This is a genomic window from Allobosea sp. Root670 (assembly GCF_001429415.1).
Classification (GTDB): Bacteria; Pseudomonadota; Alphaproteobacteria; order Rhizobiales; family Beijerinckiaceae; genus Allobosea; species Allobosea robiniae.
The window spans coordinates 162,362-218,034 of sequence record NZ_LMJU01000002.1; the positions used below are offsets into that span (position 1 = coordinate 162,362).

Annotated in this window: 54 protein-coding genes and 1 tRNA gene (1 of these 55 cut by a window edge); 24 read left to right on the top strand and 31 right to left on the bottom strand. The window is 66.9% G+C overall.

The features are described from left to right. Positions 1-420 (bottom strand): MFS transporter (locus ASE61_RS27050; protein ID WP_244492742.1); only part of this gene is annotated, 420 nt, incomplete at its 3' end. Positions 421-792: 372 nt separating this feature from the next. Between ASE61_RS27050 and ASE61_RS06495 the strand changes: the two genes are divergently transcribed. Together ASE61_RS06495 and ASE61_RS06500 are read left to right on the top strand one after the other, a co-directional pair. Continuing rightward, complete coding sequence (locus ASE61_RS06495; protein WP_061965910.1) at positions 793-1,506, top strand: orotate phosphoribosyltransferase; 714 nt, start codon at positions 793-795, stop codon at positions 1,504-1,506. Between the two features lie 3 nt (positions 1,507-1,509). After that, the gene (locus tag ASE61_RS06500) at positions 1,510-2,148 is read left to right on the top strand and encodes a TIGR00725 family protein (protein ID WP_244492743.1); all 639 of its coding nucleotides are present in this window, start codon (positions 1,510-1,512) and stop codon (positions 2,146-2,148) included. A gap of 12 nt (positions 2,149-2,160) precedes the next feature. Here the strand turns inward: ASE61_RS06500 and ASE61_RS06505 are convergent, their stop codons facing one another. Continuing rightward, positions 2,161-2,673 carry a MarR family winged helix-turn-helix transcriptional regulator gene (locus ASE61_RS06505; protein WP_061965912.1) on the bottom strand — a complete coding sequence of 171 codons (513 nt, stop codon included), beginning with the start codon at positions 2,671-2,673 and terminating at the stop codon, positions 2,161-2,163. A 246-nt stretch (positions 2,674-2,919) separates the two neighbouring features. Here ASE61_RS06505 and ASE61_RS06510 point away from each other — a divergent pair, with 246 nt between their 5' ends. Beyond that, on the top strand, positions 2,920-3,600 hold the full coding sequence (locus tag ASE61_RS06510; protein ID WP_061965914.1) for an alpha/beta fold hydrolase: 681 nt from the start codon (positions 2,920-2,922) through the stop codon (positions 3,598-3,600). A gap of 1 nt (position 3,601) precedes the next feature. Here the strand turns inward: ASE61_RS06510 and hemH are convergent, their stop codons facing one another. Then, positions 3,602-4,666, bottom strand: coding sequence for a ferrochelatase (gene hemH, locus ASE61_RS06515; protein WP_061965916.1), 1,065 nt, complete (start codon positions 4,664-4,666; stop codon positions 3,602-3,604). 183 nt (positions 4,667-4,849) lie between these two features. On the opposite strand from hemH, the gene ASE61_RS06520 reads away from it, so the two are divergent. Next, positions 4,850-6,370 (top strand): bifunctional metallophosphatase/5'-nucleotidase, encoded by a 1,521-nt coding sequence (locus tag ASE61_RS06520; RefSeq protein WP_061965918.1) that lies wholly within the window; start codon positions 4,850-4,852, stop codon positions 6,368-6,370. Beyond that, entirely contained in the window at positions 6,367-7,065 is a 699-nt protein-coding gene (ung, locus tag ASE61_RS06525) for a uracil-DNA glycosylase (protein ID WP_061965920.1), read from the top strand. Before ASE61_RS06520 ends, ung begins: the two co-directional genes overlap by 4 nt. Before the next feature lie 9 nt (positions 7,066-7,074). Here the strand turns inward: ung and ASE61_RS06530 are convergent, their stop codons facing one another. From ASE61_RS06530 to ASE61_RS06560, 7 genes are all read right to left on the bottom strand, one after another. Beyond that, a complete protein-coding gene (locus ASE61_RS06530) occupies positions 7,075-8,307 on the bottom strand; it encodes a phenylacetate--CoA ligase family protein (RefSeq protein WP_061965922.1) in 1,233 nt (410 codons plus the stop codon). A 41-nt stretch (positions 8,308-8,348) separates the two neighbouring features. Then, positions 8,349-9,194, bottom strand: a complete 846-nt coding sequence (locus tag ASE61_RS06535) for an ABC transporter ATP-binding protein (protein WP_061965924.1) — start codon at positions 9,192-9,194, stop codon at positions 8,349-8,351. A gap of 70 nt (positions 9,195-9,264) precedes the next feature. Continuing rightward, positions 9,265-10,593 carry an ABC transporter substrate-binding protein gene (locus ASE61_RS06540; RefSeq protein WP_061965926.1) on the bottom strand — a complete coding sequence of 443 codons (1,329 nt, stop codon included), beginning with the start codon at positions 10,591-10,593 and terminating at the stop codon, positions 9,265-9,267. A 102-nt stretch (positions 10,594-10,695) separates the two neighbouring features. Then, positions 10,696-11,775: a branched-chain amino acid ABC transporter permease gene (locus ASE61_RS06545; RefSeq protein ID WP_061965928.1), complete on the bottom strand. Its 1,080-nt coding sequence runs from the start codon at positions 11,773-11,775 to the stop codon at positions 10,696-10,698. Positions 11,776-11,788: 13 nt separating this feature from the next. Continuing rightward, the gene (locus ASE61_RS06550; protein WP_061966074.1) at positions 11,789-12,703 is read right to left on the bottom strand and encodes a branched-chain amino acid ABC transporter permease; all 915 of its coding nucleotides are present in this window, start codon (positions 12,701-12,703) and stop codon (positions 11,789-11,791) included. A gap of 172 nt (positions 12,704-12,875) precedes the next feature. Beyond that, positions 12,876-13,691: an ABC transporter ATP-binding protein gene (locus tag ASE61_RS06555; protein WP_061965930.1), complete on the bottom strand. Its 816-nt coding sequence runs from the start codon at positions 13,689-13,691 to the stop codon at positions 12,876-12,878. Next, a complete protein-coding gene (locus ASE61_RS06560; protein ID WP_061965932.1) occupies positions 13,688-15,673 on the bottom strand; it encodes an AMP-dependent synthetase/ligase in 1,986 nt (661 codons plus the stop codon). The genes ASE61_RS06555 and ASE61_RS06560 overlap by 4 nt, the downstream gene beginning before the upstream one ends. Positions 15,674-15,943: 270 nt before the next feature. Here ASE61_RS06560 and ASE61_RS06565 point away from each other — a divergent pair, with 270 nt between their 5' ends. Continuing rightward, positions 15,944-16,342, top strand: coding sequence for a VOC family protein (locus tag ASE61_RS06565; protein WP_061965934.1), 399 nt, complete (start codon positions 15,944-15,946; stop codon positions 16,340-16,342). An 88-nt stretch (positions 16,343-16,430) separates the two neighbouring features. Here the strand turns inward: ASE61_RS06565 and ASE61_RS06570 are convergent, their stop codons facing one another. From ASE61_RS06570 to ASE61_RS06580, 3 genes are all read right to left on the bottom strand, one after another. Continuing rightward, positions 16,431-16,616: a hypothetical protein gene (locus ASE61_RS06570; RefSeq protein ID WP_061965936.1), complete on the bottom strand. Its 186-nt coding sequence runs from the start codon at positions 16,614-16,616 to the stop codon at positions 16,431-16,433. 78 nt (positions 16,617-16,694) lie between these two features. Beyond that, positions 16,695-17,369, bottom strand: a complete 675-nt coding sequence (locus ASE61_RS06575) for a Crp/Fnr family transcriptional regulator (protein ID WP_061965938.1) — start codon at positions 17,367-17,369, stop codon at positions 16,695-16,697. Between the two features lie 92 nt (positions 17,370-17,461). Further along, positions 17,462-21,019 carry an indolepyruvate ferredoxin oxidoreductase family protein gene (locus ASE61_RS06580; RefSeq protein ID WP_061965940.1) on the bottom strand — a complete coding sequence of 1,186 codons (3,558 nt, stop codon included), beginning with the start codon at positions 21,017-21,019 and terminating at the stop codon, positions 17,462-17,464. Positions 21,020-21,333: 314 nt separating this feature from the next. On the opposite strand from ASE61_RS06580, the gene ASE61_RS06585 reads away from it, so the two are divergent. Next, a complete protein-coding gene (locus tag ASE61_RS06585; RefSeq protein WP_061965942.1) occupies positions 21,334-21,978 on the top strand; it encodes a DUF1007 family protein in 645 nt (214 codons plus the stop codon). Next, positions 21,969-22,991 carry a nickel/cobalt transporter gene (locus ASE61_RS06590; protein ID WP_061965945.1) on the top strand — a complete coding sequence of 341 codons (1,023 nt, stop codon included), beginning with the start codon at positions 21,969-21,971 and terminating at the stop codon, positions 22,989-22,991. Before ASE61_RS06585 ends, ASE61_RS06590 begins: the two co-directional genes overlap by 10 nt. A 3-nt stretch (positions 22,992-22,994) precedes the next feature. Here the strand turns inward: ASE61_RS06590 and ASE61_RS06595 are convergent, their stop codons facing one another. From ASE61_RS06595 to ASE61_RS06615, 5 genes are read right to left on the bottom strand one after another with little or no spacing between them, the layout of a single operon-like run. Continuing rightward, the gene (locus ASE61_RS06595; protein ID WP_061965947.1) at positions 22,995-23,381 is read right to left on the bottom strand and encodes a nitrile hydratase accessory protein; all 387 of its coding nucleotides are present in this window, start codon (positions 23,379-23,381) and stop codon (positions 22,995-22,997) included. Then, the gene (gene nthB, locus ASE61_RS06600) at positions 23,368-24,027 is read right to left on the bottom strand and encodes a nitrile hydratase subunit beta (RefSeq protein ID WP_061965949.1); all 660 of its coding nucleotides are present in this window, start codon (positions 24,025-24,027) and stop codon (positions 23,368-23,370) included. The genes ASE61_RS06595 and nthB overlap by 14 nt, the downstream gene beginning before the upstream one ends. Further along, positions 24,024-24,647, bottom strand: a complete 624-nt coding sequence (nthA, locus tag ASE61_RS06605) for a nitrile hydratase subunit alpha (protein ID WP_061965951.1) — start codon at positions 24,645-24,647, stop codon at positions 24,024-24,026. The genes nthB and nthA overlap by 4 nt, the downstream gene beginning before the upstream one ends. 12 nt (positions 24,648-24,659) lie before the next feature. Further along, on the bottom strand, positions 24,660-25,856 hold the full coding sequence (locus tag ASE61_RS06610; RefSeq protein ID WP_061965953.1) for an amidase: 1,197 nt from the start codon (positions 25,854-25,856) through the stop codon (positions 24,660-24,662). A gap of 3 nt (positions 25,857-25,859) precedes the next feature. Further along, positions 25,860-27,449 carry a gamma-glutamyltransferase family protein gene (locus ASE61_RS06615; protein ID WP_061965955.1) on the bottom strand — a complete coding sequence of 530 codons (1,590 nt, stop codon included), beginning with the start codon at positions 27,447-27,449 and terminating at the stop codon, positions 25,860-25,862. Between the two features lie 130 nt (positions 27,450-27,579). Here ASE61_RS06615 and ASE61_RS06620 point away from each other — a divergent pair, with 130 nt between their 5' ends. Further along, positions 27,580-27,819 (top strand): hypothetical protein, encoded by a 240-nt coding sequence (locus ASE61_RS06620; RefSeq protein ID WP_061965956.1) that lies wholly within the window; start codon positions 27,580-27,582, stop codon positions 27,817-27,819. Between the two features lie 18 nt (positions 27,820-27,837). Here the strand turns inward: ASE61_RS06620 and ASE61_RS06625 are convergent, their stop codons facing one another. The 3 genes from ASE61_RS06625 to ASE61_RS06635 form a co-directional block, all read right to left on the bottom strand. Beyond that, on the bottom strand, positions 27,838-28,203 hold the full coding sequence (locus ASE61_RS06625; RefSeq protein WP_061965958.1) for a DUF1850 domain-containing protein: 366 nt from the start codon (positions 28,201-28,203) through the stop codon (positions 27,838-27,840). Continuing rightward, complete coding sequence (locus tag ASE61_RS06630) at positions 28,200-30,344, bottom strand: TRAP transporter permease (RefSeq protein ID WP_082617256.1); 2,145 nt, start codon at positions 30,342-30,344, stop codon at positions 28,200-28,202. The genes ASE61_RS06625 and ASE61_RS06630 overlap by 4 nt, the downstream gene beginning before the upstream one ends. Positions 30,345-30,512: 168 nt before the next feature. After that, entirely contained in the window at positions 30,513-31,478 is a 966-nt protein-coding gene (locus tag ASE61_RS06635; RefSeq protein ID WP_061965960.1) for a TAXI family TRAP transporter solute-binding subunit, read from the bottom strand. A 207-nt stretch (positions 31,479-31,685) separates the two neighbouring features. Here ASE61_RS06635 and ASE61_RS06640 point away from each other — a divergent pair, with 207 nt between their 5' ends. The 7 genes from ASE61_RS06640 (at position 31,686) to ASE61_RS06670 (ending at position 38,494) form a co-directional block, all read left to right on the top strand. Beyond that, complete coding sequence (locus tag ASE61_RS06640; protein ID WP_244492744.1) at positions 31,686-33,335, top strand: glucan biosynthesis protein; 1,650 nt, start codon at positions 31,686-31,688, stop codon at positions 33,333-33,335. 222 nt (positions 33,336-33,557) lie between these two features. Further along, positions 33,558-34,292 (top strand): zinc ABC transporter ATP-binding protein AztA, encoded by a 735-nt coding sequence (aztA, locus tag ASE61_RS06645; RefSeq protein ID WP_061965964.1) that lies wholly within the window; start codon positions 33,558-33,560, stop codon positions 34,290-34,292. Between the two features lie 22 nt (positions 34,293-34,314). Beyond that, positions 34,315-35,190, top strand: coding sequence for a metal ABC transporter permease (locus tag ASE61_RS06650; protein WP_061965966.1), 876 nt, complete (start codon positions 34,315-34,317; stop codon positions 35,188-35,190). Between the two features lie 34 nt (positions 35,191-35,224). Continuing rightward, positions 35,225-36,166: a metal ABC transporter substrate-binding protein gene (locus tag ASE61_RS06655; protein ID WP_061965968.1), complete on the top strand. Its 942-nt coding sequence runs from the start codon at positions 35,225-35,227 to the stop codon at positions 36,164-36,166. 46 nt (positions 36,167-36,212) lie between these two features. Further along, positions 36,213-37,175, top strand: coding sequence for a CobW family GTP-binding protein (locus ASE61_RS06660; RefSeq protein WP_061965970.1), 963 nt, complete (start codon positions 36,213-36,215; stop codon positions 37,173-37,175). 14 nt (positions 37,176-37,189) lie between these two features. Further along, positions 37,190-38,200, top strand: coding sequence for a WD40 repeat domain-containing protein (locus ASE61_RS06665; protein WP_061965972.1), 1,011 nt, complete (start codon positions 37,190-37,192; stop codon positions 38,198-38,200). A 6-nt stretch (positions 38,201-38,206) separates the two neighbouring features. After that, on the top strand, positions 38,207-38,494 hold the full coding sequence (locus tag ASE61_RS06670) for a hypothetical protein (protein ID WP_061965974.1): 288 nt from the start codon (positions 38,207-38,209) through the stop codon (positions 38,492-38,494). On the opposite strand, the gene ASE61_RS06675 is transcribed toward ASE61_RS06670, so the two are convergent. Further along, a complete protein-coding gene (locus tag ASE61_RS06675) occupies positions 38,491-39,315 on the bottom strand; it encodes a flagellar motor protein MotB (protein ID WP_061965976.1) in 825 nt (274 codons plus the stop codon). The two genes, ASE61_RS06670 and ASE61_RS06675, sit on opposite strands and share 4 nt — an antisense overlap. A gap of 15 nt (positions 39,316-39,330) precedes the next feature. Beyond that, positions 39,331-40,101, bottom strand: a complete 771-nt coding sequence (locus tag ASE61_RS06680; protein WP_061965977.1) for a motility protein A — start codon at positions 40,099-40,101, stop codon at positions 39,331-39,333. A 138-nt stretch (positions 40,102-40,239) separates the two neighbouring features. Between ASE61_RS06680 and ASE61_RS06685 the strand changes: the two genes are divergently transcribed. From ASE61_RS06685 to ASE61_RS06695, 3 genes are all read left to right on the top strand, one after another. After that, positions 40,240-42,057, top strand: a complete 1,818-nt coding sequence (locus tag ASE61_RS06685; RefSeq protein ID WP_061966078.1) for a glucan ABC transporter ATP-binding protein/ permease — start codon at positions 40,240-40,242, stop codon at positions 42,055-42,057. 56 nt (positions 42,058-42,113) lie between these two features. Then, complete coding sequence (locus tag ASE61_RS06690; protein ID WP_061965978.1) at positions 42,114-43,094, top strand: TRAP transporter substrate-binding protein; 981 nt, start codon at positions 42,114-42,116, stop codon at positions 43,092-43,094. Between the two features lie 157 nt (positions 43,095-43,251). Then, complete coding sequence (locus tag ASE61_RS06695) at positions 43,252-43,587, top strand: DUF1330 domain-containing protein (RefSeq protein WP_061966080.1); 336 nt, start codon at positions 43,252-43,254, stop codon at positions 43,585-43,587. Between the two features lie 6 nt (positions 43,588-43,593). Here the strand turns inward: ASE61_RS06695 and aroB are convergent, their stop codons facing one another. Further along, positions 43,594-44,733 (bottom strand): 3-dehydroquinate synthase, encoded by a 1,140-nt coding sequence (gene aroB, locus ASE61_RS06700; protein WP_244492745.1) that lies wholly within the window; start codon positions 44,731-44,733, stop codon positions 43,594-43,596. After that, positions 44,730-45,332: a shikimate kinase gene (locus ASE61_RS06705; RefSeq protein ID WP_413813527.1), complete on the bottom strand. Its 603-nt coding sequence runs from the start codon at positions 45,330-45,332 to the stop codon at positions 44,730-44,732. Before ASE61_RS06705 ends, aroB begins: the two co-directional genes overlap by 4 nt. 177 nt (positions 45,333-45,509) lie before the next feature. Between ASE61_RS06705 and ASE61_RS06710 the strand changes: the two genes are divergently transcribed. Then, complete coding sequence (locus tag ASE61_RS06710) at positions 45,510-45,656, top strand: hypothetical protein (RefSeq protein WP_061965984.1); 147 nt, start codon at positions 45,510-45,512, stop codon at positions 45,654-45,656. Further along, positions 45,653-46,582 (top strand): site-specific tyrosine recombinase XerD, encoded by a 930-nt coding sequence (locus tag ASE61_RS06715; RefSeq protein ID WP_061965986.1) that lies wholly within the window; start codon positions 45,653-45,655, stop codon positions 46,580-46,582. The genes ASE61_RS06710 and ASE61_RS06715 overlap by 4 nt, the downstream gene beginning before the upstream one ends. 6 nt (positions 46,583-46,588) lie before the next feature. On the opposite strand, the gene ASE61_RS06720 is transcribed toward ASE61_RS06715, so the two are convergent. Beyond that, positions 46,589-47,287, bottom strand: coding sequence for a carbonic anhydrase (locus ASE61_RS06720; RefSeq protein WP_061965988.1), 699 nt, complete (start codon positions 47,285-47,287; stop codon positions 46,589-46,591). A 250-nt stretch (positions 47,288-47,537) separates the two neighbouring features. Here ASE61_RS06720 and ASE61_RS06725 point away from each other — a divergent pair, with 250 nt between their 5' ends. Both ASE61_RS06725 and ASE61_RS06730 read left to right on the top strand, forming a co-directional pair. Next, positions 47,538-49,031, top strand: coding sequence for an amidase (locus ASE61_RS06725; protein WP_061965989.1), 1,494 nt, complete (start codon positions 47,538-47,540; stop codon positions 49,029-49,031). A 46-nt stretch (positions 49,032-49,077) separates the two neighbouring features. Further along, a complete protein-coding gene (locus tag ASE61_RS06730) occupies positions 49,078-50,661 on the top strand; it encodes an ABC transporter substrate-binding protein (protein ID WP_061965991.1) in 1,584 nt (527 codons plus the stop codon). 49 nt (positions 50,662-50,710) lie between these two features. Here ASE61_RS06730 and ASE61_RS06735 read toward each other — a convergent pair whose 3' ends face one another. Then, positions 50,711-52,306 (bottom strand): gamma-glutamyltransferase, encoded by a 1,596-nt coding sequence (locus tag ASE61_RS06735; RefSeq protein ID WP_061965993.1) that lies wholly within the window; start codon positions 52,304-52,306, stop codon positions 50,711-50,713. Between the two features lie 109 nt (positions 52,307-52,415). Continuing rightward, complete coding sequence (locus tag ASE61_RS06740) at positions 52,416-52,706, bottom strand: YggT family protein (protein ID WP_061965995.1); 291 nt, start codon at positions 52,704-52,706, stop codon at positions 52,416-52,418. 117 nt (positions 52,707-52,823) lie between these two features. On the opposite strand from ASE61_RS06740, the gene ASE61_RS06745 reads away from it, so the two are divergent. Further along, a tRNA-Ala gene (locus ASE61_RS06745) sits at positions 52,824-52,899 on the top strand. Between the two features lie 389 nt (positions 52,900-53,288). Here ASE61_RS06745 and ASE61_RS06750 read toward each other — a convergent pair. The 3 genes in view from ASE61_RS06750 to ASE61_RS06760 are tightly spaced (each overlapping or abutting the next) and all read right to left on the bottom strand, a layout consistent with a single transcriptional unit that may run on beyond the window. Further along, positions 53,289-54,086: an ABC transporter ATP-binding protein gene (locus ASE61_RS06750; RefSeq protein ID WP_061965997.1), complete on the bottom strand. Its 798-nt coding sequence runs from the start codon at positions 54,084-54,086 to the stop codon at positions 53,289-53,291. Then, a complete protein-coding gene (locus ASE61_RS06755; RefSeq protein ID WP_061965999.1) occupies positions 54,083-55,114 on the bottom strand; it encodes a FecCD family ABC transporter permease in 1,032 nt (343 codons plus the stop codon). Before ASE61_RS06755 ends, ASE61_RS06750 begins: the two co-directional genes overlap by 4 nt. After that, positions 55,111-55,673 carry the 3' portion of a FecCD family ABC transporter permease gene (locus ASE61_RS06760; protein WP_162260074.1) on the bottom strand. 424 nt of this gene lie beyond the right edge of the window, so only the last 563 of its 987 coding nucleotides appear in the window; its start codon lies off the right edge, out of view; it ends in the stop codon at positions 55,111-55,113. The genes ASE61_RS06755 and ASE61_RS06760 overlap by 4 nt, the downstream gene beginning before the upstream one ends.

Consider the following 55,673-nt stretch of genomic DNA (forward strand, 5'->3'; position numbering starts at 1 on the left):
CGAGGCCGGCCAGGCCTCGGCGACCAGCGCCATGCCGATGCCGAACTCGCCGCCGAGCCCGAGGCCGGCGATGGTGCGGTAGATCAGCAGGTCCCAGTAGCCCTGCGCCAGTGCGCACATGCCGGTGAAGACGGCGAAGAGGACGATGGTCCAGGTCAGCACCCGGACCCGGCCGATGCGGTCCGACAGCATGCCGAAGCCGATGCCGCCGAGCACGGCGCCGACCAGCGTCGCGGTGACCAGCGAGGCCGCCTGGGCCTGGCTGAGCTGCAGGTCGGCCGAGATCGCCCGCAGCATGAAGCCGAGGATCAGCAGGTCGAACCCGTCCATCGCATAGCCGATCGCCGCACCCCACAAGGCCTTGCGCGCCTTGCCGTCCACTTCCGTTGGTGCGGCGGCTGCCGCTTGAAGATCGCTCATGATGAAAGCCCCTTGTCTGCTCCGGCCAAGCCCAGCGGAGCGGCGATGCGGCATGGCGTCGCCCATATTCAGATCGTTTGGCATCTCATGCGGTCTGGGTCGGCGCAATGAGCGTCCGCGTCCCAGCCTGTGGATGTCGTGGGAAACCCTGCCATGAGCGTTTTCGGGAACGCCAAGGGCATCCTGCGGTCCGGCTGGCGGCTGGAGGGTGATGCAGCGGAACAGGGTTGCAGATCGCGGTGAAAATCGCCGGGCAGAGGGATTGACCTGCCGGGCCGAGGCGATCAGAAGAGGCCGTTTGCCAATTCGACCAGCCCTTGCGCCCTTGCCGTTCCCGGCGAGCGGCGTCGCTCAGCCCGGAGAGACCGCGCCATGTCCCACCTGTTCACCCCCACCGACAGGACCGTGATCGCGCGCGAAGCGGCCAAGATGCTGCTCGAAATCAAGGCTGTCCACTTTTACAGCGACAAGCCCTTCTTCTTCACCTCGGGCTGGGCCAGCCCGGTCTATATCGACTGCCGCAAGATCATTTCCTATCCGCGCCTGCGCTCGACGCTGATCGATTTCGCGGCGACGACGATCGTGCGCGATATCGGCTACGAGTCGCTCGACATCATCGCCGGCGGCGAAACAGCGGGCATTCCCTTCGCCGCCTGGATCTCCGATCGTCTTTCGCTGCCGATGCAATATGTCCGCAAGAAGCCGAAGGGTTTTGGCCGCAACGCCCAGATCGAGGGCTCCGTCGTCGAGGGCGCGCGCACCCTCCTGGTCGAGGATCTCGCCACCGACGGGCGCAGCAAGGTCAATTTTGCCGAGGCGCTGCGCAATGCCGGCGCCGACGTGCAGCACTGCTTCGTGCTGTTCTACTACGACATCTTCCCGAAGAGCCGCGAGCTGATGGCCGAGATCGGCGTCAACCTGCATTATCTCACCACCTGGTGGGACGTGTTGGCCGTGGCCAAGGAGAGCGGCCATTTCGAGCCGAAGATCCTGGCCGAGGTCGAGAGCTTCCTGAACGACCCGGCGAGCTGGTCTGCCAAGCATGGCGGCATCTCCGCTTTCGGCGAGGAGAAGAAGCCGGCCTGAGCCGTGGCTCACGAGCTGCAACTGCGCCTCGATCGCGAGAACGGGCAATTGCTCGACGGGCGCGGCCGGATCTTCGATCCGGCGACCCGGCGTTGGAGCGAGGCGACGGCAACGGCGGGGCGGGGAGAACCCGTCTCTCTGGCCGGCGCCGTGCATTGGCTCCAGCGCGACAGTGGGATGCCGCTGCGGACGCCCGTCGCGGTGATCGGGACGCGCACGCCGACCGCTGCGCAGGAAGCCGCCGCCTTTGCGATGGGGCGACGGCTTGCGGAGCATGGCGTCACCGTTTTGTGCGGCGGCCGTGCCGGGGTGATGGAAGAGGTCTGCCGCGGTGTGGCGGAAGCCGGCGGCCTGTCGATCGGCCTTCTGCCGGATGACGAGCCGGAGGCGGCCAATCCCTACGTCACCGTCCCGCTCGCGACCGGCATCGGCGTCGCCCGCAACGCGCTGATCGCTCGGGCCGCCTGCTGCCTCGTCGCGATCGGCGGCGGCTACGGCACCTTGTCCGAGATCGCTTTCGCCTTGCAGTTCAAGCGCCCGGTCTTCCTGCTGGAAGGCGCTCCCGCGGTGGATGGTGCGCAGGCCTGCACTGACGCGGACGCCGCGCTCGACGCGGTGGCGGGAGTGATCCTGGCGCTCTGAGCGAGCCGGATTTTACGGCTTTTCGTGGCGGCTCGTTGCCGCGCCGCCACGCGCTTCGAGCGCCTTGCCGACGCGGCGCATCGCCTCGCCGGCGGCGTTGCATTCCTCGTCACTCAAGACCTGCATCATCGCCTCGATCTCGGCGACATGGACCGCCATCGCCTTGCGGGTCAGTGCTTCTCCGGCAGGCGTGAGCCAGAGGCGGCGCAGGCGCTTGTCGGCCTCGTCATTGCGGCGCTCGATCAGGCCGCGCTTCTCCAGCACGGGCAGCAGCATGCTCATCGCGCTGCGCCCGACCAGGAGCTTCTCGGCCAGGGCCTGCTGGGAGAGGCCGGGGACATGGAAGATATTGGCGAGCACGTCGTAATGCGCGAGCTGGATGTCGAGCGGCGCCAGGGCCTCGGTGAAGACCTTCTCCCAGAGGCTGTGCGCGCGGGCGACGGCGATCCAGTTGCGGAAACGCGGCAATTCCCAGGGCAGGACCTGCGCTTCAGGCGAAGCAGAAGGGGCTTGTATTTTGTTCATGACTGAACATAATGGTTCAGCGCTGAACAAGATCGGGTCTTCGCCATGACCACTGCCACCCTTCGCTACATGCGCCCGCTGGTCCGGGCCGCGAGCTTCATAGCTCCGCGCACAGCCGGCCGGCTGGCCTTCCGCCTCTTCTGTACCCCGCCGAGGCCGTCGACGCGAAACGGAAACGGCAAGATGGGGCAGCCGCCGCGGCTGCGGCAAGCGAGCTTGCGCGCAATACCGTTTCCGTGCGGGAGCGTGCAGGCCTATGTCTTCGAGCCTGAGGAGCGGGCGCCGACCCGGACGGTGCTGCTGGTCCATGGCTGGACCGGCGATGCGGCCTCGATGACGGGCTTCGTCGAGCCGCTCCTGACGGCGGGTTTCCGAGTGGTCGCCTTCGACCTGCCCGGCCATGGCGCCTCGACGGGGCGGGAGCTCAATATTCCGCTCGGCGTCGCGAGCCTTGCGGCGGTCGCGCGGGTGTTCGGCCCATTCCACGCGATCGTCACCCATTCCTTCGGCGGCGCGATCACGCTGGCCGCACTGGCGGGCTCGGTCAGGGGACAGCCGGTGGTCAGCGCGGATCGGCTCGTGCTGATCTCGGCGCCGTCCTCGATCACCCGGATCACCCGGCAATTCGGCCATGCGATCGGTCTCGGCCGGCGCGGGCAGGCGGCGCTGGAGCAGCGCATCCATGTCGTCGCCGGCAATCCGGTCGAGGCTTTCGAAGGGCCGCTCCAGCTCAAGGCGATCGGGTTGCAGACGCTGGTGATCCATGATCGGCAGGATCGCGAACTGGGCTTCGCGCATGCCGAGGCGTTGGAGCAGGCCGGCCCGTTCGTCCGGCTGGAAGCGACGGACGGGCTCGGCCATCGCCGCATCCTGAAGGCGCGGCCGGTGGCCGAGAGCGTGGCGTGCTTCGTCGCAGGCGAAGGCTAGCTCAGAGCCAGCCCATCAGCTCGCGCTGGACGACTTCGGCGATGACGTCGATACCTTCGGGGGAATCGTTGAGGCAAGGCAGATAGGCGAATGTCTCGCCGCCATTGTGCAGGAAGATCTCGCGGTTTTCGCCGTCGAGTTCTTCCAGCGTCTCCAGGCAATCGGCCGAGAAGCCCGGCGCGACGATCGCCATCGATTTCTTCCCGGCCTGGGCCAGGGCCTTCACCGTTTCGTCGGTATAGGGCTGGAGCCACTCGTCCGGCCCGAATCGCGACTGGAAGGTCAGCGGGAACTGCTCCTCGGAGAGGCCGAGTTCGGCGCGCAGCAGGCGCCAGGTCTTCACGCACTGGCAGTAATAGGGGTCGCCCTTCAGCAGGTATTCCTTGGGCATGCCGTGGAAGGAGCAGAGGATGACCTCCGGCGCGAAATCGAGCTTCGCCAGCCAGGCACGCATCGAGCGGGCGAGCGCGCCGATATAGACGGGGTCGTCGTGATAGGGCGGGGCGACGCGCACCGAAGGCTGCCAGCGCATTTGCATCAGCGCGCGAAAAGCCTGGTCGCAGGCGGTCGCCGAAGTCGGCGCGGCATATTGCGGATAGAGCGGCACCAGCAGGATGCGATCGCAGCCCTGGTCGAGCAGGGCTTTCAGCCGGCTCTGCACATCGGGAAAGCCGTAGCGCATGGCCCAGTCGAAGACGACGCGCTCTCCGGCCAACGGCTTCAGGCGCTCAGCGAGCTGTTCGGTCTGCGAGCGGGTGATGGTCTTGAGCGGACCCTCGTCACGCTCCTTGTTCCAGATCGAGGCGTAGTCCTTGCCCTTCCGGCCCGGCCGCGTCGACAGGATGATCAGGTTGAGGATCGGCCACCATTTCCAGCGGGGCTCCTCGATGACGCGACGGTCGGAGAGGAACTCCTTGAGATAGGCGCGCATCGGCCAATAGCCGGTGCCCTCGGGCGTGCCGAGATTCATCAAGAGCACGCCGATGCGGCCGTACTGTACCTTCGGATGGTCGGGTGGCAGGGAAGCGGCCTCGCGGGCCGGCACTGCGGCGATGTCAGCGGTCATGAACGCGTGCACTCCTTGGCGTCGTGATTTAGACGAGTTCGCGCTTTCGTCCAGCCTTGAAGCTCCTCGAATGGCAGGGGTGCGACACTGCTTCCCGCCGTCGGGCGGCCCGAAACCCCTCTGGTCAGCGCCTCGCTCCTCTTGCTAGTCTGGAGCGGTTCTCAGGACATAGGGGCGCTTGCCATGACGAAGCTCACCCGCCGCAAGGCTCTCGGTGTCCTGGCGGCGCCAGTGACGCTCGCTGCGACTGCGCCCGTGGCGATGGCCCAGCAGCCGGCACCGAGCTTCACGCTGCTGCTGCTCAACGACATCTACAAGATGAGCGACGACAAGGGCCGCGGCGGCTTCGCGCGCGCGGCCGGCATCGCCAAGGCCGAGCGTGCCAAGGGCGTGCCGGTGCTGTTCTGCCATGCCGGGGATTGCTACTCGCCCTCGCTGATGTCCGGATTCGACCAGGGCGCGCATATCGTTGCGATGCAGAACAAGATGGGCATCGACGTCTTCGTGCCCGGCAACCACGAATTCGATTTCGGCAAGGAGAACTACCTCAAGCTGACGGCAGCGCAGAGCTACCCGACCTTCGCCGCGAACCTGCGTGACGCTGCCGGCAGCATCCTGCCGCATCACAGGGATTCGCAGATCTTCGAGCTCGGCGGCATCAAGGTCGGCGTCATCGGCGCCGCCTTCGACCCGACCCCGCAGGTTTCCTTCCCCGGCGACCTGAAATTCTCCTCGACGATGGAGGCGTTGCGCCGCGAGGCCAAGGTTTTGAAGGGCGAGGGCGCCGATATTCTCGTCGCCGTCGTCCATGCCGACCGGAAGACGGATTACGAGATCGTACGCTCGCGCGTGGTCGATATCGTGCTCACCGGCCACGACCACGATCTCGCCATCGCCTATGACGGCAAGGTGGTGATGGTCGAGTCGAACGAGGAGGGCAATTACGTCACCGCGATCGACATCGCCGTCAGCATCAAGGGCGAGGGCGCGGCGCGGCAGGTCTCGTGGACGCCGACCTTCCGTGTCAACGATTCCCGCGCCGCGACGCCGGACCCGGATGTCGCCGCCATCATCAAGGGCTATGAGGGCGAGCTGTCGAAGGAGCTCGACGTCGACATCGCGACGCTGGCCGCGCCGCTCGATTCCCGCACCGGTGTCATCCGCACGCAGGAGACCGCGATCGGCAACCTGATCGCCGATGCGATCCGCTCCGCGACCGGCGCCCAGCTCGCCATCACCAATGCCGGGGGCATCCGCGCCAACAAGCAATACGCGGCCGGGCAGAAGCTGACGCGCCGTGACGTGCTAAGCGAACTGCCCTTCGGAAACGCCACCGTGATGGTCGAGATCACCGGCAAGGACGTGAAGGACGCGATCGAGAACGGATTGCGCGATGCGCCGCAAGGCGCCGGGCGCTTCCCGGTGGTCTCCGGCCTGACATTCGAGGCCGATCTCAAGCAGCCTCAGGGTTCGCGCGTGGGTGCCGTCACTGTCGACGGCAAGCCGATCGATCCGGCCGGCAAATACACCGTCGCCTCCAATAACTTCATGCTGGAGGGCGGCGACGGCTACACGGCGCTGAGCCGCGGCAGGACGCTGATCGGCCTCACCGACGGCAAGCTGATGGCCAATGAGGTGATGGTCTATGTCCGCAAGCTCGGCACGGTCGATGCCAGGGTCGAAGGCCGGGCGGTCCTGAAGTGAAATGTGCTGAAGCGCTCGCGGCCTTCCGGGCGAGCGGGAATTCAGCCGACTGGCGCGAGCTGCCGGTCTTCGCTGCCGATGGGGCTGCCGCTCGTGCCTGCGCGGCGGTCGATGCCGAGCGGGCGGCCGGGCATGTGGTGGCCCCGGTGCCGGAGCGGGTCTTTGCCGCGCTGGCGCTGACGCCGCTCGATGCGGTCCGGGCCGTCATCCTGGGCCAAGACCCCTATCCGACGCCGGGCCATGCCAACGGGCTCGCCTTTTCCTATGTCGGGCCGGCGCCGCTGCCGCGCTCGCTCGTCAATATCTACAAGGAGCGAGCTGAAGACCTGGGAGAGCCCACACCCGCGGACGGCGACCTGACGCGCTGGGCGAAGCAGGGCGTCTTGCTGCTCAACACGGCGCTGACGGTGCGCGAGGGAGCGAGCAAGGCCGGCTCGCATCTCTCGCTCGGCTGGGGAGCGGTGACCGATGCGGTGATCGCAACGGTCTCACGCGAGCGAGCGCATGTCGTCTTTCTGCTCTGGGGCAATCCAGCGCAGACGAAGCGGCCCCTGATCGACGAGAGCCGACATCTGGTCATCGCCAGCGCGCATCCCTCGCCGCTGTCGGCGCGGCGAGGGTTCTTCGGCTCGAAGCCGTTCAGCCGAGCGAATGCGTGGCTGGACGAGCAGGGGGAGAAGCCGATCGCGTGGTGACGCGCGGCGTCACCCCACGGGGCGTTCGTCGGCGATGACCTTGCCGTCGTTCGGCAGCGCGCCGAGCGGGAGGATTTCGACCGCACCCTTCAGCTTCGTCACTTGCTGCAAGGTCGAGGACACCGCGTCGATCAGGCCGGCGGCCTCGGCGTAGATCTCGGCCTTCAGCGTCATCGTGTCGGTCTCGTTGGCGCGGCCGACGACGAGGCGGAGTTTTGCGATCTCGGCATGGCGCCTGGCGATCTCGGCGACCTGCTCGGGCCGCACGAACATGCCCTTGATCTTGGCAGTCTGGTCGGCGCGGCCCATCCAGCCCCTGATCCGGGTGTTGCTGCGCCCGCAGGCACTCGCGCCCGGCAGGATGGCGGTGAGATCGCCGACCGCGAGCCTGATCTGGGGATGATGCGGGTCTAGATTGGTGATCACGACCTCGCCGACCTCGCCCTCGGGAACGGGGTCGCCGGTGCCAGGCCGGACGATCTCGACGATCAGGTTCTCGTTCAGCACCATGCCTTCGCGCGCCGCCGTCTCATAGGCGATGACGCCGACATCGGCGGTGGCATAGAGCTGGTAGGCATCGATGCCGCGCTCCCTGACCCAGGCTTGCAGCGAGGGCGGGAAGGCGGCGCCGGAGACCACCGCGCGCTTGATCGAGGAGATATCGACGCCGCGCGTCTCGGCCGCCTCGATCAGGATCTTGAGAAAGTCGGGCGTGCCGGCATAGGCGCTCGGGCGGTAGGCGGAGATCACCTCCATCTGCTGCTCGGTATTGCCGGGACCTGCCGGGATCACGGTGCAGCCCACCGCGCGTGCGGCGGAATCCATGATGAAGCCGCCAGGCGTCAGGTGATAGCTTAGCGTGTTCAGGACGATATCGCCCGGCCGGAAGCCGGCGGCGTAGAGGCCGCGTGCGGCGCCCCAGGCGTCGGCAGCGGTGCCTTCAGGCTCGAAGATCGGACCGGGAGACGTAAAGAGCCGACCGAAGGAGTTAGCTGCCTCCGAGACGAAGCCGCCGAAGGGCAGGGCCGCCTTCTGAAGGGCCGGGAGTTCCGCCTTGCGCAGGATGGGCAGGCCGGTCAGTGCCTTGCGGTCAGTGATCGCATCGGGGTCGATGCCGGCGAGCCGTTCGGCATAGGCCGGCGCTTTCAGGGCTGCTGCCAGCACCGCTGGCAGCCTTGCGAAGAGGTCGGCCTCGCGCGCGGCAGGCGAACGGGTTTCGAGCGCGTCGTGGTGCTCTGTCATGGCGGGGTCTCGTCTGTCGGGTGCGGTGCCGGATCGTGCGTTCACGACAGCCAGCGCTTGCGGCGCTTGTAGCTCTTCACTTCGCGAAAGGACTTCTTGTTGCCCTCGGCGACGCCGAGATAGAATTCCTTCACGTCCTCATTCTCGCGCAGCATCTTGGCCTCGCCGTCCATGACGACGCGCCCGGTCTCCATGATGTAGCCGTAGGTCGCATAGCGCAGCGCCATATTGGTGTTCTGCTCGGCGACGAGGAAGGAGACGCCCTCATCGGCATTGAGCCCGCGGACGATCTCGAAGATCTCCTCGACGATCTGCGGGGCGAGGCCCATCGAGGGCTCGTCGAGCAGGATCATCTTGGGGTTCGACATCATCGCCCGGCCGATGGCGCACATCTGCTGCTCGCCGCCGGAGGTGTAGCCGGCCTGCGACGAGCGGCGCTGCTTCAGGCGTGGAAACAGGGTGTAGATCTTCTCGAGGTCGCGCTTGATCGCGGCATTGCCGTCGCGGCGGGTGAAGGCGCCGGTCAGCAGGTTCTCCTCGATCGAGAGATGGCCGAAGCAGTGCCGGCCTTCCATGACCTGAATGCAGCCGCGCCGGACGAGCTCGTTCGGGGACATCCTGTCGACGCGCTCGCCGTCGAAGACGATCGAGCCCTTGGTGACCTCGCCTCGCTCGGCCTTGAGCAGGTTGGAGATCGCCTTCAGCGTCGTAGTCTTGCCGGCGCCGTTGGCACCGAGGATCGCGACGATGCCCTGGCGCGGCACGGTGAGCGAGACGCCCTTCAGCACCAGCACGACATGGTCGTAGATGACCTCGATGTTGTTGAGCGACAGGATGGTGTCGCTCGCGGTCGCAGCGGCCTGCTTTTCGAGGGTGGCGGTCGACATCGGCCTCTCCCGGACAATCGGTATCGATGGGGTGCCAGCGGCGGGGGAGCCGCCGCCGGCTGCCGTCAGATCAGGACGACTTTTCGCAGGGCTCGGTGCGCTTCGGCCAGTTGCCGGCCTTCTCGATATAGTCCTTGGCGTTGGCCTCGATCAGCGGCCGGACCTCGTCCTTCAGAGGCTCGACCCAGTCGCCCTTCTTGGTCCACTTGGTGCCGTCCCATTCCGAGACGAACATCTTGCTGTGGCCGGAATGGTCGGTGCAGGAGATCGTGGTCGGCGTGACGAAGCCGCCAAGCCCGATCTCCTTGAGGCGCGCCTCGGTGAGATTGAGGGATTCCAGGCCGCGGCGCATGTCCTCGGCGGTGATCACCTTCTTGCCGGTCAGCTTCTGCGCGTTGCGCACGGCCTCGACGACGAGCATCGCGTTGTAGACGCCGCGGTTGTAGAGCGCTTCGCCGACCTTCTCCTTCGGAGTCGTGCTCTTGCCCTTGTCGACCACGTATTTGAGGATGTCCTGCATGGCGGGCGCCTCGGTGCCGGCGAGCGTCCAGCTCAGCGACTTGTAGCCCTTGGCCTGGTCGCCGCCAGCGCGGGCGTCGTCATCGCCACCGGCCCACCAGACGCCGACCAGCTTGTTCATCGGGAAGTTGTTCTTGGCCGCTTCCTTGACCGCGGTCGGGTTCATCGCGCCCCAGCCCTGGTTGTAGAGGAAGTCCGGCCGGTCGCGGCGGATCGAGAGCCAGAGCGAGCCCTGGTTCTGCATGTCGGCGGCGGCCACCGGATAGAGCTTGAGCTCGAAGCCGTATTTCTTGGCGAGGTTCTCGAGGACCGGGATCGGCTCCTTGCCGAAGGGCGCGTCGAGATGGATCAGGCCGAGCTTCTTGCCCTTGAGCTTGTCCATGCCGCCGAGTTCGGCCGCCATGTGCTTCACCATAACGGAGGCGCCGTCCCAATAGGTGAAGGGCGGGATGAAGACCCAGGGGAAGTTGGTGCCGTCGGCCGAGGAGGACAGGCCGTAGGCCATCGACAGGATCGGGATCTTGTCGACATGAGCGCGCGGGATCGCGGCCAGCGTCGCGCCGGTCGACCAGGGCGAGTAGACGATGGTGTTCTTCGACTTGGCCTGCTCGTAGCACTCGATCGACTTCTTGGTGTCGTAGCCGGTCTCGCATTCCTCGTAGATGACCTTGACGCCGTTCACGCCGCCGTCGCGCTCGTTGATCATCGTGATGTAGTCGCGCATGCCGTCGCCGATCGGGATGCCCGAGCCCGAGAACGGGCCGGTGCGATAGGCGTTGTTGGCGAAGTAGACGCTGTCCTGCGCCATGGCCGGGGCAAGCGCGCCCGCGGCGAACAGGGCCCCGAGGGCTGCACCCTTCAACAGATTGCTGGTCTTCATGGACTTCCTCCGTTCGTTTCCTCCGGGCCGGTTCCAGCCGGTCCCGTCTTGTTTTCGCCGGCGCTTCTGTCGTGCCGGTCGTTTCTTGGGCTCTCTCCCGCGTCAGTACGGGAAGGGCCACGTCCGCAATTTCTGCTTCCCGATCTGCCAGAGCCTGGCGAGGCCGTGCGGCTCGACGATCAGGAAGATGATGATCAGCGCGCCGACCAGCATGAAGGTGACATGTTCGGCCGCCGCACCCTGGATCGGGATGCCGAGCGCCGGCAGGCCGAATTTCAGCGCCGTCGGCAGGATCGAGAGGAAGGCCGCGCCGAAGAAGGAGCCGATCAGCGAGCCCAGCCCTCCGATGATGACCATGAACAGGATGTTGAAGGAGAGGCGGATCGAGAACACGTCCGCAGCCTCGCCGCCGCCGTACCAGAGGAAGATCATCATCGCGCCGGCGACGCCGCAGAAATAGGAGGAGACGGCGAAGGCGGCGAGCTTGGCATTGAGCAGCTTGATACCCATCAGCTCGGCGGCGATATCCATGTCGCGCACCGCCATCCAGGAGCGGCCGAGCTTGCCGTGGACGATGTTGGAGGCGAACCAGGTCAGCACCACGACGAGGCCGAGGCAGACGAAATAGCGGGTCTCCGGGGTCGCGGACGCACCCGTCAGGGGGATGTCGAAGAGCGTGCGCTGCGGCACCTCGATCGCGCCCGAGGCGTTGTAGTTGAACAGCCAGGGCACGCGCACGAAAGCCCATTGCAGGAAGAACTGCGCGGCGAGCGTCGCGACCGCCAGGTAGAAGCCCTTGATGCGCAGCGAGGGCAGGCCGAAAAGCACGCCGATGCCGGCCGAGAACAGGCCCGAGACGAGGATCAGGACGATGATGTTCACGCCCGGGAAGATCGTGGTGAGCTTGTAGCAGCTATAGGCGCCGACACCCATGAAGGCGGCGGTGCCGAGCGAGATCAGCCCGGTATAGCCGGTGAGGATGTTGAGCCCGACCGCCGCCAGCGAGAAGATCAGGAATGGGATCATCACCGAGGCGATGAAGAAGTCGCTGCCCAGGAAGGGAATGGCGACCAGCGCGATCGCCAGGATGACGGCGATGCCGATCCGGTCCTCCCTGAGCGGGAAGACCGCCATGTCGGCGGAATAGGTGGATTTGTATTGGCCGGCCTCGCGGTAGAGCATGTCGTCCGGCTCCTCAGATACGTTCGATGATCTTGTCGCCGAACAGGCCCTGCGGCCGGAACAGCAGGAAGCCGAGGGCGATGAAATAGGCGAGCCAGCTCTCGATGCCGCCGCCGATCAGCGGGCCCCAGTAGAACTCACCGAGCTTCTCGCCGATTCCGATGATCAGGCCGCCGACGATGGCGCCGGGGATCGAGGTGAAGCCGCCGAGGATCAGCACCGGCAGGGCCTTGAGCGCCACGATCTCCAGCGCGAAGGACACGTCCGAGCGGGCGCCCCACATGATGCCGGTGATCAGCGCGACGATGCCGGCGGTGAACCAGACGATGACCCAGATCTGGTTGAGCGAGATGCCGACCGAGAGCGCCGCCTTGTGGCTGTCGGCCACCGCTCGCAGGGCTCTTCCGATGCGGGTGTACTGGAAGAAGGCGGCGAGCGCGGCAATCATCAGCGAGGCGATGAGGGCGGCGGCGATATCGATCTTCTGGAGCGAGACCAGCCCGCCGAGGATCTGCAGGTCGACCGCGCCTTTCGGCAGGTAGAGCTGCTCGGCAATCATCTGCTTGGGATTGCCGCCGAAGAGCGCTTCGCCGAAGCCGATCAGGAAATAGGTGATCCCGAAGGTCGCCATGAACAGGATGATGTCGGGCTGGTTGACCAGCGGGCGCAGCACCACGCGTTCGATGGTGACGGCGAGCGCGAACATCACGCCGAGCGTCAGGATGACCGCGAGGAAGGCCGGCACGCCCTTCTCGTAGAGGCCGACCAGGGTCAGCGCCGCGAACACCACCATGATGCCCTGGGCGAAGTTGAACACGCCCGAGGCCTTGAAGATCAGCACGAAGCCGAGCGCGATGAGCGCATAGAGCACCCCGGAGACGAGCCCCTCCCAGACGGTCTGCACCAGCAGGTCCGGCGCCTGCGCCATCTGCTGGAACGGGTCGACGAAGATCGCATAGAGTGTGTTGGTCGGGTCGAGCCGGACTCCGATCGCGAGCGCCGCTATGACGGCGGCGAAGATCAGGCCGGCCTTGACCAGCGGGTTGGCGAGAAGGTTCGGGGCGGGGCGGGTGGCGATGTCGCTCATGTCTCCACGCTCCTCAATGCGCCACGCCGAGATAGGCGTCGATGACCTTCTGGTTCGCCTTGACCTCGTCAGGCGTGCCGTCGGCGATCTTGCGACCGTATTCGAGCACGACGACCCGGTCGGAGAGGTCCATCACCACGCCCATGTCGTGCTCGATCAACGCAATGGTGGTGCCGAACTGGTTGTTCACGTCGAGGATGAAGCGGCACATGTCTTCCTTCTCCTCGAGGTTCATGCCGGCCATCGGCTCGTCGAGCAGCAGCAGCTCCGGCTCCATCGCGAGCGCGCGGCCAAGCTCGACGCGCTTCTGCAGGCCGTAGGGCAGCTTGCCGACAGGCAATTTGCGGATGTGCTCGATCTGCAGGAAGTCGATGATGTCCTCGACGACGCGGCGATGCGCGATCTCCTCCTGCATCGCCGGGCCGTGGCGCAGGGCCTGCCAGAAGAAGCCCTTCTTCATCTTGAGCGTGCGGCCGGTCATGATGTTGTCGAGCGTCGACATGCCCTTGAACAGCGCGACGTTCTGGAAGGTGCGGGCGATGCCGCCGGCGGCGGCGCGATGCGGGCGCATCTTGGCGCGGCGCTCGCCCTTGAAGACGATCTGGCCTTCCTGCGGCTGGTAGAAGCCGTTGATGCAGTTCAGCATCGAGGTCTTGCCGGCGCCGTTGGGGCCGATGATGGCGCGGATCTCGCCCTTGCGGATGTCGAAGGAGACGTCGGTGATCGCCTTCACGCCGCCGAAGCGCAGCGAGATGTTCTCGACCGAGAGCAGGACCTCGCCCTTGTCGCGGACGGGCACGCCGGTCACGTTGATCGGTTCCGCGTTCATGCCGCCTTCGCCGCGGACGGCGCCCCCTCGACCGTGACGGGATAGAGCCTGGCGTCGCGCACCTTGACGCGGGCCGAGATCACCCCCTTGCGGCCATCCTCGAAGGTGACTTCCGTCGAGATGTCGGCGGCGTCCGAGCCGTCATAGAGTGCGGTGACCAGCGGGGCGTAGCGCTCGGCGATGAAGCCGCGGCGGACCTTCTGGGTGCGGGTGAGCTCGCCGTCGTCGGCATCGAGCTCCTTGTGCAGGATCAGGAAGCGCTTGATCTGGGCGCCGCCCATCATCGGCTCGGAGGCGAGCGAGCGGTTCACCTCGTCGACATGCTTGGCGATCATGTCGTAGACGAGATCGTGGCCGGCGAGCTCCTGATAGGAGGCGTAGACCACATTGTTGCGCTCGGCCCAGTTGCCGACGGCGATGAGGTCGATATTGAGCGCGACGGTGGCGTAGTCGCGGCCCTGGCCGAAAGCCACGACCTCCTTGATGTTGGGATAGAACTTGAGCTTGTTCTCGATGTATTTCGGCGGGAAGAGATCGCCGCTGTTGAGCTTCCCGACATCCTTGGCGCGGTCGATGATCTTGAGGTGGCCGCCGTCGTCGAAGAAGCCGGCATCGCCGGAGCGGACATAGCCGTCGGCGGTCATCGTCTCCGCGGTCTTGTCGGGGTCCTTGTAATAGCCGCCGAAGATCGAGGGCGAGCGGTAGAGCACCTCGCCATTGTCGTCGATGCGGATATCGACCATCGGCGCGGGCTTGCCGACGGTGTCGGCCTTGATCTCGCCGTTGGGCTGCATGGTGATGTAGACCCCGGCCTCGGTCTGGCCGTAGAGCTGCTTCAGGTTGATGCCGATCGAGCGGTAGAAGCGGAAGAGTTCGGGGCCGATCGCCTCGCCGGCGGTGTAGCCGACCTTGATATTGGTCAGGCCGAAGCGGTTGCGCAGGGGTCCGTAGACCAGCATGTCGCCGAGCTTGTAGAGCAGGCGGCCCTTCAGCGGCACGCTCTCGCCGTTCAGGATCTGCTCGCCATAGCGCTTCGCGACGTCGAGGAAATAGTGGAACATCTTCCGCTTGAGCGCGCCGGCATCCTCCATGCGCACCATGGTCACGGTCAGCATGTTCTCGAAGACGCGCGGCGGGGCGAAGGCATAGGTGGTGCCGACCTCGCGGCGGTCGTCGATCACCGTGTCCGGGCTTTCCGGGCAATTGACGCAGAAGCCCGCCAGCATCGCCTGCGCATAGGAAAACACATGGTCGCCGACCCAGGCGATCGGCAGATAGGCGATGACCTCGTCGGTCTCGTTCAGCCCGTCGAAGCCGCAGCCGATCTCGGCGGCGATCAGGACGTTGAAATGGCTGAGCATCACGCCCTTGGGCCGTCCGGTCGTGCCGGAGGTATAGAGGATGATGCCGAGATCGGAGCCTTGCCCCTGTTCCATCTCGCGGGCCAGCGCGGCCTCGATCTGCGGGTCCTTCAGCGCCTTGGCGCCGGCCTCGATCACCGTCTCGATGGCGTGGAGCTTGCTGTGGTCGTAGTCGCGCAGGCCCCGGGGCTCGTCATAGAGCATGTGCCTGAGATGCGGCAGGCGCTCGGTGATCGAGAGCAGCTTGTCGACCTGCTCCTGGTCCTGCACCACGGCGATGACCGCCTCGGCATGGTCGAGGACATAGGCCATCTCCTCGGCGACGCCGTCGGCATAGACAGGCACGGGAATCGCGCCGAGCCACTGCGCTGCGCACATCGACCAGTAGAGCTTCGGCCGGTTCTGGCCGATGATCGCGACCTTCTCGCCGCGCTTCAGGCCGAGCTGCCGCAAGCCCTCGGCGAAATCGCGGACATGGGTCGCGACCTCGGCCCAGTTCCAGGACTGCCAGATGCCCAGGTCCTTGTGGCGGAAGGCCACGCGCGAGGCGCGCTCCCTTGCATTGCGCAACAGCAATTTCGGAAAGGTATCCGCCTCGCCGGCGGTGCCGCTTGCCACGATTGCGTTCTCCCTGTCGAGCCGCCATGCGTCGTGGCGACTTCCGCGGGCCGGTTTCCGGCCTCGTTCTCATGCAAGACTTGCAGGCGGCCATCATCTTCGCAAGGACCCGCTTGACAGACAATTCGCCTTTTGGTGATTATCGTCCCGCCGAAGTTTGCTTCTCACGCAGATGTGTTGCGTCCGCTTTTGCTTCGGCCCTGATTTTCCTCACGAATTCGGCCGATTGAATCGGCGGGCGGAACCGTGCCTGCGACGGTGGCGGACAGACTCATGCTTCATCATCTGTCTTTCGGCGTTGCCGGTATCGAGCGTGCCTGCGCCTTCTACGACGCGGTGCTGGCGCCGCTCGGCTATGTCCGGGTCTGGTCGGACCTGCGGCCCGGCGAGACCGGGCAGGCGGTCGGCTACGGCTGGCCGGGCGGAGGCGACAAGCTGGCGCTGAAGCTCAAGCCGGAGGGGCAGCGGCCGCCGGGGCCGGGCTTCCACCTCGCCTTTGCCGCGCCCGATCGCGCAGCGGTCGACAGATTCCATGAGGCAGCGCTTCGGCATGGCGGGCGCGACAATGGCGCACCCGGACTGCGTCCTCACTACGGGCCGCATTACTACGCCGCCTTCGTGATCGATCCCGACGGCTACGCGATCGAGGCGGTGTTCAACGAGCCTGCGTAATACGCCCTGACGGCGAGAATCGTCATGGCGAAAGCCCGCCATCCGGGGAATGGCGGGCTGTTCGAGATGCGATGGCGGTCATCCGAAACTAGCGGCGCCCACCAGCTCGCGGATCGGTGCTTCGCCGGTCATTGCGGATTTTCACCGGCTGGCATGCCTGGAACGGATCGAGCCAATTGGCCCAGAGGCGACGGGCGATATCCGACTGGACGGCGGCATATTCGGTGAGCTGATCGGTGACCCGTTTCGAGAACAGGTCGAGGAGGCCAAACATCGCAGCGGTTCCTTTCTCAGCCATCGGCTGTTCGGGATAAGCAACGCGCGAAAGGCGATTTGGTGCCGTGGCGGCCCTTCACCCTTCGTAGCGCGAAAGCCGATCGAGATCGCGGATGGTGATGCTGCCATGCCCGAGCTCGATCAGGCCGAGATCGGCGAGCTTGGCCAGCCCCTGGTTCGCCATCTGCCGGGAAATGCCGGCGAGCATGCCGAGCTCCTCCTGCGAGATCGCCAGCGTGCGTCCGAGATCGGGATAGAGGATCGGATTGAACAGCCAGGCGAGGTTGCGGGCCAGCCGGCCGGTGGAATCCAGCGTACGCTCGGTCTCGGCGAGCGAGATGAACTGGGCGAGGCGCTCGTTGAACTGGTGGACGAGGAAGCGGTTGAACGCAGCCGAATGCTCGAACAGCCAGAGGAAGGTCGAGCGCCGCATCAGCGCGATCCGGGATTCGCGCAGCGCCACCAGCTCGTAGCGGCGTGCCTCGGCCTTGATCACGGTGCCTTCTCCGAACCAGGCGCCGGAGCGCAGGCCGGCGAGCGTCGCTGTCTTGCCGGATTTCGAGGTCGTCGCCATCTTGACCAGTCCGTCGGCGACGCCGGTCCAGGATTCCAGCCGGTCGCCGACATGGCAGATCGAGGCGCCCTTGCCATAGCTCTTGAAGGAGATGCCGCGCCGCGCCTCCTCGAATTCCGCCTCGGAAAGATCATGGGACCAGGAGGCGATGGCGCGCAGTTCCTCGGGGGTGATCACAAGCAATCCTTGAAACCGACTGTCGGCTCAATATGGCGTGCGGTGGCAATCGGACTCAAGTTGAACCAAAGAGGCGCCGAAAGCTCCTTGCCTCATTCGGCAGCCTGCGGCAGTGCGGCGTCAGAGCCACCCTCGCGCAACTGCCCAAGCAGCATTGCCTCCTCAGCCTTCGCCGCCTTGAGATGCCGCTCCTTGACGTGGCCGAAGCCGCGGATTTTCTCCGGAATCGCGGCCAGTGCCACGCAAAGCGCATGGTTCTCGGGCGTGAGCCGGGTCAGCAATTCGTTCAGCAGCACTTCGTAATCCGCGATCAGCCGGCGCTCGGTACGGCGCTCTTCGGTGTAGCCGAAGAGGTCGAAAGCCGTCCCGCGCAGGCCCTTGAGCTTTGCGAGCACCGAGAAGGCGCCCATCATCCAGGGGCCGAAGCTGATCTTGCGCGGCAGGCCGGTATTCGGGTCGCGCCGGGCCAGCAGCGGCGGGGCGAGATGGAATTCGTAGCGCAGCGGCTTGCCCTCGCTGCCCTCGGCCTCGAAGGTCGCGGCGACCTGCTTGCGGAAGGCACCGTCGCTGTAGAGCCGGGCGACTTCGTATTCGTCCTTATAGGCCATCAGCTTGAACAGGTTGCGGGCGACGGCCTCGCTGAGCGAGGTCTGGCCCGGCATCACTGCCGCCTCCCGCGTCTGGGCGCGGGCGACGAGATGACGGTAGCGCGCCGCATAGGCCGCATTCTGATAGGCGGTGAGGAAGGCGACGCGGCGCTCGATGATCTCGTCCAGCGTCTGCGAGAGCTGGCGGGCCGGCGTCGCCGCCTTGCTCTGCGAGAGCAGATCGGCCAGCGCCTGTGGATCATGCGCGGCGCGGCGGCCGAGCTCGAACGCCTGCTTGTTCATGGCGACGGCCTCGCCATTGAGCTCGATCGCCTTGAGCAGCGCCTCGCGCGAAAGCGGGACGGCGCCGAGCTGCCAGGCATGGCCGAGCATGAACATGTTGGCGGCGATGGCATTGCCGAGGAAGGCGACCGCTGCTGCCGTCGCGTCTAGGAAATGCGTCTGCTCGCGGCCGGCGGCCGAGAGGATCGCGCGTTTCAGGCGCTCGGTCGGCAGCGAGAAATCGGCGTTGCGGGTGAAATCGCCCGGCAGGCTCTCGGCCGTGTTGACGATGACGGTGCCGCGCTCCGGCCGGATCGCGCCGAGCACCTTCTTCGAGCCGGTGACGGTGAGGTCGCAGCCCAGCACGAGATCGGCCTGCCCGGCGGTGACGCGGATGGCGTGGATATCGTCCGGATGCGGCGCGAGCTTGACATGGCTGAAGACGGCGCCGCCCTTCTGGGCGAGGCCGGCCATGTCGATCATGCCGCAGCCCTTGCCTTCGAGATGCGCGGCCATGCCGACGATCGCGCCGATGGTGACGACGCCGGTGCCGCCGACGCCGGTGACGATCACGGCGAAGCTGCGGTCGAGCGCCGGAACGGCGGGCTCGGGCAAGTCGGCTTCGCCGAGTGCCGAGGCATCGAGCCGGAGCGGATCGGCCTTCTTCGGCTTCGCTCCATGCACGGTGACGAAGGACGGGCAGAAGCCCTTCACGCAGGAAAAGTCCTTGTTGCAGTTCGACTGGTCGATCTGGCGCTTGCGGCCGAACTCGGTCTCCAGCGGCTGCACAGAGACGCAGTTCGATTGCACGCCGCAATCGCCGCAGCCCTCGCAGACCAGCTCGTTGACGATCACGCGCTTGTCCGGGTCGGGATAGGCCCCACGCTTGCGGCGCCTGCGCTTCTCGGTGGCGCAGGTCTGGTCGTAGAGCAGCAGGGAGACGCCCGAAGTTCCGGCGAGCTCGCGCTGGACGGCGTCGAGCTCGTCGCGATGGTGCAGCGTCGTGCCGGCCGGCCATTGCGTGCCCGGCGGATATTTGCCGGGGTCGTCGCTGACGACGGCGATGCGGGCGACGCCTTCGGCCGCGACCTGCCGCGCCATCTGATCGGGCGAGAGATGGCCTTCGGCCTGCTGGCCGCCGGTCATCGCGACGGCGTCGTTGTAGAGCAGCTTGTAGGTGAGGGTGACGCCGCTCGCGACGGCCCAGCGGATCGCGAGCGAACCGGAATGGGTATAGGTGCCGTCGCCGAGATTCTGGAAGACATGGCCGCGCTTCGAGAACGGCGCCTCGCCGATCCAGTTTGCGCCCTCGCCGCCCATCTGGGTGAAACCCGCCGTGTCGCGGTCCATCCACTGCACCATGTAATGGCAGCCGATGCCGGCATAGGCGCGCGACCCCTCGGGCACGATTGTCGAGGAATTATGCGGGCAGCCCGAGCAGAAATAGGGCGTGCGCCTGGCGATTTCCTGCGCCTCGGCGAGGCGTCCCTGCGCCGCGGCGATCTCCTCCAGCCGGGCGCGCAAGGCAGGGTCGTCGCGGTATTGCAGCAGACGGCCGCCTAGCGCGATCGCAATATCGTTGGGGTCGAGCGCGCCATGGACTGGGAAGAGCCACTCGCCTTTCTCATCCTTCTTGCCGATCACCATCGGTTGGTGTTTGGCGCCGTAAAGCTCCTCGCGGACCTGGACCTCGATCAGCGAGCGCTTTTCCTCGACCACCATGATCAGGTCGAGTCCTTTGGCGAATACCTTCAACTCGGCCGGGTCGATCGGCCAGGGGCAGGCGAGCTTGAACAGGCGGATGCCCAGATTGTTGGCGCGGACCTCGTCGATGCCGAGATCTGCCAGTGCCTGCTGCACGTCGAGATAGGATTTGCCGACGGTCGCGATGCCGATGCGCGGCGTCTTGCCGCCCTGGGTAACGATGCGGTTCAGTTTGTTGGCGCGCAGATAGGCCAGCATCGCATCGCGCTTGTAGAGATGCATCCGGCGTTCCTGCTCGACGAAATCGAGCTCTCGGCGGATCGCGAGGCCGCCGGGCGGCGGGGTGTAATCGGTGGGCGTGACGATGCTGACGCGGTCGAGCGAGCCATCGATCGATGCGGTCGATTCGATGTTGTCCTTGACGCATTTGATCCCGACCCAGACCGAGGCGAAGCGCGACAGCGCGATGCCGTGCAGGCCGTAATCGATGATCTCCTGCACGCCGGCCGGGTTGAGGATCGGCATCATCCGATCGACCAGCACGAATTCGGTCTGGTGGGCGTTGGTCGAGGATTCCGCCGTATGGTCGTCGCCCATCAGGCAGATCACACCGCCCTTCGGATCGGTGCCGGCCATGTTGCCGTGGCGGAAGACGTCGCCGGAGCGGTCGACGCCCGGCCCCTTGCCGTACCAGAGCGCGAAGACGCCATCATGCCTGCCTTCGCCGCTGAGCCCCGCCTGCTGCGTGCCCCAGATCGCGGTCGCGGCAAGGTCCTCATTCAGGCCAGGCTGGAAGACGATATTCGCGGCTTTCAGCGGCTTGGACGCTCGCATCAATTGCTGGTCGAGCCCGCCGAGCGGGGAGCCGCGATAGCCGGAGACGAAGCCCGCCGTATCGAGCCCAGCCTGCCGGTCGCGCTCGCGCTGCATCAGCAGCATGCGGGCGACGGCCTGTGTGCCGGTGAGGAAGACCTCGCGCTTGTCGAGATCGTATTTGTCGTCGAGCGCGACCTCGCGCAGTCCGGCTTGGCGTAGCGCGCCCGCCTCGGTGTCGGATTTCCGTGGTGTCTCGGCCATGTTCGGCCTCCCGGATCGTCGTTCCCGCCGACGGGCCGGTAGTCCCGGCCTCATGCTTTGCCGTCTCCGCGGCGAATATGTCAGCAAGGCTGACATATCGACCGGGGGCGGTCAATTGATCTGGTATCATTCCAGTTTTCGAGGCGGGGTCCAGCAGTTTGCGGGAACGGCCGCTGTGCGCCACGGGAGGAGCGCCGCGATTTGGCCCCGTTTGGCAGGGATGGCTGTCGCAGCGATCAGGCGTGACGAAGCGCTCGTTGACGATCGCTTAACCATGATCCACGCAGACCACGGGGATCACGGAGGGTTCGCCTTTGACGCGACGCGCGCATCTTACGGCCCTGTTCGGGCTCCTGCTGGCCGCCATCGCGGCCGGGCCGGCGGCTGCGCATCCGCATGTCTTCGTCAATGCCAAGGCGGAAATCGTCTTCACGGCTGACGGATCGGTGCAGGCGATCCGGCATCACTGGAGCTTCGATGAGGCCTATTCGGCCTATATCACACAAGGCCTCGACAAGAACGGCGACGGCAAGCTGACCTCCGACGAGCTGGCCGAACTCGCCAAGATCAATGTCGAATCGCTGCCCGATGTCGAGTTCTTCACCGCCGCCAAGCTCAACGGCCGCAAGCAGGAATTCGGCACGCCCGGCGAGCAGGTCATGTCCTACGCCGACAAGGTGTTGACGCTGGTCTTCACGCTGCCGCTGAAGACCCCGGCCAAGGCGCGTTCCTTCGGCATCGAGATCGGCGACCCCACCTATTTCGTCGCCTTCGATATCGTCGACGCGCCTGACGCGGTGGTGACCAAGGGCGCGCCGCAGGGCTGTGTCGTGCGGGTCAACCGGCCGCCCAAGCTCGACGACGCCACGCAGAAGCGCCTCGCCGAGGCCGATATCACCGCGACGCCCGATGTCAGTGGGCTCGAGGTGACGACACGGGCGCTGGTGGCATGTCCGTGACATCGGCCGAGACAGCGCGTCCGGCCGCTGCGACGCTGTCGCGGCGCCTGATCGCCTGTGCGCTGGCGCTGTTGCTGGTCGGGGGCGTGGTTGCGCTGCTCGCCCTGCTGATCGCGAGCGTGAGCCCACCTCCGCCGCCTCCGCCGCGCAATCCCTTCGGCACGGCCTTGCCGCGCGAGGCTCTGCCCTCCACGACCAGTTTCGGCGCGGTGCTGATCGCCTGGCAGTCGAGCTTCTATCGCGAGCTCACGGCGACGCTGAAGGCGATCGCGACCGCGCCGGCTGCGCTCTGGGGCCTGCTCGGGCTCTCCTTCGGCTATGGTGTCTTCCATGCGGCCGGGCCCGGTCACGGCAAGGCGGTGATCTCCGGCTATATCGTCGCCGATAATCGCAGCCTGAAGCGGGGCCTTGGCTTGAGCTTTGCTGCCGCACTCCTGCAGGCCTTGGTCGCGATCGCGATCGTGAGTGTGGCGACGCTGCTGCTGCGGGTGACCGCGATGCAGATGAACGCCGCGACGACCGTGATCGAGCAGGGCAGCTTCCTGCTGGTCGCACTGGTGGGGCTCTTGATGCTCTGGCGCAAGGCGGGCGCTCTGGTCCGGCTGGAGGGCGGCGGGGCGCATGATCCTGCGGCCTGCGACCATGTCCATATGCCCGATGCCGAGCAGGTCTCGCGGCTCGCCGGCTGGCGCGACATGGCCGGCGTCGTCGTCGCGGCCGGTGCACGGCCCTGCGCGGGAGCGCTGATCATCCTCGTCTTCGCCAATGCGCAGGGGCTGTTCTGGGCCGGTATCGCCGCGACCTTCGCCATGGCCTTGGGCACGGCGCTCACCACCGGGGCGCTGGCGGCCTTCGCCGTCTTCTTCAAGTTCGCGGCACTGAAATTCGCCGGCGGCGGCAGCCTGCGCTCGGCGCGATTGATCGCGGGGCTCGAATTGCTGGCAGCCGCCTTCGTCGCCGTGCTCGGCGCGGCGCTGTTCACCGGTCTCTGGATCGGCGGGGCAGGGAGCTGAGACTCAGCTCCGTAGCGGGTCGTTCTCCAGCAGGATCGGCTTGCCATGCGGTGTCGCTTCGGCGGCGCGGGCCCATGAGGCGGCGAGCGCGTCGACGCCGTCATGGGAGGTCAGCCCCTTCGCGATCAGCAAGTGCTCCAGCGCCTCGCACCAGCGCTCGTAATAATCCGAGCCGTCCTTGCAGCCGCCGGCCGCGAGCGCCTCGCGGATTTCGGCACCGAGCGCCTGCGCCCATTCATCGGCGGTGAAGACGCCCTTGTTCTGGAGTTCGACGACCAGCGCGAAGGCCTGCGCCTGCCAGGGTTCGGCGAAGATCGGTCCCTCGGCATCGCGCGGGATCGGCGTGTCGGCGGCCAATGCCGCCGCCAGATCGGTCTCAGGCCGGTTCAAGATAGCTCTCCCAGGCCTCGATGCTGACGGTTGATTTTGGATCGGCGTCGCGGCCCCAGAGTTCGCGACCGTCGAAAACCACCGTGTAGAGCCATTGCGCCGTCTCGGGCTGCCCCTGCGCACCCGTGTCGGGGAAGACATGGCAGCCGGTGATGCGCTCGACCACGCCGGTCTTGCCGCGGGCATAGCGCGGCAGGCGGGTATGGTGCTGCGGATGCATCACGATGGTGCGGACCCTGTCGCCTACAGTGAAGCGCGCCGGGGCCTTGCTGTCGCGCTCATAGGGGAAACCGCGGCGCAGGACGCCCGCGACCTCCTCGCCCTTGAGCACGCGCTTAGGCTCGCGGCGCTCGGGCGCGGGCCTGCCGCTGGCGAGTTCGTCCGTGCTCAGGAAGCCGTGCTTGACCAGAACCTTGTCGAGCGCTGCCAGCCAGATCTCGTAATAGGTCGAGGAGAGATACTGCGCCGGCGGCAGGCTCTCGCGGGCATGGCGGATCTCGTCGATCGACCAGGCGCCCATCGCGCCGGCCGCGACATTGATCGCGAGCACGCGCTTCTCCCAGTCGCCATGGAAGACGGGCTCGTTCGGCTCGGGAACGACCGGCCCGAAACCCATCTGGCCGCCGAGGTCGTGGGCGCTGTTCATGCGGCGTCCTCCACGCGAGGAAGGCCGGTGCCGATCATGGAATCGCGGGAGACGATGCTTGCCAGCTTCTCCTCGCTCCAGCCTTCGGTGCCGGCGGGCCGCATCGGGATGACGATGAAGCGGGTCTCGGCGGTCGAATCCCAGACGCGGACGCGCTGGTTCTCCGGAAGCGTCACACCGAAATCGGCGATGGTGCCGCGCGGGTCGATCACCGCCTTGGCGCGATAGGGCGGGGATTTGTACCAGACCGGCGGCAGTCCGAGCACCGGCCACGGATAGCAGGAGCAGAGGGTACAGACGATGAGGTTGTGCTGCTCGGGCGTGTTGAAGCAGGCGACGATATGCTCGCCGCCGCGCCCGCCATAGCCGAGCTCGCCGACTGCCGCGGTGCCGTCCGCTTTCAGGCGCTCGGCGAAGGCCGGATCGGTCCAGGCTTTTGCGACGATGCGGGCGCCATCACGCGGGCCGATCCTGGTCTCGTAGGTGTCGATGATCGCGTCGAGAGCGGCCGGGTCGACATAGCCTTTCTGGACCATCAGCGTTTCCAGCGCCTTCACCCGCGCCTCGATGGCGGTGAAGTGGTTGTCGTGGTCGTGATCGTGGTGATGATGTCCGCTCATGGCGGTCTCCTCTCAGGCGATCCGGATACGGGCGGCGCGCTCATAGCGCACCGCGAAGGCGACGAGCGAGCGGTCGGAGCCCTTCGGTCCGATCAGCGACAGGCCGAGCGGGGCGCCCTCGCGCTGCGCCACGGGAATCGTGATCTGCGGGAAGCCGGACAAGCCCGCAAGGCAGAGCAGGCGCAGCGCCCGGTTGCGGAAATCCTCCAGTTCAGGCTCCTTCGCGGCGATCAGCGGCGCGATATCCGGCATGGTCGGCAGGATCAGCACGCCATCCTGGCCGAGCAGGCGCGAAAGCCTGGTGCGGACGGATTTTCGGGTGGATTCGCCCTTGGCATATTCGGAGTCGGTCACCGCCTTCGAGAAGGCGAAGCGCTCCTTCACGCCGGGCCCGAGCGGGGGGCTGAAGCGTTCGATCATCGGGCCGTCCGAAGCCCAAGCTTCGCGGCCCTGGATCCAGCGGAAGGCCCAGTAGAGCGGGTCGAGATCGCGGACGAGCTTGATGCCCTCGGGTTGGCCGAGCGCCGGAACCGTGCGCTGCACGACATTGCGCAGGATCGTCTCCGCCTCGGGCACGGCCTGGGCGAACATGTCGTCGGCCATCAGGAGGCGCGGCGCCTCCGGGAGTTCCGTCTTGTCGGGGCCGAACAGGACATTGGCGACGCGGGCGAAGGTCTCGCCGTCGCGAGCGAACCAGCCGGGCGTGTCGAGACTTGCCGCCAGCGGCCAGGTGCGCTTCAGCGAGAGCCGGCCGTGGCTCGGCCGGATGCCGAAGAGGCCGCCATAGCTCGCCGGCGCGCGGACCGAGCCGCCGGTGTCCGATCCGAGAGCGATATCGGCGAGGCGCCCGGCGACCGCTGCCATCGAACCGCAGGAGGAGCCGCCGGTGATCCGGTCGGGCGCCGCCGGATTGATCGGCGAGCCGAAATGGGCGTTCTGGCCGTTCAGCGAGAAGGCGAGTTCGTCGGTATGGGTCTTGCCGACGAAGCGGGCGCCGGCCTTGAGCAGGTCCTTCACGATCGGGGCCGTCTTGGCCTTGATGCCGGACTGCGCCAGCACCAGCGGCGAGCCCGCGCCGGTCGGGTAGCCCTTGATGTCGAAGAGATCCTTCACCGCCAGCGTCAGCCCGGCGAGCGGGCCGGCGACGGCATGCTTCACCTCGGCGTCGGGATAGGGAAGGAAGCAGCGGAACGGATCGTCGAAAGTCATGCGTCAGAGCCCCCTCGCATCGCCATCGGAACGCGGATCATGCACGGCTTCGACCTGGCCCCTGGCGTGCTTCACCAGCATGCCGGCATGGCCGAAGCCCTCGGAATAGGCGAGGCCGCTTTCCTCGACCGGGTGGCCGGCGGCATCGAGCCGCTCCAGCAGCGACGGGTCGAATCGATCCTCGAACTTGAGGCTGGTCGAGCCTGCCCCCCAGGTCTTGCCGAAAAGCCAGCGCGGCGCATCGACCGCCGCGGCGAGGCTCTGGCCGGCGCGGTAGCGCGTCAGGATCTGCGCCTGGAACTGCGGCTGGCCGTCGCCGCCCATCGAACCATAGGGCAGGACGCGCCCGTCGTCGAAGCGGGCAAGCGCTGGGTTCAGCGTGTGGAAGGGCTTGCGGCCGGGCCTCAGCGGATTGGCCGCATTCTTGTCGAGCGAGAAGGAGACGCCGCGATTCTGCCAGTGGATGCCGGTCGCCGGCAGCACGCAGCCGGAGCCGTATTCCCAGTAGATCGACTGGATATAGGAGACGGCGAGGCCCTTGCCGTCGATCGCACCCATCCAGATCGTGTCGCCGTCGCCATGGCGCAGCGGCAGCTTTGCAGCCCGCTTCATATCGATGACGGCAGCCTCTCGGGCCAGCGCGGCCTCGGTCAGGAACTCGGCGGGCGGGTGGTCGAGCTCGGTCGGGTCGGTGACGTAGCGGTCGCGGATCGCGAAGGCGCGCTTCGTCGCCTCGATCAGGCCGTGATGATGCTCGAACGAGTCGAGCTTCCAGGGGCCGAGCCGCTCGAAGATGCCGAGGATCATCAGCGAGGCCAACCCTTGCGTCGGCGGCGGCAGGTTGGCGACGGTCAGACCGGGCAGCTTCAGCGAGAGGGGTGCGACGGAGCGTGCGTGATAGCGTTCGAGGTCGGTGCGCGTGACGGGGGCGCCGATGCGCTCCAGATCGGCGGCGATCTCGCGGCCGACATCGCCGCGGTAGAAATCGTCGAGGCCGGCATCGGCGAGCTGCTGCAGGGCGGCGCCGAGCGCCTCCGGCTTGCGGCGGGCGCCGGGCCTGGGCGGGGCGCCATCGATCCAGAAGCTGGAGACGAAGCCGGGGGCGGACTTCAGGGCCTCCAGTTCGTTGGGCTTGTTGCCCAATTCGGAATCCGAGACCGCATAGCCCTCGCGGCAATGCGTGATCGCATCGATCAGCAATTCCCGCAGCGGCATGCGGCCGCCGAGCGCGCGGGAGAGATCGAGGGCGAGCTGCCAGCCGCCGACGGCGCCGGCGACGGTCAGGGCCGCTTCCGGCCCGCGCGCAGGCAGGACGTCATAACCCTTGCCACGGTAGCGCTCGATCGTGGCGAGTGAGCCGGCCGGGCCGCAGGCCTCGATGCCGTGCATCTTCCCGCCGGGCTCATGCACCAGCCAGAAGCCGTCGCCGCCGATGGCGTTCATATGCGGATAGACCACGGCGATCGTCGCGGCCATCGCGACCATGGCCTCGATGGCGTTGCCGCCTTCGGCCAGAACAGCCCGGCCCGCTTCGGAGGCGAGGCGGTGAGGGGCCGCCACGGCGGCGGAAGCGAAGACAGGCGTATCCAGCATCAGGACTTTTCAAGCGCGCAGATCGTGCCCATCTGGGCAAGGGGCGCGAATTTGTTGCATGGGGCGGCAAGCTCCGCTAGGTGCGTGGGGCGCATGACCGCTTGAGGTGCTCGCGTGAAGGAAGGACAGCATGGCCGGACGGCATACCAACTGGCGCAACCTGATCATGGTCACCTCGTTCGGGATTCTGATCGCGGTCGAGCTCCTCGGCGTGGCGCTGGCGGCTGGCTGGGCGCTGGCGGGCCTGTTCGAGCTCGGCACCATCTTCGAATACATCATGATGGCGATCTTCTCGGTCTTCGCGGCCTACGGCATCGTCAACCTGATGCGCCGCATGCTCAAGATCGAGCATCTGACCGAGGTCGATTGAGGCCTTCGGCCTTTCCTATCAATCGCAGATCTTCAGCGTGACCGGATCGGCATCCGCCGGGAGATAGTCTCCCATCGGACGGCAGCCCGATGCCGTGCAGATGCGCCAGTCGGCCGTCGCGCCCGAGCGGCGCATCACCACGTCCTTGAGCGGCGGCAGCGCCGGATGCCAGCGCCAGAAGCCGCCCACGAGCTTCGCGCCATCGGGCGGGTCCATGCCGGCGCCCGAGCCTTCGATCCGGGCCTCGACGATCTCCAGGCCGGCGGGCGTTTCCCGCCAGACCTCTTCCCAGAGCGTCTTCTGCACCGAATGGCGCCAGCCCAGCGTGATCTCGCCCGTGCCGAGCGCTACCACGAGCGCGCCGGCCGCGAGGCAAAGGCTCATGCGACGGCCGTCTCTGCCTTGCGCGCGGCCAGCCAGTGCCGCCCGACGATGGCGATAGCCAGCGCATAGCCGAGCGGGTCGCTATAGGCGAACTCGCCGAAGAGCAGCACGGCGGCGCCGAAGCAGAGCACGCGCTCGACCACGGTCAGGCGGCCGAACAGCCAGCCGATCGCGACCATGCCGAAGAGGCCGATGGCGATCGTCGCCTTGAAGGTGGCGTAGACCACGGCCGGCCAGAAGCCGATGACGTTCGCCATCGGATCACCCTGCTGCAGCATCAGCGCCGGCGAATAGACGGCGATGAAGGGGATGACATAGCCGGCGAGCGCGACGCGCATCGCCTCCCAGCCGATCTTGTCGGGGTTTTCCTTGGCGATCGGTGCGGCGGCGAGCGCTGCCAGCGCCACCGGCGGCGAGAGGTCGGCCATGATGCCATAGTAGAAGGCGAACATGTGGCTGACGATCAGCGGCACGCCGAGCTTCTCCAGCGCGGGGGCGGCGAGCGCGGCGACGATGATATAGGTCGGGATCGTCGGGATGCCGGTGCCGAGCAGGATCGACAGGATCATCGTCAGGATCAGGGCCAGGAACAGGCTGTGCTGGCCGAGCCCGATGATCCAGGCGCCGAAGGTGGTGCCGATGCCGGTCTGCGTCATCAGGCCGATAATGGTGCCGACGATGGCGCAGGCGATGCCGACCGGCAGCGCCGTCTTGGCGCTGTCGGCCAGCGCGTCGCGGCTGATCGCCAGCGTCGTGCGCCCGCCGAGCGTGAAGGCGTTGGCGAGGACCAGGACCGCGATCAGGCCGGCGACGATGCGGATATCCATGCCCTCGCGGAAGAGCGCGGCGGCGATGAGCCCGAGCCCGACCCAGAAGATGATGCGCAGCGTGTGCGTGCTGAAGCCGGCCGTGATGCCGGCGCCAAGCAGGAGCCCGACGGTCAATGCCAGGCCCATCGTGCCGGCGAAGAGCGGCGTGAAGCCGTGGAACAGCATGAAGACCAGCACGGCGAGCGGCAGCGCCAGATACCAGCGCTCGCGCAGGGCCTTGAGCGGGCTCGGCAGCATGGAGCGCTCGATACCCTTGAGGCCGTATTTGCCCGCTTCCAGATGCACCATCCAGAAGGCCGAGGCGAAATAGAGCACGGCCGGGATCGCCGCGGCCTTGACGATTTCGGCATAGGGCACGCCCAGCGTCTCGGCCATGATGAAGGCGACGGCGCCCATCACCGGCGGCATGATCTGGCCGCCCATCGAGGCCGTGGCCTCGACGCCGGCGGCGAAGGCGCGCCGATAGCCGAACTTGATCATCAGCGGAATGGTGAACTGGCCGACGGTGACGACATTGGCGACGCCGGAGCCGGAGATCATGCCCATCATGCCCGACGAGACCACGGCGACCTTGGCCGGGCCGCCGCGCGCGCCGCCGAAGAGGCCGAGCGAGACATCGTTGAAGAGGTGGATCATCCCGGCCTTCTCGAGGAAGGAGCCGAAGACGATGAACAGGAAGATATAGGTCGCGGAGACGTAGATCGGCGTGCCGTAGAAGCCTTCCGTGCCGAAGGAGAGGTGGCCGATGATCTGGTCGAAGCCGTAGCCGCGATGGTTGAAGGGCGCGGGCAGATACTGGCCGAAGAACCAGTAGAGCAGGCAGACGCCGCACATGATCGGCAGGGCGTTGCCCATCAAACGGCGGGCCGCCTCGAAGATCAGCACGATCAGGAGCGTGCCGACGACGAGATCGAGCGTCGAGGGATCGCCGTCGCGCAGGATCAGGTCCGCGTAGAAAATCCACTGATAGAGGCCGATGCCGAAGCCGAGGATGCCGAGCGCCCAGCCGAGCAGGCGGCCGGGCGTGTCCTTGGCCCTGAAATTGGCGATGAGGCCGAAGGAGAGCAGCAGCAGGAAGCCGACATGGACGCCGCGCGCCGCCTGGCTCGGCAGGAAGTTCCAGGCGGAGACCGCAATCTGGAAGGCGGCGAAGGCGAGCGCCAGCCCATAGGCGAACAGGCCCCAGCCGCCGGGGCCGAAGCCGGGCGGGAAGCCATGCTCGAAATTGTCCAGATCGGCGTGCTCGACCTCGCCCGGCTTCGCACCGGAGAGGGTTTCCAACTGGTCGGTTTCGGCGGCGGTGGTGGTCATCGTCCAGATCCTGCCGGTAACACTTTGTCATCGCGCACGCGCCGCCGCGCGTAAGCGCTGCGGTGCAGATGCGGGATCGTCTTCAGAAAGAGGCGCCTTCTCGTCGTGCGGTCCCGAGTCTGCGCAGCAGCGTTACAGGCTGCAGCGCAGACTCGGGATGACACACGCTTACGAGCCGGTCTTCAGGCCCTTTTCCTTGAGATAGCGCGCGGCGCCCGGATGCAGCGGGACCGGCATGCCGTCGAGCGCCTTCTCCAGCTTGATCTCCTTGCCGGCCGCATGCGAGGCGGCCAGCTCGCCGAGATTCTCGAAGATCGCCTTCGTCATCTGGTAGACCAGCTCCTCCTTCACGCCCTCATGGGTGACGAGGTAGTTGACCACGGCAGCCGTGTTCACCGCCGCGCTCTGGCCGGTATAGGTATTGGCCGGGATCGGGGCGCTGATGAAGGGCGGGCCGGCCTTGTCGATGACGGCCTTCGGCACCTCGACGACATTGATCTCGACCGAGGTCGAGAGATCGCGCAGCGAGGCGACGCCGAGGCCCGCCGATTGCAGGGTGGCGTCGAGCTGGCGGTTCTTCATCAGCTCGACCGATTCGGCGAAGGGCAGGTACTCGATCTTGCCGAGATCCTTGTAGGTGATGCCGGCGGCGGCGAGGATCGCGCGGGCGTTGAGCTCGGTGCCGGATTTCGGCGCGCCGACCGAGAGGCGCTTGCCCTTGAGATCGGCCAGCGTCTTGATGCCGCTCTCCTTCGAGGCGACGATCTGGACGTAGTTCGGATAGATCGCGGTGACGCCGCGCAGCTTCTTCAGCGGCGCCTTGAAGCCGGCTTCCTCGTCGCCCTTCCAGGCGGCGTCGAGCGAATCGCCCAGCGTGAAGGCGATCTCGCCGCGGCCCTGCTGCAGCAGCACGAGATTCTCGACCGAGGCCTTGGTCGCCTGCACGGTCGGTCGGACGTTCTGGATCTTCTCGCCATAGATCTTCGAGAGCGCGACGCCCATCGGATAATAAACGCCGGAGGTGCCGCCGGTCAGGATGTTGATGAACTCCTGAGCGCTGGCGGTGACCGGCGCGGCGACCAGCGCAACGGCGGCGGCAAAGCCGGCAAGACGGCTGCAGAACTGTGCTTTCATGACATCTCCCTGAGGGTCGCTCCGGCTCATGCGGCCAGTTGTCGCGTTTTTAGAGCATGCTGAACCGGAAAGGGAAAGCGTTCGACAACAGGTGGCAGTCCGCCTTTAGCCCAAGGGCCGGACTGGTTTCGCCATGATCGGCTGCCTATCTCCGGTTTCGCACGGTCACTTCGCCATGGGCGGTCTGGCTGCGCTTCCGAGCAACGAATGACCAGGAACGACATGCAGGACCGCGCCGAGCAGGGTAGCAGCCAGGGGCTTCGCCTCGACCGACGGACTCTTCTCGCCGGTGCGGGCGCGACAGCGACGCTTGCCGCGCTCGGCTTTGCGCCGGAAGCCCTGGCGCAGCAGGGGCTCAAGCTCGGCGAAGCCAGGGAATTCAGCTTCGAAGCCCTGAAGGCGCGGGCGAAGGAGATGGCGGCCAAGCCCTATGAGGCGCCGCCGAATCCGCGGCCCGAGGTGATGCGGCGGATCGATTACGAGGCCCATGGCAAGATCCGGTTCAAGCCGGAAGCGGCGCTCTGGGCGAATGGTCCCTCGCCCTGGCCGGTGACCTTCTTCCATCTCGGCCGCTTCTTCCAGAAGCCGGTCAGGATGCATGTCGTCGATGACGGAAAGGCGCGCGAGATCGTCTACGACGCCAGCTATTTCGAGATGCCCGTCAGCTCGCCGGCGCGCGAACTCCCCGCCGGAGCGGGCTTCGCCGGCTTCCGCCTCCAGGAAAGCCGCAGCGGCCATCCCGGACGCAACGGCGAGGCGCTCGACTGGAAGACGAACGACTGGGTCGCCTTTCTCGGCGCCTCCTATTTCCGTGCCATCGGCGAACTCTATCAGTACGGCCTGTCGGCGCGCGGCGTCGCGATCGACCCGGCGGTCTCCGGCAAGGCCGAGGAATTCCCCGATTTCACCCATATCTGGCTGGAAACCCCGCAGGCGGGCGCCGAACATGTCGTGGTCCATGCGCTGCTTTCAGGGCCGAGCCTGGCCGGCGCCTATCGCTTCCGCATGCATCGCGGCAAGGGCGTCACCATGCAGATCGAGACCGCGCTCAATCTGCGCAAGGACGTCTCGCGGCTCGGTATCGCGCCGCTGACCTCGATGTTCTGGTATTCCGAGACGGTCAAGCAGACGGCGGTCGACTGGCGCCCCGAGGTGCATGATTCCGACGGGCTCGGGCTCTGGACCGGTTCGGGCGAGCGCGCCTGGCGCTCCCTGAACAATCCCCCGCACACCATGGCCTCGTCCTTCGTCGACAGCGACCCGCGCGGTTTCGGGCTGATGCAGCGCGACCGCGAGACCGGGCATTATCTCGACGGCGTGCATTACGAGCGCCGTCCGAGCCTTTGGGTCGAGACGGACGGGCAGTGGGGCAGGGGCTCGGTGCAACTCATCGAGATCCCGACCGACGATGAGATTCACGACAATATCGTGGCGATGTGGGTGCCGGAGGCGCCAGCCAAGGCCGGCAACGCCTATAATTTCCGCTACACGCTGCACTGGCTCTCCGACGAGCCCTTCCCGACGAAGCTGGGGCGGGTCGTCGCGATGCGGCTCGGCAATGGCGGCCAGCCGGGGACGGCGCGGCCGCGGGGCGTGCGCAAGTTCATGGTCGAGTTCCTCGGCCCGGCGCTGGAGGCGATCCCCTTCGGCACGAAGCCGGAGGTGGTGCTCTCGACCTCGCGCGGCAGCTTCTCCTATGTCTTCACCGAAGCGGTTCCGGACGACGTCTCCGGCCATTGGCGCGCCCAGTTCGACCTCACCGTCGCCGGCAGCGAGCCGGTCGAGATGCGCTGCTATCTCAAGGCGGGCGATACCGTGCTGACCGAGACCTGGCTCTACCAGTACCTGCCGTTCTGAGCGGGGACGGGCGCGGAATCGCGCTTGCCCCGGCGTGAGCGTAACATTATATCATTTCTTATGGCTCACGCGCACGCTCCTCACACGCATCGCGCCGCCTCGGAAGCTCCGGGGTGGTCGCTGCTGCGTCTGTCGGCGGGAACGCGCGTGGGATTGGCCGCTGTCGTCGTCGCCTTGCTCTGGCTGGCGACCCTGGCCGTGATCCTGTGATCGAGTAGCATCATGTCCGCCATCCGCCTGACCGACCTGACGCTGGGCTATGACCGCCATCCGGCGGTGCATCACCTCTCCGGCGAGATCGAGACCGGCAGTTTGACCGCCATCGTCGGGCCGAACGGCGCCGGCAAGTCGACCTTGCTCAAGGGCATTGCCGGGGCACTCGCGCCACTCTCGGGCGGCGTTGCGCTCGCCAGGGGCAAGCGGCTCGCCTATCTCCCGCAATCGGCCGATCTCGACCGCTCCTTCCCGATCCATGTCTATGATCTCGTCGCCATGGGCCTGTGGAATCGCGCCGGCATCTTCGGCCGGATCGGTGCGGGGGCCGCTCACAAGATCGAGCACGCCATTGCGGCCGTGGGACTCACAGGCTTCGAGCGCCGGCCGATCGGCACGCTCTCCGGTGGACAGATGCAGCGGGCGCTGTTCGCACGGCTCCTGCTGCAGGATGCCGACGTGATCCTGCTCGACGAGCCCTTCACCGCGATCGATGCCCGCACCACCGCCGATCTGCTGGAGCTGGTGCGGCGCTGGCATGGCGAGAGCCGCACGGTCGTGGCCGTGCTGCACGATATCGAGACGGTCAGGCAGGCCTTCCCGCAGACGCTGCTGCTGGCGCGCGAAGCCGTGGCCTGGGGCGAGACCGCGACCGTGCTGACGCCCGAGAACCTGCTGAAGGCGCGGCGCATGGTCGAGGCCTTCGACAGCCACGCCGTTCCCTGCCAGCGCGACGCCGCCTGATCCGCCCAAACAGGCCAAGCCGATGTTCTACGACCTTCTCATCGGCCCCTTCGCCGAATTCGACTTCATGCGCCGCGCGCTTGTCGGCGTGGTCGCGCTTTCCGTCTCGGGCGCGCCGATCGGCGTCTTCCTGATGCTCCGGCGGATGAGCCTGACCGGCGACGCCATGGCGCATGCCATCCTGCCCGGCGCGGCTCTGGGTTATCTCGTTGCGGGATTCTCGCTGCCGGCGATGACGATCGGTGGGCTCGCGGCCGGCTTCGCGGTGGCGCTGGCGGCAGGCGCGGTGGCGCGCGCGACCGTCCTCAAGGAAGACGCCTCGCTCGCCGCCTTCTACCTGATCTCGCTGGCGCTCGGCGTCACCATCGTCTCGCTCCGGGGCTCGGCGATCGACCTGCTGCATGTGCTGTTCGGCAATGTGCTGGCGCTCGACGACCAGGTGCTGATCCTGCTCGCCGGCGTCGCGACCGTGTCGCTCTTGTCGCTGGCGGCGCTCTATCGGCCATTGGTGCTGGAATGCGTCGATCCCGGCTTCCTGCGTTCGGTCAGCCGCTCGGGCGGCGTCGTCCACCTGACCTTCCTGGCGCTCGTCGTGCTCAATCTCGTCGCGGGTTTCCATGCGCTGGGGACCTTGCTTGCCGTCGGCATGATGATGTTGCCGGCTGCCGCGGCGCGTTTCTGGACGGCCGATATCACGCGCCTGCTGCTGCTCGCAGCCGGCTTCGGCATGGTCTCCGGCTATGCCGGGCTGGTCGTGTCCTATGCGGCGGGGTCGAGCCTGCCGGCGGGGCCGTCGATCATCCTCGCCGCGGGGGCGATCTATATCGGCTCGCTCCTGTTCGGCTCGCAGGACGGACTTGCACGACGCCTCTTGCCTCGCACCCATCTCCAGAGATAGAAACGTTATATCGTTACATATTCTGGAGTCGCCCATGCCCAACCGTCGCGCTTTCGTAGCTGGCCTCGCTTTCGGGCTTGCCGCAGTCGCCACGCCGTTCGGCGCTTTTGCGCAGGAGAAGCTGCCGGTCGTCGCGAGCTTCTCGATCCTCGGCGATTTCGCCCGGCAGATCGGCGGTGATCGCGTCAGCGTGATCACGCTGGTCGGGCCTGATGGCGACGCACATGTCTATTCGCCGACGCCCGCCGATGCGAAGGCGATGGCTGCGGCCAAGCTCGTCCTCGTCAACGGCCTGCATTTCGAGGGTTGGCTGCCGCGTCTCGTGAAGTCGTCCGGCACCAAGGCGACCATGGCCGAGGCGACGAAGGGCATCACCCCGCTCGAAGCCGATGACGACCATGACGACAAGGGCAAGGGCGGCCATGCGCATGCCCATGGCCATGACGATCCGCATGCCTGGCAGAGCGTCGCCAATGCAAAACTCTATGTCGCCAACATCAGGGATGCGCTGAGCGCAGCCGATCCGGCGGGCAAGGCGAGCTATGAGGCCAATGCCACGGCCTATCTCGCCGAGCTCGACAAACTCGAAGGCGAGGTGAAAGCCGCCATCGCCCGCATCCCGGCCGAGCGACGCAAGGCGATCACCACCCATGACGCCTTCGGCTATTTCGTGAAGGCCTATGGCATCGCCTTCGTCGCGCCGCAGGGCGTTTCGACCGAGGCCGAGGCTTCCGCCAGGGATGTCGCCCGCATCATCCGGCAGGTGAAGGCGCAGAAGATTCGGGCGGTCTTTCTCGAGAACGTCACCAATCCGCGCCTTGTCGAGCAGATCGCGCGTGAGAGCGGCGCCAAGGTCGGCGGCCGGCTCTATTCGGATGCGCTCTCGGCCGAGAGCGGGCCGGCGGGGACTTACATCCGGATGATGAAGCACAATATAAGCGAAATCGAAAAGGCGCTCGCCGCCGGCCCGGCCTGACCGGGCGGTGTCATCCTCGTCGCGTCGCAGTCATTCAGGTCAAGCCATGTCCGAGAAAATCCCCGTCACGGTGCTCACCGGCTATCTGGGCGCCGGCAAGACCACGCTCCTCAACCGCATCCTGACCGAGGACCACGGCAAGAAATTCGCCGTGATCGTCAACGAGTTCGGCGAGGCCGGCATCGATGGCGACCTCATCGTCGGCGCCGACGAGGAAATCTTCGAGATGAATAACGGCTGCATCTGCTGCACCGTGCGCGGCGACCTGATCCGCATTCTCGACGGCCTGATGAAGCGCAAGGGCAAGTTCGACGCGATCATCGTCGAGACCACCGGTCTCGCCGATCCCGCGCCGGTCGCCCAAACCTTTTTCGTCGACCAGGATGTCGGCGATGCCACCCGTCTCGACGCGGTCGTCACCGTGACCGACGCCAAGTGGCTGAAGGACCGGCTGAAGGATGCGCCGGAAGCGAAGAACCAGATCGCCTTCGCCGACGTCATCGTGCTCAACAAGACCGATCTGGTGACGGCGGAAGAGCTGGCGGATGTCGAGGCCGCGATCCGCGCCATCAACCCCTATGCCAAGCTGCACAAGGCCGAGCGCGCCAATGTCGATATCGCCGCGCTGCTCGACCGCAACGCCTTCGACCTCGACCGCATCCTCGATATCGAGCCGGATTTCCTCGAATCCGGGCATCATCATCACCATGCCGAGGACGTGCGCTCGATCTCGCTGACGGTGCCGGGCGATGTCGATCCCGAGAAATTCATGCCGTGGATCAACGACCTCACCCAGATCCAGGGGCCGAACATCCTGCGTTCCAAGGGCATTCTGGCCTTCAAGAACGAGCCGCGCCGCTTCGTCTTCCAGGGCGTACACATGATCCTGGACGGCGACCTGCAGCGCGACTGGAAGGATGGCGAGACGCGCGAGAGCCGCCTCGTCTTCATCGGGCGCGATCTCAACGAGAACGAATTGCGCAAGGGGTTTGAAGCCTGCGCGGCGTGAGTTAAAGCCGCGTCATGACAACGATGACCCCACCCGTCTCGCTGCGCGAGCATGTCACCCCGATTGCCGCGGAGACGCATGTCGTCGCGGTCCGCTGGCTGAAGCAAGGGCTCGTGCTGGCGCTGGCCGACGGGCGCGTGCTGCGCTGGCGCGACGGCGCCGTCGTGGACGGCGTCGAGGCCCATGCCGGCGGCATCCTTTGCGCCACCGGCGACGGCGAACGCCTGATCACCGGCGGCGATGACGGACGCGTCGTCGCCACCCGTTTCGAGGGTGAGCCGGAGGAGTTGGCGAAGGACCAGAAGCGCCGCTGGATCGATGCGATCACGCTGTCGCCCTCGGGCAATCTCGCCTGGAATACCGGCAAGACCGTGCAGGCCCGCGACGAGAAGGGCCGCATCCGCACGCTGGATGCCGCGAGCACGCCGCAGGGCCTCGTCTTCGCGCCGAAGGGCTATCGCCTCGCCATCGCCCAGATGAACGGCGTTTCGCTCTGGTATCCGAACACCGAGGCGAAGCCGGAATTCCTGGAATGGAAGGGCTCGCATATCGACGTCGTCTGGTCGCCCGACGGGCGTTTCGTGGTTTCCTCGATGCAGGAGAACGCGCTGCATGGCTGGAAGCTCGGCGACAAGCCCGGCCATATGCGGATGACCGGCTATCCGGCCAAGCCGCGCTCGCTGTCCTGGTCGCATGACGGGCTCTGGCTCGCCTCCAGCGGCGCGGATGGCGCGATCGTCTGGCCGTTCCAGGGCGACGGGCCGCAGGGCAAGGCGCCGCGCGAATGCGGCGTGCGCCATGCCCGCGTCACCCGCGTCGCCTTCCATCCTGGCGCGCTGGTGCTGGCGATCGGCTATGATGACGGCTGCATCCTGATGGTCCGCCTGACCGACGGTTCCGAATTGCTGGTGCGGCCGGCGCTGCGCGACAGCGGCATCAGCGCTTTCGCCTGGGACAAGGCCGGCAAGCGGCTCGCCTTCGGCGCCGAGGATGGCGCGGCCGGCGTGCTGACGCTGCCGAACTGAGCGGCGATGCGCTTCGGGCTCTTCGGCAAGGCTGAGACCCGCAAGAGCGGCGACGCGAAGGCCGAAGCCAAGGCTGCGGCCGAACGATTGAAGGTGCAGGTCAGGGAGCATCTCGGCCTGTCCGAGACGGCGGCGATCGCCGTCAACGAGATCATCTGCGCCGATCCTGCCTGCCCGGGCAGCGAGACGGTGATCCTGGTGATGAAGCCTGGCGAAAAGACCCGCGCCTACAAATTGCAGATGGCGATGGCCGAGGTCACGGCGGAGGCGCTGGCCGACGCTTTGCGTGCTTAAGGCCTGAAGCCGTTCGGCAGAGCGGGCGCCTCGGCCTTGAGCACGATCCCGACCCGGCGATTATAGGGCAGATAGGGATTGTCCTTGATCAGCGGCTCGGTGTCGCCGCGGCCGGTAACGGAGAGGAAGCGCTCGTTCGGGACGCCGGCATTGGCGAGGATCTCGCGCACGGCACTGGCGCGGGCGATGGAGAGGCCCCAGAGGTCGCCCTCGGGTGCTTCTCCCGGTCTCGGCGTGGCGCTGTGGCCGGAGATGGCGATCTTGTTGGGCATCTGGCGCAGCGTCGGGGCGACGGCGGCCAGCACCTTGCGCATGCGCTCGTTCGGCTGGGCCGAGCCCTCCGCGAACATCGAGCGGCCTTCCTGGTCGACGAGCTGGATGTCTATGCCAGCTTCCGAGACCTCGACCAACACGTTGCGCGAAATCTCGGCAATCTCCGGCATGTCGCGCAGGGCCTGCCTGAGCGAGGCGGCGGCGAGCGCGAAGCCACGGTCGAAGGTCGCCGACATCAGCCCGTCGTCCTTCTGGTTGTGCTGGCTCGGGCCGGGCGTGTCGGTCGCGTCCTCCAGCGGGCGGATATGGGCGTTCTTGATGTGGCTCTTGGTCGGGATGCCGTCGCGCTCGACGATGCCGGCGAGGCGGACGTCCGTCTGCGTGCCGAAGGCTTCGCGCATCGAGCCGGCGACGATCTGGAGCTTCTGCTTGTCCTGGCTCGAATAGGCGGCGACCATGACGAAGAACGCCATCAGCAGCGCCATCAGGTCGGCGAAGGTCACGAACCAGCCGTGACCGCCGTGTCCCCCGCGTTTTTTCTTGGCCATGGCCCTAGGCCCCGATCATGCCGCTTCGACCATTTCGGCGCGGTGATGGTCGGGCAGATAGGCGAGCAGCATCTCACGAACCAGCGTCGGGCTCTTGGCGTCGCGCATCTGCAATACGCCGTCGATGATCAAGGTGCGGGAGATTTCCTCCTCCTCGAGCTTGATATGCAGCTTGTCGGCGATCGGCAGCGTGAACATGTTGGCGACCATCGCGCCGTAGAGCGTCGCCAGCAGGGCTGTCGCCATGGCCGGGCCGAGCCTCGATGGGTCCGACATGTTGGCGAACATCGTCACCATGCCAAGGATCGTGCCGATCATGCCCCAGGCCGGGGCGCAGTCGCCGATGGCGCGATAGACCTTGGAGCCTTCGTCGAGCCGCTGCAGGAAATTGTCGCGGTCGCGCTCCATCGTGTCGCGGATGAAATCCTTGTCGTAGCCGTCAGCGATATAGCGCAGGCCCTGGGCCAGGAACGGGTCGGAGACCTCTACGCTCTCGAGGGCGACGGGGCCGCTCTTGCGGGCGATCTCGGCGACGCGGGTGATCTCGTCGATCAGCTCGCGCGGATGGATCGAACGCATCGTGAAGGCGAAGCGGACACCCATCGGCAGGCCATGCGCGATCACCGAGAAGGGAAAACGCAGCATCGTGGCCGCGCTCGCGCCGCCGAAGATGATGATTGCCGCGTGCTTGTCCCAATAGGCGGCAAAATTGCCGCCATCGATCATGATCAGCGCGACGATCGTCGCGATGCCACCCAGAATACCTGCGCCGGTGGCGAGATCCATGACAACATCCTGATCCACGCGATGCTCCGGAGCGCGGGCCGGGCTTTCGCAGTGCGTAAACCATAAGAGGTGTGGGTTGAACGAAGCGTTAAGGTTGACCGCTTGCCCGGCGCGCCGGTTTCGCTAAAGCTCGGCGCGATGTCTCTGCTCTCGCTCTATGCCCGCGTCCTCGGCGAACTCGGCCCGGAAAAACGGCTGGGTATCATCCTGGCGCTCGCCAATATCGTGCTGGCGGCGGTCGCCTTCGCCGAGCCTATGCTGTTCGGCGCGCTGATCGACCGGTTGACCACGATCCAGGTTTCGGGCGGGACCCTGACATGGGCCAGCATCAACCTGCTGATCGTCGCCTGGGTCGGTTTCGGCCTCGCCAATATCGCGCTCGGCGTCTTCGTCGCGCTGCATGCCGACAGGCTCGCCCACCGCGCGCGCCTGACGGTGATGGCCGAATATTTCGAGCATGCACTGACCCTGCCGCTCGCCTACCATACCCAGACCCATTCCGGCCGCGTGCTCAAGGTGATGCTCGACGGCACCAATGCGATGTGGGGGCTGTGGCTGTCCTTCTTCCGCGAGCATTGCGCCTCGGCCGTCGCACTGTTCGTGCTCCTGCCCTTCACGATCTGGAAGAACTGGCAGCTCGGGCTGCTGCTGGTCGCGCTCGTCGTGCTGTTCGGTTCGCTCACCGCCTTCGTGCTGCGCAAGACCGATCGCTTGCAGAGCAATGTCGAGGCCTATCATTCGAATCTGGCGGAACGGGCTTCCGACGCGCTCGGCAACGTACCGGTGATCCAGAGCTTCACCCGCATCGAGGCGGAGGTGCGCGGCCTGCGCTTGACCATCGCCAATGTGCTGGCCGCGCAATTGCCGGTGCTGTCCTGGTGGGCGGTGGCCAATGTCGCGACGCGCGCGTCGGCAACGCTGACCGTGCTCCTGATCTTTATCGTCGGCACCTGGCTCCTGATGCACGGCCAGACCACGGTCGGCGAGATCGTCACCTTCATGGGCTTCGCCACGATGCTGGTCGGGCGCCTCGAACAGATCGTCGGCTTCGTGAATTTCATCTTCATGCAGGCGCCGAAGATGCGGGAGTTCTTCGAGGTGCTCGACACGCTGCCGAGCGTGCGCGACCTGCCCAATGCCAAGGACCCCGGCCGGCTCGAGGGCGCCGTCGCCTTCGAGGACGTCTCGTTCTCCTATGACGGCAAGCGCGCCGCGGTGCGCGACGTCTCCTTCACCGTGAAGCCCGGCGAGACGATCGCCGTCGTCGGCTCGACCGGCTCGGGCAAGTCGACGACGCTGGGCCTGCTGCACCGCGCCTTTGATCCGCAATCAGGGCGGATCACCGTCGACGGCATGGATATCCGCGAGATCTCGCTGCTCTCGCTCCGGCGCAATATCGGCGTCGTCTTCCAGGAGCCGATGCTGTTCGCCCGCTCGATCCGCGAGAACCTGCTGGTCGGCAAGCCGGATGCGACCGATGCCGAGATGATGCAGGCGCTGGAACGTGCCCAGGCGGCCGAAGTGATGGCGCGCCAGGTCGACGGGCTCGACACGCTGGTCGGCGAGCGCGGCCGCACGCTCTCCGGCGGCGAGCGCCAACGCTTCTCGATCGCCCGCGCGCTGCTCAAGAACCCGCCGGTGCTGATCCTCGACGAAGCCACCTCCGCGCTCGACGCGGCGACCGAGGTCAAGCTGCAGAAGGCGCTGGAGGAGGTGATGAAGGACCGCACGACCTTCGTCATCGCGCATCGCCTCGCGACGATCCGCAATGCCGACCGCATCCTCGTCTTCGAGCAGGGGCAGGTCGAGGAAATGGGCACCTTCGACGAGCTCGTCGCCAAGGGCGGGCGCTTCGCGGCGCTGGCGCGGGCGCAGTATCTGGTGGCGGACAAGCCGGCCTCCGAGTCGATCGCCGAAGTCCCGAGCCCGCTGGCGCAGAAATTGCGGGCGGATTGACGGGCCCCCGCCCTTCTTGCTGGAATGCTCCGGCAAAGCACCAGAGGGGAATTGTCATGCGATGGCTGGCCGCCGGTTTCCTCGTTACGAGTCTCGTCTTCGGCGCAGGGGCGGCGCTGGCGCAGACCAGCTGGGAGATGCCGACCGAATATCCGGAGACCGCGATCCCCGGAGAAGGGGTCGCGAGTTTCGCCAGGCTGGTCAATGAACGGGCTGGCGGGCGCCTGACGATCAACCCGAGCTTCGACGCCAAGCGCGGCATCAAGTCGGCGCAGATGATCGCAGCCGTGCAGAAGGGCGAGGTCGCAGCCGGCGATGCCTTCGCCGGTGCGCTCGGCGCGGTCGACCCGCTGTTTGGCCTGTCCTCGCTGCCTTTCCTCGCGACCTCGATCGCCGACGCGCGCCGCCTGACCGATCTGGCGCGGCCCGCCTACGCGAAGAAGCTTGCAGGATTCGGGCAGAAGATCCTCTACACGACGCCCTGGCCGGCCTCGGGCATCTGGTCGAAGGCGCCGCTCGATTCGGCCGCCGCCCTGCAGGGCCTGTCGATCCGGACCTATGACGCGACTTCGACCGCCGTGATGAACGCGGCTGGTGCCAAGGCGGCCAACCTCTCCTTCGCCGATGCCATGCCCAAGGTAAAGGACGGCTCGGTCGTCGCCGTGCTCTCCTCCGGCGATGGCGGGGCAGGGCGCAATCTCTGGGATTTTCTGCCGAATTTCACCGAGGTGAACTACGCGATGCCGATCTCGCTCGCGACGGTCAATCTCGCGGCTTACGAGGCGCTGCCGGCCGATCTCCGACAGATCGTGGATGCGGCGGCGAAGGAGACGGAAGCGCGGCAATGGACGGCGATCCGCACGCGGCTCGATGAAAATTACGCACGGATGCGAGCAAACAAGGTCGCGATCCGGGCCGAGGTGCCGCCGGACGTGGCCCAGGCACTGGCCAAGGCCGGGCGGGGCGCCGTGGAGGACTGGCGGCACCGGGTCGGCCCGGACGGGGCGGCCCTGCTCGACCAGTACGAGAAAAAATAGGGCGCGATCGGGGGGCGATCGCCGCAACCGAGGGGGCCTGTCGCGGCAAGTCCCCGGAGCTGCACGATTACCCCGGTGGTAATCGACCTCATGCGCTGGAGTCGCCATGGTCCTCCGCAACGAACGGCCTCCCGGCCGCCAGATGCAGGAGAGAACCATGACCGCCTATGCCATCGCCCATCTCCAGGATGTCCGCCTCGGCGCCGAGATCATCGACTACATCGCGCGCATCGACGGGACGCTCGCACCCTATGACGGGCACTTCCTGATCCATGGCGCGACGCCGGAGATCGTCGAGGGGCCGTGGCCCGGCGATCTCGTGATCATCGCCTTCCCCGACATGGAGCGGGCGCGCGCCTGGTACGATTCGCCGGCCTATCGCGCGATCCTGCCGCTGCGGACGGAAAATTCGCGCGGTGTGACGATGCTCGTGAAGGGCGTGGAGCCCGGTTATCGCGCCGCCGACTTCCTGGCGAAGATCGGTGTTGCCTGAACCGGCTCAGGCGGCGAGTTCCGCTTCGACGAAGGCGCGCACCTCATCGGCCGCGACGCCCGGCGCGATGAAGCTCTTGCCGATGCCGCGAGCGAGGATGAAGGTCAGAACGCCGCGCTTGACCTTCTTGTCCTGCGCCATGGCGTTGACGATCTCCTCGGCGCTGCCGGCTCCGCCCGGCACCTGCTGCAACCGGCTGGGCAGACCGACATGGTCGAGATGGCGCGAGACGCGGCCGGAATCCTGTCCCGAGCACAGGCCGAGACGCTGCGAGAAGCGGAAAGCCAATGCCAGGCCGATGGCGACGGCCTCGCCATGGACGAGGCGGGCGGAATCGTAATTCGTCAGCCGCTCCAGCGCATGGGCGAAGGTGTGGCCGAGATTGAGCAGGGCGCGGTCGCCTTCCTCGCGTTCGTCGCGGGCGACGATGGCGGCCTTGGCGCGGCAGGAGATGGCGACGGCGTGGTCGCGTTCCGGGCCGCCGGCGATGACGCGGCTCCAGTTCACCTCGCACCAGTCGAAGAAGGCGGGATCGTCGATCAGCCCGTATTTCACGACCTCGGCATAGCCGGCCTTGAACTCGCGCTCGCTCAGCGTGTCCAGCAGGGCGGTATCGGCGATGACCAAAGCCGGCTGATGGAAGGCGCCGATCAGGTTCTTGCCGTGCGGCGAGTTGATGCCGGTCTTGCCGCCGACCGAGGAATCGACCTGGGAGAGCAGGGTGGTGGGCACCTGCACGAAGCGCACGCCGCGCCGCAGAACCGCCGCGGCGAAGCCGGTGAGATCGCCGACGACGCCGCCGCCGAAGGCGATGACGAGGTCGTTGCGCTCGATCTTCGCCGCCAGCAGCGCATCGCAGAGCGCAACGAACTGGGGATAGGATTTCGACGCCTCTCCCGGCGGGATGGTGATGCGGGTCGCGGCGATGCCTTCCTGCTGCAGACAGGTCTCGAAAGCCGCGCCATGCAGGGCGGCGACGCTCTCGTCGGTGACGATGGCGGCCTTGGCGCCGGGCGCGAAGGCGGCGATCAGGGCGGCCGCCTCGCAGAGCTGGTGGCGACCGATATGGATATCGTAGCCACGGCCTTCGAGCGCGACGGGGACGACGATGCGGGCGCCGGTCTTGTCGGACATGGTGGCGTTCATGATGCTGTCGCTCCGGCTACCGGCCCGAGATAGTCGCCCAATGCGGCGATGGTTTCGCCGACCACGACTTCGTGAGGCTCGTCGCTCGACAGGATGGTGATGTCGGCGAGCGCATAGACCGGCTCGCGCTCAGCCAGCATCCGGCGCAAGGTCGCTTCCGGGTCGGCGGTCTGGAGCAAGGGCCGGTTCGAGCGCTTGCGGACGCGGCGCATCAGCACGTCGGGCTCGGCTTTGAGCCAGACCGAGATGCCGAGTTCCTTCACGCGCTCGCGCGTCTCGGCATTCATGAAGGCGCCGCCGCCGGTCGCCAGCACGAGCGGGGCGCGGGTGGTCAGGACGCGGCTGATGACCCGGCGTTCGCCCTCGCGGAACTCGGCCTCGCCGCGCTGTGCGAAGATCTCCGGGATCGTCATATGCGCGGCCGTCTCGATCTCGGTATCGGCATCGACGAAGGGCAGGCCGAGGCGCGCCGCCAGCCGGCGGCCGACGGAGCTCTTGCCGGACCCCATCATGCCGACGAGCACGATGGCCCGCGCGCCGAGAATGGCGCGGAGATCGGTCGTTTCGGAGGCAGCGATGGAAGCGGCGGCGGTCATGATACCTTTCAATCCTCGGCACGGCTGTAGCACCGGCCGGCCGCTGCGTCATGCCCCTGTCACGCGCTTTGCACGAGGCTGTGGCCCGCCGGCCCTTGCGCGGCGCGGTTGCGATCGGGGATAATCAAATCGGGTGCCGGGATCGCGCGCACTCCAAGCGATTGCGAGAGTCCGCCCGACGTGCCGACGCTGTTCCGTTTCCTGGCTTTCATCGCGATCATCGCCGGGCTGATCTTCGGGGGCATGGTCGCGCTCGTCACCTTCGTTCAGCCGGTTCAGCGCGAGATGGTCGAGATCGTACCGCCTGCCAAACTACAGCCGAAATGAGCCGGCTGGGGCGCCAGCGGCTGAATGCCTTCCTCGACATGCTGGCGGCCGAGCGCGGCGCGGCGCGCAACACGCTCGACGCCTATGAGCGCGACATTACAGATTATCTCGAATTCCTCGGCGGCAAGGCGCCGGGCGACGCCCTGCCTGGGGATATCCGCGGCTGGCTTGCCGATCTCGCGGCGCGCGGACTCAAGGCTTCCTCCGCGGCACGCCGGCTCTCGGCCGTGCGGCAGTTCCATCGCTTCCTCTATACGGAGGGGCTGGCCGGCACCGACCCTTCGGCCGCGATCGCCGGGCCGCGACTCGGCCGCCCCCTGCCCAAAGTGGTGACGGTCGCGGATGTCGACCGCCTGCTGGAAGCCGCGCGGGCCGCTTGCGAGCGGGAGGGGATAACGAAGGCCGTGCGGCTCAAGGCCCTGCGCATGCGCTGCCTGGTCGAGATGCTTTATGCCACGGGCTTGCGTGTCTCGGAACTGATTGCGCTGCCCTTATCGGCCGCGACGACGCGTGAGCGCTTCCTGATCGTGCGCGGCAAGGGCGACAAGGAGCGTCTGGTGCCGCTGAACGACGCGGCGCGACAGGCTGCGCGTGACTGGCTGGCTGCCTTGAAAGAGGCCGGAGAGGTGGAGGGGCGCTGGCTCTTCCCCTCGGACGGCGAGAGCGGGTATCTGACCCGTCAGGTCTTCGCCAGGGATCTCAAGTCGCTGGCCGGGGCGGCGAGGCTCTCAGTTGCGAGCTTAAGCCCGCATGTGCTCCGCCACGCCTTTGCCAGCCATCTCCTGCAGAACGGCGCCGATCTCAGGGTCGTGCAGGAATTGCTGGGGCATGCCGACATCGCGACGACACAGATCTACACCCATGTCCTCGACGAGCGGCTGAAGAGCATGGTCCGCGATCTCCATCCCCTTGCGGATGGAGAATGAGGCGCCTCAGGCCTCGGAACAGCGGATCTGCTGGACGCGCTTGGGCATCTCGCCGACGGCCGGGATGAACTGGCCGGTCGCGGGGTCGAGGATCATCAGCACACCGGTGGCGACGGCGAAATAAGCGCCGTGCAGGTGCAGTCGGCCCTTGCTCTCGAGGATCTGCACGCAAGGGAAGGTGCGGAGATTGGCGAGCGATTGCTGGACGGAGGCCAGCTCCAGCCGCTGCAGATAGTCGTCGAAGCTCTCATGGCGACCCCGTCCGCCGGTGCGCTCGGCCGCCGGGCCGATCAGGGTGATCCATTTCCCGATGAAGTCGCCCGGCGAGAGCGCCTGCTGGCTGTCATCGGCGAAGGCGCGGATGCCGCCGCAGCGGCCATGGCCGAGCACGACGATGTGCTGCACCTTGAGCGCCTGGATGGCGTATTCGAGCGCAGCCGAGGTGCCGTGGAGCTGATCGTCCGGCTGGAAGGGCGGGATCAGATTGGCGATGTTGCGCGCGACGAACATCTCGCCGGGGCGCGCATCGAAGATGACTTCCGGCGAAACGCGCGAGTCGCAGCAGCCGATGAGCATGATCTCCGGCGTCTGGCCGTGTTCGCCGAGTTCTTCATAGCGGCTCTGCTCGCGGATGAAACGATCGTCGAGGAAGGAGCGATAGCCTTCCGTCAGGCGCTGCGGGAATGGCTCTGCAGGCTTTTCCATGGATCCTGTCGAACAGGAAACGGACGGCTTCGTCAAGCATATGTTGCGGTGCGGTATCGCCCAGCCCGCCTGCCGGCCTTCGCTCAATCGCGCTTCCGGGCCAGCTGTAGACGGCATGGAACCCGCGCGGAGGGAGGGGGCTGCATGCGCGATCCGGACATGGACATCTCGGCCTCGTCGCCTAGTCTGCTCGGACTGCCCCGCGCGGCACAGCGCTTGCGCGGGGCTGAGCGCAACGGAGACACCTGCCTTGACCGAACCCTGCGATCTCAGCGCCGTTGCCGCGCGTGCCCTGATCGGCGCCAAGAAACTCTCGGCCCGCGAACTGCTCGACAGCTGCATCCGCCGCATGGATGCGATCGACCCCGCCGTGAACGCGATGGTCGCGCGCGACGACGACAAGGCCCGCAAGGATGCGGCAAAGGCGGATGAGGCGACCGCGCGGGGCGATGCGCTCGGTCCGCTGCACGGCCTGCCGATCGGTATCAAGGACCTGGAGAACGTCGCCGGTCTGCGCACCACCTATGGCAGCGCGCTCTATCGCGATTTCGTGCCGAAGGAAGACCAGCTCATCGTCTCATCGGTTCGCAAGGCCGGTGCGATCATCGCCGGCAAGACCAACACGCCCGAATGGGGTGCCGGCGCCAATACCCGCAACGCCGTCTATGGCGCGACCGGCAATCCGTTCGATCCCGCGAAGAGCGCGGCCGGCTCCTCGGGCGGCTCGGGCGTCGTGCTGGCGACGAACATGGTGCCGCTCGCGACGGGCTCCGATACCGGCGGCTCGCTGCGCAATCCCGCCGCCTTCAACGGCATCGTCGGCTTCCGCCCGACGCCCGGCCTCGTGCCGAGCGAGAAACGCCAGCTCGGCTGGTCTCCGCTGCCGGTGCTCGGCCCGATGGCGCGCAACCTGCCGGATCTCTGCTTGCTGCTCTCGACCATGGTCTCCGATGCCGCTGCCGATCCGCTCGCGACGACGATCCATGGCAAGACCGTGCGGCGGCCGGAGGATTTCGCCCGCCCCGACGCGATCGATCTCGCCTCGCTCAAGGTGGCTCTGACCCCGGATTTCGGTTTTGCGCCGACCGAACGCCTGATCCGCGATACCTTCTCCGACAAGACCACGGCCTTCAGCCATCTCTTCAGGGCGGCGGAGGAAGCGACGCCGGATTGCGAGGGCACGGACGAGGTCTTCGAGATCCTGCGTGCCAGCAATTTCCTCGCGGCGCATCTCGACAAGGTCCGCGATACGCCCGACATGGTCGGGCCGAACGTCCGCGCCAATGTCGAGGAGGGCCTGCGTTATTCGGCGCTCGACGTCACCCGCGCGATGAAGCAGCAGACGGTGATCTACCAGCGCTGGCAGCGCTTCTTCGAGGATTACGACGTCATCCTGTCGCCGGCGGTGACGCTGAGCCCGCGGCCCTGGACCGAGCTCTTCCCCTCCGAGATCGACGGCAAAGCGACCCGGACCTATTTCCACTGGCTCGCGGCAGCCTATGCCGTCACCATCGTCGGCCATCCCGCGATTTCGCTGCCGGTCGGGCTCGACCGCAACGGCATGCCCTTCGGCCTGCAGATCGTCGGGCCGCGCGGCGGCGACGCCAAGGTGCTGGCAGTGGCGGCGGCGCTGGAAGCGGCGCTCGCAGGCGATCCGCTGACGGCCCGGCCGGTTCCGGATCTGGCGAAGCTCGCTCAGGCGCGGCCGATCAGCGAAAGCCCGAATTTCATCGGCTTCGCCTGAGACCTGATTCGCGTTCCATACCAATCATAAAACGGGGAGAGTATGAATGAAGCGTCGTGATTTTCTGATGGGGACGGCCGCTCTCGGCCTCGCCGGCCCGGCTCTGCCGCGGCCGGCCGCAGCGCAAGGCAGCGCAACGCTGATGAAGTTCGTGCCGCAGGCCAATCTCTCGGCGCTGGACCCGGTCTGGACCACCGCGACCGTGACCAACAATCACGGCTACTATGTCTTCGACATGCTTTACGGGGCGGACGAGAACCTGAAGCCGCAGCCACAGATGGCGGAGGGGCACGAGGTCTCGGCCGACGGCAAGACCTGGCGCATCAAGCTGCGCGAAGGCCTGAGCTTCCATGACGGGACGCCGGTCAAGGCCGTCGACTGCGCCGCGAGCCTCAAGCGCTGGACGCAGCGCGACCCTTACGGCCAGTTGCTCGGCCGGGCGGTCGAGGAATGGGGTGCGCCCGACGATCGCATCGTCGAGATCAAGCTCAAGCGCCCCTTCCCGATGATGCTGGACTGCCTGTCGAAATCCGACCAGCCGCCGATCATCATGCCGGAGCGCCTGGCCAAGATCGATGCGAACACGCAGGTCACCGAGATGACGGGGTCGGGACCCTACAAGTTCGTCGCTTCGGGCTATGTCTCGGGCAGCAAGGTCGTCTACGAGAAGTTCGAGGGCTACAAGCCGCGAGCTGAGCCGCCCAGCCGCAATGCCGGCGGCAAGGTCGCGCATTTCAAGCGGATCGAGTGGAACATCCTGCCCGATCCCGCGACATCGGCCGCGGCGCTGACCACCGGCGAGGTCGACTGGTGGGAGCGTCCGCTCACCGATCTCCAGCCGATGCTGGCTGGCAACAAGGACATCAAGCAGGAGATCATCGACAAGGCCGGGCGCGGTGCGATCATCCGTCTCAACCACCTGCAGGCCCCGTTCAACAATCCGAAGGTGCGCGCCGCCGTGCGCATGGCGGTGAAGCAGGAAGACTATATGCGCGCCGCCCAGGGCGACGACACCACGCTCTGGCAGACCTGCCGCAGCCTGTGGTGGCGCGGCACGCCCTATTACGACGGCGAGCAGGAAGACCTGATGCCGCAGAGCCTGGAGAAGGCGAAGGCGGCCCTCAAGGAATCCGGCTACAACGGCGAGAAGGTCGTGATCATCAACCCGACCGACTTCCCCGATATCGGGCCGCTCGGCGAGGTGACCTTCGAATTGCTCAAGCAGCTCGGCATGAATGTCGAGATGGCGGCGAGCGACTGGGGCACCGTCGTGCAGCGCCGCGGCAGCCGGGAATCGACCGAGAAGGGCGGCTGGAGCATCTTCCACACCACGGGATCGGCGACGAGCTGGGGCAACCCGGCGATGTCCTCGCTGGTCCGCGGGCAGGGCGAGAAGGGCTGGTTCGGCTGGTGGAAGAGCGATGCGGCCGAGGCGTTGGCCGAGGAATGGCTCTACGCCCCCGACGAAGCCGCGCAGAAGAAGAGCGCCAAGGCGCTGGCCCGATTGGCGCTGGAGGAGGTCGCGACCATCCCGCTCGGCCAGTTCGTCAGCCGCACGGCCTATCGCAACGACATGACCGGGATGCTCGCCGGTTCGGCGCCCTATCCGTGGGGTCTCAAAAGAGGTTGATCGTCGTGCTCATGCAGAAGGGCGGCCGTAACGGCCGCCCTTTTTCATTTCAGCGCGTTGCCGCGACCGCCGCCGACCAGGGCGAGGCGGCGTCGCTCGATCCTTCCGCGCCGTTTCTGTCGACGCGGACGAAGTTCGGGCAGGCGAAGTTGATCGGCAGCACGCTGTGCTCGACGATCGCGGTCGGCCCCGCTGCTTCGAGTGCGGCAAGCGTCTCGGCCGGCAGGCGCAGATCGGCGCTGGCCGAATCCGGGCCGGAGACGTCGATGCGCGGCTGATGCGCCGTCGCCTCGGTGCCCATGCCGAAATCGAGCTGCCAGGCCAGCGTCTGGTAGATGCTGGCGAGGATGCGCCGCCCGCCGGAGGAGCCCATCGCCTGGCGCGGCCAGCCGCCATCCTTCGGCGTGACCACGACCGGGCACATGTTACAGAGCGGGCGGGCACCCGGCGCGATCGCATTGGCGCTGCCGGGGCGCGGATCGAACCACATCATGCCGTTGTTCATCAGCACGCCGGTCGCGGGCAGCACGACGCGGCTGCCCATCGAGGAGAGCAGCGTCGTGGTGACCGTGACGAGATTGCCCTCGCCATCGACCACGGTGAGATGGGTGGTGCAGGTGTCGCCCGGTTCCTTGGCCGCAACCGCGGCGCCGAGGCCGGCCAGCCTCTCCCGATAGGCCTGGCGCATCACGCTGGAGAGCTGCGCGAACCAGGCGGCGGAGGGGCCGTCGCCCTCGATCGGGGCATCGGCCATCCCGGCGACGACGCGTTTCAGCGTCGGCGCGGCGGTGAGGCCGCCGGCGGTGTGGAGGAGGTGAGTGCCGCGCCAGTCGATGGTCGGCGCCTCCCGCAATCCGGCCTTGCAGCCGGCCAGATCCTGGGCATCGACGACGCCGCCGGCCGCAGCGATATCCGCCACGAGCTGGTTCGCGACATCGCCGCGGTAGAAATCGTCCAGCCCCGCCTGCGCCAGCCGTTCGATCGTGTCGCCGAGCTTGCCCAGCTTCATGAAGCCCGGAATGCCCTGATAGGGCGGCACCGGCGGCAAGCCGCCCGGCAGATAGATGCGGGCGCTTTCCTCGTAGAGCCTGAGTACCGAAGCCGAGGAGGCGATCTTCAGCGTCGTGTACCAGTCGGCCGGCAGGCCGCGTCGGGCGAGCGCGATGGCCGGCGCGAGAATGTCGGCGAGCGGGAGCTTCGAGCCGAAGGTCTCCTTGAGCTTGGCATAACCGGCGACGGAGGAGGGCGTGACGAAGGAGAGGGGGCCGTGGATGTTGCGGTCGCCCACCACCTCCGGCCAGGTGAAGAGGTCCTTCTTCATCTCGCCGGTCAGGGGGTAATCGGCAGGATCGGCGCGGCGCGGTGCGACCGGCCCGAAATCGACGACCTGCGCGCGGGCCTCGCCCGCCTTGAGCACGACGGCGAAGCCGATGCCGCCGAGCCCGCTGTTCCAGGGTTCGACAGCCGCAAGCGCGAAGCAGGCGGCGACGGCGGCGTCGGCCGCATTGCCGCCCTGTTCGAGGATCACTGCTCCGGCCTCCGCCGCCTCGCGGCTCTGCGAGACGACGATGCCATGCCTGCCGCGCGCGGCAGGTTTGGTCAGAGCCCAATTCTGGCTGCGATAGGGAAGGGCGGCAGCGGCCATGCGGAAACCTCGAAGCGTTGGCGAGGCGGCCATACTGCATGCCGGTCGCCACGACGTCGAATGCGTCGTGGCGGATTGCGAGTCGCGCCCGGCGCAGGGCGCGGCAGGATCAGAACACGTTGGGGTAGATGTAGCGGGTGATCACGCTCTGGATGAAATAGATGATCAGCAGCAGGATGATCGGCGAGATGTCGAGCCCGCCGAGATTGGGCAGGCGCTCGCGAATCGGCCGCAATACGGGTTCGGTGATGCGGTAGAGCATGTCCCAGACCGTGGAGACGAACTGGTTGCGGGTGTTGATGACGTTGAAGGCGATCAGCCAGCTGAGCACTGCCGAGGCGATCAGAACCCAGATATAGAGGTTCAGCGCGATCATGATCACGTCGAGAACGGCACGCATCGGGCTTCCTTTTAGGCCTGTCTGGAAAGGTGACGCGGAATATCCCGGCTCGCGCCAAATCAGATGGCGGAAGTGATTGACATCCACGCGACGCACAGCCTAGAAGGCCAGCGCCTTGGGGCTGTAGCTCAGATGGGAGAGCGCTGCAATCGCACTGCAGAGGTCAGGGGTTCGAATCCCCTCAGCTCCACCAAGGCTTAAGTCATTGAGAATGTTAACCTTTTAGCTCTCAATCATGTTTCTGAAACTCGGTGATTCCCGCTGCTTGGCCCCGCACTGGCGCCACTGAGGGAAATCATGGCTCCATCCGCAAGCATCGCGACAAGGTCCAAGTCCGAATCCCCGTAGAGATTCGTGCCCGTTACCCGGTCATCCGCTACCTATGCCGATGCAAAGGAATGGGGATCCTGGGTCCCCCCAGCCATTATGCAGGTGCACGTTGCAGAACCTCTGTTGGAGCAGCGTTGGTGCAAGCTCGGCGCCCATGCGGCGCAGGTGGCCCGGATATGGCGAGGCTTCACCGGTGCCGGCGGTCGAGAATTGACGTAAGCGGCGGCTTTCCGGACCGGCCCCGGCTTTGCGTCAGTTCGCGAGAGCCACCCGCTTCGGTACGATCAACGGCTTTCCGGTCAACGGATCGGCGATGACGATGCAGGGGACGTGAAAGACCTCGTCGATGAAGCCGGGCGTCAGAAGATCTTCCGGCAGACCCTGCGCCAGGATCTCTCCCGCGCGCATCACCACCAGCCGGGATGCATAGCGGGCAGCCTGGTTGAGATCGTGCAGCACCGCGACGATCGTCTTCCCGGCACGGTTCAGGGCGGAGCAGAGTTCGAGCACATCGATCTGATGGGAGAGGTCGAGGAATGTCGTGGGCTCGTCCAGCAGCAGGATATCCGCGCCCTGTGCCAGTGCCATCGCGATCCAGACCTTCTGACGCTGGCCTCCGGAGAGGCTTTCGAGCGTGCGCTCGGCGAGCTGGGAAACGCCCGCTGCTTCCATGGCGGCCTCCATGGCGCTCTGGTCGGCAGCGGTCCAGGGTTGAAACAGGCTGCGGTGAGGATGCCGCCCCCGCGCAACGAGATCCGCGACGATGATCCCCTCCGGCGCCTCCGCTCCCTGGGGCAGGACAGCAAGCAGCCGGGCGCGATCGCGTGGGCGATAGTGTGCGATCGGGTGTCCATCGAGCAGGACGCTGCCGCCGGAAGACGGGTGCAGCTGCGCGAGACTTCTCAGCAAGGTCGACTTGCCGCAGGCATTGGGGCCGACGATCACGGTGAAACTGCCGGCCGGCAACGCAATATCGATCCCCTTGAGAACCTCGTGCGGGCCGTGATGTGCGCGCAGGGCCTGTGCTTCCAGCCTTGATTTGGTGCTCATCGGAGAGGCTCCCTGCGGCGGACCCAGGAGCCGAACAGCAAAATGAGATAGGCTCCGCCCAGACAGGCCGTCACGGCGCCGACGGGCAGCGCGCGCGGCGCCAGCGCGATGCGCGCGACTGCATCGCTGGCCAGCAGGAAAACCGCGCCGAACAGAGCGGAGGTCGCCAGCGGCAAACCGGCCGAGCCCGTGAGCTTGCGCGCCGCCTGCGGCGCGATGAGCGCGACGAATCCGATCGGCCCGGCGATGAAGGTCGCCGTCGCTGTCAGGCCAAGCCCTATGAGGCCGAGCCGGAGCCGGGTGCTGCCGGCGGGAACGCCGAGGGATTGCGCCTTGTCGTCTCCGAGTTCGAGAGCCTGCACGGAGCGGGCGCAGGCTAGGCCAAGAGGGAGCAGCAGGCCGAGCATCCCCGCGCCGATCGCCAGCCGCTGCATATCGACCCCGGCGAGCGCTCCCTGCTTCCAGTTCGCGGCGACCAGCGCGATATCGAGGGGCGCGACGAAGATCATCCAGTCGCCGAAGGCCGAGAAGGCGGCGCCGACCGCGATGCCGACGAGGATCAGCCGGGCGCGATCGGCGCGCAATCCCCCGGCCGCGAGATAGACCAGCAGGCCCGCGCCCAGCCCGCCGCCGAAGGCCGCCAGCGCGACCAGGGCGGGCGCAAGGCCGGCGAGAAGCGCCAGCAGGGCGCCTCCGAACGCGCCGGCGTCGAAGCCGATGATGTCGGGGCTCCCCAGCGGATTGCGCAGCAGCGTCTGGAACAAGGCGCCCGATAGGCCCAGCGCGGCGCCGGCGGCGAGTGCCGCGCCGATACGAGGCAGGCGCCATTCGATGAGCAATTGCAGGGCAGGGCTCTCATGGCCCGCAAGCGCTTGAAACACCTGTACCGGTGTGAGCCTGACCGTGCCCAGAGTCAGGCAAGCCAGCACGAGCGCCAACCCGCCGAGCCCCAGCGCAACATGGCACAAGGCCGTGCGGCTCATCGCGCCGTTCAGGATTGTTCCGCGCTGTACGGCGAAGCCTTTCATGCGTCGGCACTCCTGCGGCGGGCGAGCAGGATCAGAATGGGGGCGCCGAGGAGCCCGGCCACGATGCCAACCGGCACCTCGGCGGGCGGCGTCGCGATGCGGCCGAGCGTGTCGGCGATCACGACGAGGGCGGCGCCGATGATGCCGGAGAGGGGCAGATGCGCCGCCGCGCCGATGCCGCCGAGGCGGCGGGCGACATGCGGGCTGGCGAGGCCGATGAAAGCGATAGGGCCGGCCGCTGCGACGGCGCTGCCGGCGAGCAGGACGACGGCGATGAGCGAGCCAAGTCGCACCGGCCGGACCGCGACGCCGAGCGAGGCCGCGCGGTCGTCTCCAAGCGCGAGAAGGTCGAGGCGGGGGGCCAGCGCGAGCGCCAGCAGCGTTCCGACAAGCCACGCCAGCGTCACGCTTGGAAGGACGGCGTCGATGGCTCCCGACAGCGCGCCGATACGCCAGTTCCTGACCAGATCGAAGCGCTCGGGATCTGACAACGCGACCGCCTGGCCGATGCCGATGCACAGCGCCGTGACCGCGACGCCGGCAAGGGTGAGACGGATCG

Bases quoted from the DNA above. Each gene is read 5' to 3' on its own strand.
- ASE61_RS06720 (WP_061965988.1), bottom strand. From the start codon at position 47,287: ATGGAAAAGCCTGCAGAGCCATTCCCGCAGCGCCTGACGGAAGGCTAT.
- ASE61_RS06750 (WP_061965997.1), bottom strand. From the start codon at position 54,086: ATGAGCACCAAATCAAGGCTGGAAGCACAGGCCCTGCGCGCACATCAC.
- ASE61_RS06740 (WP_061965995.1), bottom strand. From the start codon at position 52,706: ATGCGTGCCGTTCTCGACGTGATCATGATCGCGCTGAACCTCTATATC.
- ASE61_RS06675 (WP_061965976.1), bottom strand. From the start codon at position 39,315: ATGGCCAAGAAAAAACGCGGGGGACACGGCGGTCACGGCTGGTTCGTG.
- ASE61_RS06730 (WP_061965991.1), top strand. From the start codon at position 49,078: ATGAAGCGTCGTGATTTTCTGATGGGGACGGCCGCTCTCGGCCTCGCC.
- ASE61_RS06540 (WP_061965926.1), bottom strand. From the start codon at position 10,593: ATGAAGACCAGCAATCTGTTGAAGGGTGCAGCCCTCGGGGCCCTGTTC.
- ASE61_RS06690 (WP_061965978.1), top strand. From the start codon at position 42,114: ATGCGATGGCTGGCCGCCGGTTTCCTCGTTACGAGTCTCGTCTTCGGC.
- ASE61_RS06655 (WP_061965968.1), top strand. From the start codon at position 35,225: ATGCCCAACCGTCGCGCTTTCGTAGCTGGCCTCGCTTTCGGGCTTGCC.
- ASE61_RS06570 (WP_061965936.1), bottom strand. From the start codon at position 16,616: ATGTTTGGCCTCCTCGACCTGTTCTCGAAACGGGTCACCGATCAGCTC.
- ASE61_RS06735 (WP_061965993.1), bottom strand. From the start codon at position 52,306: ATGGCCGCTGCCGCCCTTCCCTATCGCAGCCAGAATTGGGCTCTGACC.
- ASE61_RS06590 (WP_061965945.1), top strand. From the start codon at position 21,969: ATGTCCGTGACATCGGCCGAGACAGCGCGTCCGGCCGCTGCGACGCTG.
- ASE61_RS06550 (WP_061966074.1), bottom strand. From the start codon at position 12,703: ATGGCGCAGGCGCCGGACCTGCTGGTGCAGACCGTCTGGGAGGGGCTC.
- aztA (WP_061965964.1), top strand. From the start codon at position 33,558: ATGTCCGCCATCCGCCTGACCGACCTGACGCTGGGCTATGACCGCCAT.
- ASE61_RS06715 (WP_061965986.1), top strand. From the start codon at position 45,653: ATGAGCCGGCTGGGGCGCCAGCGGCTGAATGCCTTCCTCGACATGCTG.
- ASE61_RS06520 (WP_061965918.1), top strand. From the start codon at position 4,850: ATGACGAAGCTCACCCGCCGCAAGGCTCTCGGTGTCCTGGCGGCGCCA.
- ASE61_RS06565 (WP_061965934.1), top strand. From the start codon at position 15,944: ATGCTTCATCATCTGTCTTTCGGCGTTGCCGGTATCGAGCGTGCCTGC.
- aroB (WP_244492745.1), bottom strand. From the start codon at position 44,733: ATGAACGCCACCATGTCCGACAAGACCGGCGCCCGCATCGTCGTCCCC.
- nthB (WP_061965949.1), bottom strand. From the start codon at position 24,027: ATGAACAGCGCCCACGACCTCGGCGGCCAGATGGGTTTCGGGCCGGTC.
- ASE61_RS06615 (WP_061965955.1), bottom strand. From the start codon at position 27,449: ATGCTGGATACGCCTGTCTTCGCTTCCGCCGCCGTGGCGGCCCCTCAC.
- ASE61_RS06630 (WP_082617256.1), bottom strand. From the start codon at position 30,344: ATGACCACCACCGCCGCCGAAACCGACCAGTTGGAAACCCTCTCCGGT.
- ASE61_RS06505 (WP_061965912.1), bottom strand. From the start codon at position 2,673: ATGAACAAAATACAAGCCCCTTCTGCTTCGCCTGAAGCGCAGGTCCTG.
- ASE61_RS06635 (WP_061965960.1), bottom strand. From the start codon at position 31,478: ATGAAAGCACAGTTCTGCAGCCGTCTTGCCGGCTTTGCCGCCGCCGTT.
- ASE61_RS06670 (WP_061965974.1), top strand. From the start codon at position 38,207: ATGCGCTTCGGGCTCTTCGGCAAGGCTGAGACCCGCAAGAGCGGCGAC.
- ASE61_RS06685 (WP_061966078.1), top strand. From the start codon at position 40,240: ATGTCTCTGCTCTCGCTCTATGCCCGCGTCCTCGGCGAACTCGGCCCG.
- ASE61_RS06530 (WP_061965922.1), bottom strand. From the start codon at position 8,307: ATGACAGAGCACCACGACGCGCTCGAAACCCGTTCGCCTGCCGCGCGC.
- ASE61_RS06495 (WP_061965910.1), top strand. From the start codon at position 793: ATGTCCCACCTGTTCACCCCCACCGACAGGACCGTGATCGCGCGCGAA.
- ASE61_RS06660 (WP_061965970.1), top strand. From the start codon at position 36,213: ATGTCCGAGAAAATCCCCGTCACGGTGCTCACCGGCTATCTGGGCGCC.
- ASE61_RS06665 (WP_061965972.1), top strand. From the start codon at position 37,190: ATGACAACGATGACCCCACCCGTCTCGCTGCGCGAGCATGTCACCCCG.
- ASE61_RS06620 (WP_061965956.1), top strand. From the start codon at position 27,580: ATGGCCGGACGGCATACCAACTGGCGCAACCTGATCATGGTCACCTCG.
- ASE61_RS06580 (WP_061965940.1), bottom strand. From the start codon at position 21,019: ATGGCCGAGACACCACGGAAATCCGACACCGAGGCGGGCGCGCTACGC.
- ASE61_RS06555 (WP_061965930.1), bottom strand. From the start codon at position 13,691: ATGAACGCGGAACCGATCAACGTGACCGGCGTGCCCGTCCGCGACAAG.
- ASE61_RS06545 (WP_061965928.1), bottom strand. From the start codon at position 11,775: ATGCTCTACCGCGAGGCCGGCCAATACAAATCCACCTATTCCGCCGAC.
- nthA (WP_061965951.1), bottom strand. From the start codon at position 24,647: ATGAGCGGACATCATCACCACGATCACGACCACGACAACCACTTCACC.
- ASE61_RS06755 (WP_061965999.1), bottom strand. From the start codon at position 55,114: ATGAAAGGCTTCGCCGTACAGCGCGGAACAATCCTGAACGGCGCGATG.
- ASE61_RS06695 (WP_061966080.1), top strand. From the start codon at position 43,252: ATGACCGCCTATGCCATCGCCCATCTCCAGGATGTCCGCCTCGGCGCC.
- ASE61_RS06625 (WP_061965958.1), bottom strand. From the start codon at position 28,203: ATGAGCCTTTGCCTCGCGGCCGGCGCGCTCGTGGTAGCGCTCGGCACG.
- ASE61_RS06650 (WP_061965966.1), top strand. From the start codon at position 34,315: ATGTTCTACGACCTTCTCATCGGCCCCTTCGCCGAATTCGACTTCATG.
- hemH (WP_061965916.1), bottom strand. From the start codon at position 4,666: ATGACCGCTGACATCGCCGCAGTGCCGGCCCGCGAGGCCGCTTCCCTG.
- ASE61_RS06610 (WP_061965953.1), bottom strand. From the start codon at position 25,856: ATGACTTTCGACGATCCGTTCCGCTGCTTCCTTCCCTATCCCGACGCC.
- ASE61_RS06535 (WP_061965924.1), bottom strand. From the start codon at position 9,194: ATGTCGACCGCCACCCTCGAAAAGCAGGCCGCTGCGACCGCGAGCGAC.
- ASE61_RS06680 (WP_061965977.1), bottom strand. From the start codon at position 40,101: ATGGATCTCGCCACCGGCGCAGGTATTCTGGGTGGCATCGCGACGATC.
- ASE61_RS06640 (WP_244492744.1), top strand. From the start codon at position 31,686: ATGACCAGGAACGACATGCAGGACCGCGCCGAGCAGGGTAGCAGCCAG.